This window comes from Stenotrophomonas sp. 22LJNL06-5-1 (assembly GCF_056861455.1).
This window is the reverse complement of record NZ_JBSPUE010000006.1, coordinates 225,729-282,078: the sequence shown is the minus strand read 5'-3', so window position 1 is coordinate 282,078 and position 56,350 is coordinate 225,729. Positions and strand designations below refer to the sequence as shown.

Sequence of the window (56,350 nt, the reverse complement as noted above, 5' to 3'; positions counted from 1 at the left end):
GGGTGGGCTGCGCCCTCGGCATCGCCGGGCAGCATGCGGAACTCCCACTGTGCCTGCAAAGGCGCTGCAGTTGCCGGGAAGACAGAGGCCGCGATCAGCAGCAGGAGCAAACGGACAACGAGGGAAAGACGATGCACGCGAAGCTCCTGTTTTTCCGCCGGGCGTGGCCCGGCGCTACCGATTTCAGATTGCCAGGCATGGCCTGGCACTACTGCATTCGAGCGATCTTCAGCGCACGACGTTCAACACTTCGTAGCACGCACCCATGGTGTGGTAATCCACCTTGCCGGCCGGGCTCTTCTCGTCGCTGTACTTGCGGTTGTCGGCATCGAGGATGCGGAACCAGGCGCCGTACTGATGGTCGACGAAGTGCTCCCACGAGTACGCCCAGATGCGCTCGTACCACTGCCAGTAGCGGTCATCACCGGTGCGCTTGGCCATCAGTGCGGCGGTGGCCAGCGTTTCGGCCTGCACCCAGAAGTACTTGTCGTCGTCGCAGACGAAGCTGTCGCCACCGATCGGCGCGCCATCCATGCCCGGCTGCCGGCGCGATTCCGGTGCGAAGCCGTAGTACAGGCCGCCCCGGGCGTCATCCCAGCTGCGCGCCACGGCCACATCGAACAGGTGCTGCGCGGTCGGCAGCAGCCAGTCGGCCTGCACGTGGCGATCGAGGATCAGCAGCAGCTTGGCCCACTCGGTCTGATGGCCGGGCTGGAAGCCCCACGGGCGGAACAGGTGCTTGGGGTCGTCCAGGTTGTAGTCCCAGTCGATCTCCCAGTCGGAATCGTAATGTTCCCAGACCAGGCCACCGGCCTTGGCGGCCTGGCGACGGGTCATGTTGTCGGCCAGCTGCAGCGCGCGCTCGACATAGCGCTGTTCGCCACTGGCCTCGAACGCTGCCAGCATCGCCTCGCACATGTGCATGTTGGCGTTCTGGCCGCGATAGCCGGTGAAGTTCCACTGGCCATCGGCTTCGTCCTTGTACAGGCCGTGCTGTGGCTCCCAGAAGCGCGCCTCCAGCAGCTGCCAGGTCTCGTCCATCCACGCGCGGGCCTGCTCGACACCGGCCTTCAGCGCGCAGCTGTAGGCCAGCAGCACGAAGGCCACGCCGTAGCAGTGGTTCATGTCGTCCTCGACCTTGCCGTCGCGCAGGGTCCAGGCATAGCCGCCGGTGGCCGGGTTGCGGTGCACCTCGCGCAGGTAGCGCACACCGTGCTCGACCGCCTCGCGGTATTCGGCATTGCCGAACTCGCGGTAGGCCATCGCGTAGTTGAAGACGAAACGGGTGCTGCTCACCAGGTGGCGATGGCTGGCATCGTAGATGCTGCCGTCGTCACGGAAGTAGTGGAAGAAGCCGCCGTTCGGATCGATGCAGCGCGGATGGTAGAACGCCATCGTATCGGCGATGTGCGCGCGCAGGAACGCGGGCGAACGGAAATCGGGCGAGGTGCTCATGCAGTAATGTCCTGTGCCTGCAGCAGCTGCTGCACTTCATCGAGCGAGGGCATCGCGGCAAACGCGCCCTTGCGGGTAACAGCCAGCGCCCCCACGGCGGCGCCGAAGCGCAACGTGGCGGTGATCGCCTCCGGGTCCTGGCAGAACGCGGCGAAACCCGCACCCGCCCCACCCCGCTCCAGCAGGCCGACCAGCACGCCGCCGACGAAGGCATCACCGGCTGCCGTGGTATCGACCGTAGCCACGCGGAAGCTGGTGACCGTGCCGTGGTTGTCACGGGTGTACCAATGCAGTGTGGCCGCACCATCGGTGACGATCACCCAGCGTGCCTGCGCGGCCAGCAGGCGCCGCAGCACCGCCGCCTCGCCATCGGCGCCAAGCGGCGCAGCCAGGTAGTCCAGCTCCTCGCGCGACAGCTTCACCAGGTCGGCGCGCTCCAGCGCCTGCCACAGCTGGGGCGTCGGGTCCTCGTTGGCCGGCCACAGGGCGGGACGCAGATTGAGGTCCAGGCTGACCACCGCACCGGCCGCACGCGCACGATCCATGCCGGCGAAGGTCGCCTCGGCAATGGCCGGCTCGGTCAGGCTGTTGGAGCAGACGTGGAAGCACTGTGCGCTGTCGAAGCACGCGGCCTGAAAATCGCCGTCACGGAACAGCAGGTCGGCCGCCGGCGGGCGGTAGAAACTGAAACTGCGCTCGCCGCTGGCATCCAGCGCGACGAAGGCCAGCGCGGTCTTCGCCGCGTCGGTACGCACGATGTAATCCGTGCCCACGCCGTGCTCGACCAGGCTGTCGGCCAGGAAGTCACCGAACATGTCACGGCCCAGCATGCCGACGAACTGGGTCTTCGCGCCCAGCCGCGCGGCGGCCACCGCGACATTGGCCGGCGCGCCGCCGGCGTATTGCAGGAACGCGCGCGGGGTATCGGCCGAGGCCGGCGGCTGCGCTAGTAGATCGATCAAAATTTCGCCGAAGCAGACAATGGCACCCATTTCCGACTCAGCCTCCGTGCGTGCGGACAGCCGGCGGGCGCGAGCCCACCAGACCGTAGAAGATGATGTAGACGTAGCAGATCACCGGCACCACGAAGCTCAGGTGCAGGCCGATGCGGTCGGCCAGCATGCCCTGCAGCAGCGGGATGATAGCGCCGCCGACGATGGCCATGATCAGCAGGCTGGAGGCCTTGTTGGTCAGCGGGCCCAGGCGTTCGATGGCCAGCGAGAAAATGGTCGGGAACATGATGGAATTGAACAGACCGGTCGCCACGATGCCGTACAGCGCGACCTTGCCGCCCGACGCCAACGTGACGGCCAGCAGCAGCACATTGGCGACCGCGAAACCGGCCAGCAGGCCGCGCGGCGAGTACTTGGCCAGCAGCCACGCGCCCGCGAAGCGACCGACCATGGCGCAGCCCCAGTAGGCCGACACGTAGTGCGTGGCCTGCTGTTCGGTCATGCCGCCGATCTCCGGCAGTGCCAGGTAGTTCACCATCAGGCTGCCGATGGACACTTCGGCGCCGACGTAGAAGAAGATGGCCAGCACGCCGAACAGCACGTGCGGCTGCTTGAGGGCATCCAGCAGCGTGTGGTGGCCCGTGTCGGCCTGCTCGGTCGATTCAGTCAGGCTGGGCAGGCGGAACAGGTAAACGAACACCGCCAACAGCACCAGTGCGATGGCCAGCCCCACGTACGGGCCCTGCACCGACTGCGCCTCGGCAGCACGGTAGGCGATCTGCTCGGCCACCGGCATCGCGCCGATCTCATCGCCGCTCTTCACTGCGGTGCTGAGGATCAGGAAGCCACCAAACAGCGGTGCCAGCGTGGTGCCCAGCGAATTGAGCGCCTGCGCCAGGGTCAGCCGGCTCGATGCGGTCTGTTCCGGGCCCAGCAGCGCGACGTAGGGATTGGCAGCGACCTGCAGCACGGTGATGCCGCTGGCCAGCACGAACAGCGAAGCAAGGAACGCTTCATAGGTACGCAGCGCGGCCGATGGCCAGAAGCCCAGCGCGCCCACGCCTGCGATCAGCAAGCCCGCGATGATGCCCTTCTTGTAGCCCAGACGGGCGACCAGCCGACCGGCCGGCACCGACATCAGGAAGTACGCGCCGAAGAAGGTGAACTGCACCAGCATTGCGCGGGTGTAGTTCAGCTCGAACACTGCCTTCAGATGCGGGATCAGCACGTCGTTGAGGCTGGTCAGAAAGCCCCACATGAAGAAGATGGTGGTGGCGACCGCCAGAGCTGCACGGGCATTCATGACCGGTGCCTGGCTGCTGGAAGAACCCGATGGACGGGGCGTTGCGGAGATCGGCATGCGGTACGCGCCTCGATGCGCGGAAGGTCGTTGTTGCGTGGAAGGGGTGTATGGAAGAAATCAGTTCGGTCGTGCGGCACTGCTTTCGCGGATGCGCAACTGCACCGGCGCGACCGTGCGCCGTGGCGGCGCGTCCGGTTCGTCCAGTCGTTGCAGCAGCAGCGCCGCAGCTTGCCGGCCACGCTCGCGCGGATCGGCGGTGAGCGTGGTCAACGGCGGCACCGCGACCGACGCCTCGGAAATATCATCGAAACCGGTAACGGCAAAGTCGCCGCCCGGGCGGATGCCGCGCGAATTCAAGCCCAGCATCAGGCCGAGCGCGACGGTGTCGTTGTAACAGACCGCCGCACTCGGGCGATGGCCGTCGGCAAACAACTCATCAGTGCGCGCCGCAGCTTCCAGGCGGTTCGGCGCCGACTCGATCATCCAGCCCGGCGGCAGCGACAGGCCCGCTTCGGCCAGCGCCTGCTGGAAACCGGCACGGCGCTGATGGCACGAGCTCGATGCGGCGTGGCCGCCAAAGAAGGCAATCTGGCGATGGCCGCGCTCGATCAGGTGACGCGTGGCCAGATAGGCACCGTGCTGGTTGTCCAGGGTCAGGAAATCCCAGTCGGCCCCGTCCAGTTCGCGGTTGAACAGCAGCACATTCGCATTCGCGCCCAGCGCCTGCCGCAACTGCGCGGTATCGCTGCCCTCGGCCGGCGACAGGATCAGGCCGGCCGGGGTGTGCTCCATCAGCGTGGACAGCACCGCCTGCTGGCGCTCCGGTGATTCACCGGTACTGCCCAGCAGGGTCACATAACCGCGCCCACCCAGCGCCTCGTCCACACCGGAGGCGAATTCGGCGAAGAACGGGTTGGACAGATCGTTGATCACCAGCGCGATGCTTGATGACGTGCGCCGGCGCAGGTTGGCCGCCGCGCGGTTGTAGACATAGCGCTGGCGGCGCAGCTCGGCCTCGACCTTGGCGCGGGTATCGACGTTGACCAGCGGGCTGCCGCGCAGCACCAGCGACACGGTTGCCCGTGACACGCCGATGGCACGTGCGATGTCGGTCACCGTCACCGCCTTGCCGGCGCGCTTGCTGGGACTGCTGCCGTTGTCGTTCATCGTCTTCCCGGACTCCGCTGGATGCTCAAGCCTAATGGATCAGGGCCCTGTCGTGCCGTGCCGTTCGCTGGGTCACCGCGAACGGCACAGTCCGTCTCAGCGCAGCTGGCTGCCCGGTGCCGCGCACCAGGATACCGGCAGGTCCTTCACCGCCGTGCCCCAGCCCTGCTCCGGCGCCTTCGCATCAAGCGCGAACTGCAGGCGCGGGCCCTGCTGCAGCCGGTTCCAGTCCAGCCACACCGGTGCATGCGCCTGGCCATCGACCTGTACGCCCTGCACGTACTGCAGGCGGCGGCCATCGGCGCCCGGCGCATCGATGCGCAGCGTGCGGCCATTGCCCATGTCCACCTCCACCTTGCTGAAGCGCGGGGTGTGCAGCAGGAACTGGCCGCTGCCCGGCACCGCCGGGTACACGCCGATGGCACTGAACAGGTACCAGGCCGACATCGTGCCGAGGTCATCGTTGCCGGTTACGCCGTTGGGCGCATTGGTGAACAGCTGCTGCGCGGCGCGCACCACCGCTGCGGTCTTCCACGGCTGGCCGATCAGCGTGTACAGCCACGGCGAGTGCAGGTCGGGCTCGTTGTTCGGGTTGTAGCGGAACTGGTTGTAGTAGCTGTACGGCCCGACCACCCACTCCTTGCGGGCGGCGTTGAGCGGGTCGGCCTGCAGTGCGTCCATCGCAAAGAACGCGTCGAGTCGGCGACCGGCCTGTTCGCGGCCATCCATCGCTTCGACCAGGCCCGGCACGTCCTGCTGCGCCAGCCACTGGTACTGCCACGCGGTGCCTTCATGGAAACCGTGATGCGAACGCGGGCTGTAGTGGCCATCGGCCGGGGTGTACCACTGACCATCTTCGGTGCGCGGGCGCGGGAAACCGGTGAAGCCGGTCTCGGCGTCGCGCACCTGCGGGTCCCACACCTTGCGCCAGTTGCGGCCGCGCTCACGCAGCGTCGCCGCGTCCTGCGCGTGGCCGAGGCCATCGGCCATCTGCGAAAGCGCACAGTCGGCCAGCGCGTATTCCAAGGTGGCCGAACCGCCATGGTGCGGATCGACGTCCATACCCTTGGACGGGAATGCACGATCGTAGACCACGTAGCCCTTGTCCAGGTACGTCGGGTTGCCGGAACGGCCAGCCATGCGCGAGTTCAGCGGCGGCGTGCCGAAGGCATTGCGGCGCAGCGCGTCCCATGCCTGTGTTTCACGGCCCTTGAGCGCGCCGAAGCGCCACAGGTCGACCATGAACGGCGTGACCGGGTCACCGGTCATGATGTTGGTCTCGAAGTTGGCATAGCCCCAGCGCGGCAGCCAGCCACCCTGCTCGTCGATCGCCAGCAGGGTACGGCCGATGTCGCGCGCCACGTCCGGACGGGTCAGCGCCAACCACTGGTTCTGCGCGCGGTAGGTATCCCACAGCGAGAAATACTCGTAGTAGGTCCAGCCGTCAGCACGGTGGATGCCATCGTCATAGCCACGGTAGCGGCCGTCGGCGTCGTTGCCGGTCATCGGCTGCAGCAGCGCGTGGTAGACGGCGCTGTAGAACACGGCACGGTCGTCGGCGTTGCCGCCCTGCACGCGCACCCGGCCCAGCTGCTCACGCCACGACTGCTGGGACAGCGCACGCATGCGGTCGAAACCGAGCAGCGCGCCGCCCTGCATGCCGTCCGCGCGCAGGTTGATGCGCGCGCCTTCGGCATCCACATGCGAGATCGCGCTGACCGCCGTCACCGACTGGCCCTTGGCCAGGTCGAAGCTGAGCCAGGCACCGTTCGGCTTCTGCTCGCCTTCCATGCTGTGTCGCGCGCCCGGCAGGCCACCGCCCTCGCCCCAGGTGCCATGCGCCTTGAACGGACGGTCGAACTCGATGCGGAACCAGGTGGTGTACTGGTGCCCGCCACAGAAACTCTTGGTGACCAGCTTGCCTTCCACGACACGATCGCCGACCACATCGACCACGCTGCCGATCACCGAGTGGCGTTCATTGGCCTGGCCGACATTGACCAGCACGTGGCCATCGCCCTGGCGCTGGCTGAAGGTGTAGCGCTCTGCTGCGGCGCGCGTACGCGCGGTCGTTTCTGCGTCGATGCCGCCGTAGCTGGTCAGCCGCACCTTGTAATAGCCCGCCTGCCCGATCTCGCCGTCATGGGTGTAGGCCGAGGCATACGCCTTGTGGTCGAACTGCTTGGCGTTGCCGGTATCGAAATCGCCGCCCGGGCCGATCGAACCGGTCACCGGCAGCACCGACACCTGGCCGCCCTGCTCCCAGCAACCCGCACCGGAAATGAAGGAGTGGCCGAAACCGCGGATCTTCTCGTCGTCGTAGCGCCAGCCCGAATAGTGGCTGCCGATCGGGCTGACCTGGATCAGGCCGAACGGCGCCGACGCGCCCGGGAACGTGTTGCCGTCGTCCTTGCTGCCGATGAAGGTGTTGACCTCGCGCTCCAGCGCAGCCGGCGCGGCCTGCAGCAGCACCGGCACTGACGACAGCGCGAGCAGGCAGGCCAGGCGCACCAGCGGGCGCGAGGACAATGGGACGGCGGGAGCGGACGGCACTGGACGCATGTCGGGTTCCTGTAGTCGATGACGCGGAGGCAGACGGCCGGGGCCGTCCGGCACCGTTCCGCTGGGCCCCGCCATGACTGGCAGCAAGCTCCCCCTGGAATGACGCCCGACCCACCAGACCGTGGATTTAGATCGATTCAAGTAGAGCATGCGGCTTCAGCCGAATGCATTCTGCGGCGCAGCATGAGAGGGGTGTTCGGCAGGGCTGCGCCCTGCACCTGCTTCGAGCTGGAGCAACAGCAACAGCAAAAGCCGGCTGTCCGTGGGATGGCGGGTGGGTCCGGTTGCGGGGGACGCCGTAAACCCGTCCTTGGGGGCTTGGCCGCGGCATCCATGCCGCGGACACCCCCGCAACCGGACCCACCCCGCCTTCGACAGATTTCCGCGATCTGTGGATCCACGCCATGCGTGGATCAATCTCTGTCGGATATCGAAATCAATCGGGGGTCAGATCCGTTTCCCAACGGAAAACGGATCTGACCCCACGACCTCATGTCGTTCCAGGATCAATCCAACCGTCACCGGGAAACTGTCAAAGGTGGGGCGGTGTGGGCTGGCAGGACCGTTGGCGCCATGGATGGCGCCATCGAGCCCCCATGGAAGGGTTTACGGCGTGTCCTGCCAGCCCGCACCGCCCCACCAAACCACAGACAACCCAGAGCCGCTTTGCCTTTGGCTTCGGCTTTGGCCGTTGCCCTGGCTTCAAGCAGGTGCAGGGCGCAGCCCTGCCGACCCACCCTCCCCTGCGCACGAAAACGATTTCACTGATTTCAGCAAACCGTCATCCCTTCGCCACGCCAGTACCATATTGCGGAGCAGCATGCGCCCACGGGCGACCCATGCTAAAAAACGCCCGCCCATCGCTTAGATCGATCCAAGACGACGCTGCGATGGCCGGGAGTTGGGGGAGCAGCAACAGGACGTACCAGGCCACGCGCACGGTGCTACTGCCACTGCATGGCAATAGCGACAAAGTCACTTCAAATTAGATCGATTCAAGTTGTCCGTGCCACGTCACCGGATCAATCCAGGAGAGAGGGAGAGATGGGAATGAAGCATTCAACACGTACGCACGGCCAGGACGCATTGTCGCTGGCCATCGCGCTGGCCTTGGTCGCCGCCGTCATTCCGGCAGGCGCCGCCGCGCAGCAGGCCGCTTCCACCGGCTCGCAGGAGGCCACCAATCTGGACAGCGTCCAGGTCACCGGCTACCGCTACGCCATTGAAAAGAGCCTTGAGCAGAAGCGCGACGCCAACGCCGTGGTCGAAGTGATCACCGCCGAAGACGTCGGCAAGTTCCCCGACAAGAACGTGGCCGACGCACTGCAGCGCGTACCCGGCGTGGTCATCACCCGCAGTGGCGGCGAAGGCAAGACCGTCAGCGTGCGCGGCCTGGCACCAGACCTGACCCTGACCCAGTTGAACGGCAACTACGTGGCCACGTCGGAAACCAACGACGAAGCGACCCGTTCGTTCAACTACACCCTGCTGCCGTCGAACATGCTGTCCAGCGCCGAGCTGTTCAAGTCGCCGGAAGCACGCATCGACGAAGGCGGCATCGGCGGCACGGTCATCCTGCACACCCGTCGTCCGCTGGACATGGAATCCAACTCGGGTTTCGTCACGCTCGAGGGCACCTCCTCCGATACCCACCACGATATCGACCCGCAGGCCTCGGCCCTGTATTCGTGGCACAGCAAGGATGAGCGTTTCGGCGTGCTGATCGGGGTGACGCAGCAGAAGCGCACCACCCGTACCATGGAAGCCAGCACCGAGGACTACCAGTGGTACGGCGCCGGCAAGGCGCGCGATGCCTTTGGCAATGTGCAGCAGCAGGATGGCATCCACTACTGGTGGGGCAAGTCCGGTTTCAACAACCAGACCGGCGGCAACTACAGCGACTTCTTCATGCCGACCTCGGTCAACTTCGCGGTGAAGGAAGAAAAGCGCGAGCGCAAGGGCGGCCAGTTGACCTTCCAGTTCAAGCCGGTCGACAACGTCACGATGACCGCCAACTACTTCCGCTTCGAGCTGCAGGGTGACTACACCCAGAACATGCTGAAGATTCCGGAATGGAGCATGGCCCGCTTCAACGGCGATGGAAACTGGGCCGGCGGCCGCCTGCTCAACGGCCTGGACTTCGATCCCAGCGGCAACACCGTTACCGGCGCCCAGTTCGAAAAGCTGGCTGGCAAGACCTATTACTGCAGCGAAGACCAGGCCAAGGCCGCCGGCCTCAAGCCCGGCGGCTGGGGCCCGGACGACTGCACGATTCCGACACCGCAGCTGACCGGTGGCTACAGCAAGGAAAAGGCGCTGTCACAGACCGCCGACCTGACCATCGACTGGGACATCAGCCCGCTGTGGAAGGCCTCGTTCACCGGCGGCCGCACCTGGTCCGAAGGTGGTCCGTCGATGAACTTCCGCATGTCGGCCAAACCACGCCGCAAGGTCGGTAACGACTACCTGTCCGGCAACCAGTACAGCGCCTGGGATCTGACTGGCACGCCCTCGGCCACCTTCTCGCCCGACCTGCAGCAGCAGCTGATGAACGGCATCGCCGAAGTCGACACCGGCTCGACCGATTCGTCGTGGAAGCGCACCGAGGTCAAGCAGAACTACTTCCAGGCTGACGTGACCAAGCTGTTTGAATCGGGCTGGCTGGATTCGATCCAGTTCGGTGCGAAGTACCGCGATGGCAAGGTCCACCGCAACACCGGCAACACCTACTGGGTGTGCCCCGGCCGCGACCCGGCCGACTATGACAACAGTCGCTACCAGAGTGGCTGCGATCCGACTGCCGGCGACGCGCAGCCCGGCTTCTTCCTGTCCAATCCGATCAGCAACATTGCCGGCGGCTTCAATGCCAACGTGTTCCCAGGCATCAACTACCCGGCCTACATCGACTACCTGAACAAGACCTACGGCGGTTCGCACAACCGCACCGAGGAAGACTTCGTCTACAACGTCAACGAGAAGATCTACTCGGGTTACTTCCAGGCCAACTTCCGCACCGAGCGTCTGCGCGGCAACGTCGGCGTGCGCGTGGTGCGCACCAAGCAGTTCGCACAGTCCTCCGACTCGATCGAGAAGTTCAACGACTACTTCCTGGACAACGCGTCCGGCGCGCCGATGGCGTGCACCGATCCGGCCGCTGCGGCCTACCCGGGCTACAGCTGCGAGAGCGGCTTCGTGCGCCTGCCGCACGACCTTGCGCAGAGCAAGACCTACGACCTGATCGGCGTGGATCGCACGTACACCGACGTGCTGCCGAGCTTCAACATCGCCTGGGACATCACCGATACGCTGGTGCTGCGCGGTGCCGCGTCGAAGGTGATCGCCCGTCCCGGCTACACCGACATCGCAGCACCGGGTGCACTGAGCTACTACAGCGACGAGTACGTCAATGATCGCCGTGTTGCCGGCGGCGCCTCGACCGCAGGCTGGCTTGGCCAGGGCAGCAACAAGCAGCTGGAACCGTTCAAGGCCACCCAGTTCGACCTCGGCCTGGAGTGGTACTTCCAGCCGGGCGCGGTCGCCGGCGTCGGCCTGTTCCGCAAGAACGTAGACAACTTCACCCTGCCGGTGGTGCGCGATACGCCGATGGTCATCGGTGGTGAAGCGGTGAACGTGCAGCGCTACCAGACCCAGGCCAATGGCCGCGATGGCGTGTCGCAGGGCGTGGAGCTGTATGGCCAGTACACCTTCGATTTCGGCTTCGGCGTGCAGGCCAACTACACCTACAACGACACCAACCTGGCCTCGATTGTTCTGGACGGCCAGGAAATCGGCTCCTCGCCGCTGGTCGGCAGCGCCAAGAACCAGGCCAACGTGACGGTGTTCTACGAGAACGAGAAGTTCCTTGCTCGCGCCTCGTTCAACCGTCGCGGCCAGGTGGTCGGTGGACTCAACAATGGCATGACGGTCTACACCGAGCCGTATGACCAGCTGGATCTGAACGTGGCCTACAACCTGACCCCGGACTGGACACTGACCGCCTCGGTGATCAATGCCACCAAGTCCGAGCAGCGCGTGCACCTGGGCAATGACACCAAGGCCCGCCTGATCTCCAACACCTATGCAGGCCGCCAGCTGTACTTCGGCGCCACCTGGAAGTTCTAAGGCACCATGGGTTGCCCGGGCCCGCCTGGCGCAACCCACGCCCTGCTCCGGCGGGGACGTTCCTCCACGGCAGCCGCGCTGGTACAGGTGGCTGCCGTTTTTATTGGTCCGTGGTCATTGGTACGTGCTCATTGGTGCGTCGTCGTTCAGTCCAGCGCTTGACCCTGCCATCGTTGGAAGGTGCACACTGACTCCACCCCAAGAGCACCGAAGGAGCTACAGATGGAATTCCATGTCGACGGCATGACCTGCGGTGGTTGCGCGCGCAGCGTGACCCGCGCGATCCAGCAGATCGATCCGAACGCCAGCGTGGTCGCCGATCCGCCGACCGGCCTGGTCAAGGTGCAGACCACCGCGTCGCAGGAACAGGTGTTCGCCGCGGTGAACGATGCCGGTTTCCCGCCGCGCAGCGCCTGATCCCCTGCATTGCATCCACAACGAAGCCCGCCCCGTGCACTGTCACAGGGCGGGCTTTTCAGTGCATGCGATATCGAGTCAATGCTTCTGTGCGCGCCGCCGCACCGCGCCGGTCTTCGCGGTATCGACCGGCACCGGCGTCTCATCGTCCTCGCCCAGCCGCTGCAGGATCGGGCACTCCGGGCGCTCGTCGCCCGCACAGCAGCTGATCAGCGACTTCAGCGTGTCGGCCATCTGCCGCATGTGCTCGATGCGCTGTTCCAGATCGGCGATGTGCTGCTCGGCCAGGTGCTTGACGTCGGCGCTGTGCCGCGAGGTGTCGTTCCAGAGGCCCAGCAGATCGGTGATCTCGGCCACCTGGAAGCCAAGATCGCGCGCGCGGCGGATGAAACGCAGGCGGTGGATGTCCGCCTGCGAATACGCCCGGTAGCCCGACTCGGTTCTGTCCGCGGCAGGAATCAGGCCGATCTGTTCGTAGTAGCGGATCATCTTCGCCGACACGCTGGAGGCCTTGGCGGCTTCACCGATGTTCATGGGCATTCCCTTCAATGAGTGACGGAGGCGGCATCCACCATCGGCGGCTGGAAGCGGCGCAGGCGCAGCGCGTTGCCCAGCACGAACACGCTGGACAGGGCCATCGCACCCGCCGCGAACACCGGTGACAGCAGCACGCCCCAGACCGGGTACAGCACGCCGGCGGCCACCGGAATCAACGCGGTGTTGTAGGCGAAGGCCCAGAACAGGTTCTGCCGGATGTTGCCCAGCGTCGCCTTGGACAGCGCGATGGCATTCGGCACGCCCTGCAGGTTGCCCGACATCAGCACCACATCGGCCGATTCCACTGCGATATCCGTGCCGGTCCCGATGGCCAGGCCGACATCGGCCTCGGCCAGTGCCGGCGCATCGTTGATGCCATCACCGACGAAGGCGACGTGGCCATGCATGGCCTTCAGGCGGCGCACCGCTTCGACCTTGCCTTCAGGCAGCACCTCGGCCACGACTTCATCGATGCCGAGCTGGCGCGCGATCGCCTGCGCGGTCCCGGCGTTGTCACCGGTGATCATCGCCACCTTCAGGCCGAGCTGATGCAGCGCCGCGATCGCCGCAGGCGTGCTCGGCTTGATCGGATCGGACACCGCGATGATCGCGGCCAGGCGACCGTCGATGGCGGCATACAGCGGCGACTTGCCCTGGGTGCCCAGCTCTGCCGCCAGCGTCGCAAACACAGTGATGTCCACGCCCAGATCGCGCATGAAACGATCTGCACCGACTTCCACCCGCGCACCATCGACGCTGGCACGCACGCCCATTCCGGTGACCGATTCGAAATCGACCATCGACGGCGGCGCGATGCCCTGCTCGGTGGCGGCATCGACGATGGCGCGGGCGATCGGATGTTCAGAGCGCGATTCCACTGCGGCAACTGCCGCCAGCACCGTGCTGCGATCGAAACCGTCCGTGATCTCGAAGTCGGTCAGGCGCGGGCGGCCTTCGGTCAGCGTGCCGGTCTTGTCCACCGCCACCACCTGCGCGTCCTTCAGCAGCTGCAGTGCCTCGCCCTTGCGGAACAGCACGCCCATTTCGGCGCCGCGACCGGTGCCAACCATGATCGAGGTCGGCGTCGCCAGGCCCATCGCGCACGGGCAGGCAATGATCAGCACGGCCACCGCATTGACCAGCGCGAAGCTCAGCGCCGGCGATGGGCCGAAGATCAGCCAGACCGCGAAGGTCGCCAGTGCCGCCAGCATCACCGCCGGCACGAACCACAACGTGACCTTGTCGACCACCGCCTGGATCGGCAGCTTAGAGCCCTGCGCCTGTTCGACCATGCGGATGATCTGCGCCAGCATGGTCTGCGCGCCCACCGCCGTGGCACGCACCGTCAGTGCGCCCTTCTGGTTGACCGTGCCACCCACCACGCTGCTGCCCGGCTGCTTCTCGACCGGAATCGGCTCGCCGCTGATCATCGATTCGTCGATGTAGCTGCGGCCTTCAACCACCTCGCCATCGACCGGCACGCGCTCGCCCGGCCGCACTTCCACCACGTCGCCGCTCTGCACTTCATTGACCGGGATGTCGACAGTGCGGCCGCCGCGGATCACATGGGCGACCTTGGCCTGCAGGTTGACCAGACGCTTGATCGCTTCGGAGGTACGGCCCTTGGCGCGGGCCTCGAGGAAGCGGCCGAGCAGGATCAGCGCGACGATGACCGCTGCCGCTTCGTAGTAGACGTTCACCGTGCCCGGCGGCAGCAGCCGCGGTGCAAAGGTCGCTACCACCGAATAGCCGAACGCCGCGGCGGTGCCCACCGCCACCAGTGAGTTCATGTCCGGCGCCAGCCGCAGCAGTGCCGGGAACCCCTTCTGGTAGAAACGGCGGCCGGGAATGGCCAGCACCAGGAGGGTCAATACGAATTGCAGGTACCAGCTGGCCTGCATGCCGATGGTGGCCATCACCCATTCGTGCATGCCGGGAATCAGGTGCGAGCCCATCTCCAGCACGAACACCGGCAGCGCCAGCGCGGTCGCCACGATCAGGTCGCGCTTCAGCTCAGCGCGCTCGGCATCCTTCTTTTCTGCGGCCTCATCATCGGACTGCACGCCGGCCTCGATCAGGTGTGCGGCGTAGCCGATCTTGTCGATGGCCGCCACAAGCGCGTCAACGCCCGCCACGCCGCGCACGGTCGCACGCTCCGTCGCCAGGTTCACGCTGGCCTGGCTCACGCCTGGCACCGCCAGCAGCGCGCGCTCCACGCGACCCACGCAGGAGGCGCAGGTCATGCCTTCCACGGCCAGTTCAACGGTGGCGGCAGGCACGTCGTAGCCCACCCGCTCCACCGCCTGGATCAGCGCCGCGCGATCGACCGGACCGGACGGGCGGATATCCGCGCGCTCGGTGGCCAGATTGACCGAAACACTGCCCACACCTTCGACCTTGGACAGCGCCGCCTCGACCCGGCCGACACAGCTGGCGCAGGTCATGCCCTCGATGGGCAGGCTGATGGTGGCGGGGCTTGCGGGGGCTGCAATGGCGCGGGGCGTGCTCATGATCGGATTCCCGGGGTTCCTTCTGGATGCGGACAGGCTAAACCTTGCCATCGTGGGAAGGTCAAATCCAGCCTGTCCGCATGCCTGAAGGGGGCGCCGCCGCCCCGGTGTTCAGGTTCCGCATCCACGCATGGCGTGGATCTATTGGCGGAGATCGGTCTCCTCAGAAGGTGAACACATACTCCAATGCGAACTCGCGGCCGACCGCGCCCAGCAACCGGGTCGGGGCGAAATCGTAGTCCAGCTTGTACGGGTCCTTGTGGTTCCAGCTGGCCGAATTGAACACGTTGTTGACGTAGACGTTGACCTTGGCGCGTTCAGTCACCTGGTAACCCATGTTGAAGTTCCAGGTGATGAACGGCCCGACACGCCCGTAGTAGCGCGTGGTCTGCTGGCCGGCGTTCGGGTTCGGGTTGGGCGAGCCATCCGGACGTGTTGCCGGTTCCAGGCAGTTCAGCGACGGGCTGTCGCTGGGCACGTAACCATCGGCGAACGGCAGGCAGCCACCGGGGTTGTTCAGGCGATCGGTGCCCCAGTGGTAGCGCACGCCCGGCACCGACCCGATGCGGTCGGCATAGACATTGGCGTTCCAGTTACCGCGCTGCCAGGCCAGGCTCGCGCGCAGCTTGCTGCGCAGGTCGCGATCGCGGCGTTCCGGGTTCGGATCGTTGGCGTAGCGCTGTTCCTTGGTCGAGATCTGGTTGGTGTAGTTCAGGCCCAGCTGGAAGCTGCCCCACTGCGCGGTTTCCAGGCGATAGCGTGCGGTCAGATCGATACCGCGCACTTCCCGGCTGGCCAGGTTGAACGGGCCGCGCTCGATCGAGACCAAGCGACCGTTGCTGTCGCGGTTCACGCGGGCCAGGATGCCGGCGCAATACTCGCCACCGGCCGGATTGGCCCACGGCGTACCGTCCATGTTCTTGCCGGTCAGGCAGCCCGCTTCGCTGGCCAGCACCTCGTCGGCGCCGACGTCGACGATCATGTCTTCCAGCTTGATTGCCCAGTAGTCGGCACTGACCGACAGATTGGGCATCACATCCCAGACGAAACCGACCGTCCACGAATCACCGGTCTCCGAGCGCAGCAGCGGCGTGCCACGCCGGTTCACGTCAAACGTGTACCAGACATCGGTATTGCCCACGCCACAGTTGTTGACCAGGTACGCGCCACTCTGGATGCAGCGCAGGCGGTCATAGGTCTGCACTTCGGAGCTGCTCGGCTGGCCCAGCAGGTAGTGCATGTCCGGCGCATGGAAACTGGTGGCATAGGAGCCTCGCACCAGCAGCGACTCCACCGGGCGCCATTCCAGGCCGACATTCCAGGTGGTTTCCTTCTGGCTGCCAATGTCCAGCGCTTCGCCGCTGTTGTCAGCCTTGTAGCTGCCATAGCGGTCATAGCGCGCGGCCGCAGTAGCGGTCACGCTCTCCAGCAGCGGGATCTTGAACTCCACGCCGGCCGAATAGCGGGTGCGCTCGCCGCCACCGCGATCAACGTTCTGCAGGTCGAAGTCGATGCCAGCGCGCGGGTCGGGGCTGAGGTGATAGCCCTGCTGCGCCACTTCGGCCACCGCCGCGAACGAAACCGGACCCGCCCAGCCCTGGAACAGCTCGCCCGTGATATCCGCCGAAGCCTGATTGACCCATGAGGACGCACGATTCTTCGCCACCGTGCCCATCTGCCAGTACTGGTCCGGCGTCAGCGGGTTCCACCAGCGCGATTCGTTCAGTGCGTGGATCGCCTCGCCGTCGGCGGTCGTGCCCAGCTTCGGGCCGAGGAAGTAGTCGTACGACTTCTGCTTGTCGACCACGTTCTGCCGTTCTTCCACGCGGTAATAGGAACGCCCCACCGTGGCGCTCCAGTCGAAGCGATCGGCGAGGCGGCCACGCAGGCCGGCGCTCCAGTCCCAGGACAGTTCGCGGTTGGTGTTGCGCAGCGTATCCAGGCCACCCACCTCGTTTGGAGTGAACTGGCGCACGCCGAGGATCGGGCGGTTGCGGTTGGCATCCCAGTAGTAGCCGTTGTCATCGTCGATCAGCGACACGCCAGGCGGATTGGTGCCCCAGATCGCTTCAGAGCGGTACACCGCCAGGTTGGTCCAGGCCTGCAGGTCATTGCTGAAATCGAAGGTGGCATACAGGTTGCCGGACACGTTCTCGGCACCGCCGGTGAGCAGCCAGTTGGTGTAGTCGGCGCTCATGCCGCACAGGCGGCCGGTGTTGGTGATGGTGTTGGCGGCGTAGTTGTAGACCAATCGATCGGCGGTGTAGTACTCGCCATCGAACTTCTCGCAGGTGCCGGTGGGCGGTGCCAGACGCTGGCCCGTGGTGGGATCGATCAGCGCCAGGCCGGCGGTGGGACGGAAGCCGACCTTGCGTTGTTCCATGTTCCAGGACGGGTACGGCGCATCATCGGCATCGTCCATCTGCGGGCGATCACGGCCAAACAGCGGGTCGCGCTTGGTGTACTGCAGCGCGTAGGTCACGCTCCAGTTCTCGCCGGTCTTGCCTCCGGCCCAGGACAGATCCCAGGTATCGCGGCCGCCTTCGGTGGAGGTACCGCCGCGCACGCGCACTTCGTCGCCGTCGTAGTTGGTCTTGAGGATGACGTTGACCACGCCGGCGATCGCATCGGAACCATAGATGGCCGAGGCGCCACCGGTCAGCACTTCGATGCGTTCGACTGCGGCAGCGGGAATGTTGCCGTAGTTGGAGAAGTTGGTTTCGCCGCCGTAGGGCAGCGGGTAGTCGGCCACACGGCGGCCGTTGACCAGCAGCAGCGAGCGGTTCGGGCCCATCCCGCGCAGGTTCAGGCCGCTGGCATTGGGCGTATGCGAGCCCCACTGCGAGGCGGCTTCAACAGTGCCGGTCGCTTCGGTGAGGGTCTTCAGCGCGTCGTACACGCTGACGAAGCCTTCCTTCTGGATCTGCGCGGCGGTGATCACGTTGACCGGTGCCGGGCCTTCGACGCTGGCGCGCTTGATGCGCGAGCCGGTGACGGTGACCGCGTCGAGATCCTTGGTGGACGAACTGGCGGCCTCCTGCGCGCTGGCAACCAGGGGCAACAGGGCCAGGACCAGGGCCTGGGACAGCAGGTGACGACGCTTGCGGACGATCTGAGCCATGGGTGGTTGCTCTTCGAAAGTGTGGACGCACGGACGGGTGGTGGCGCGGCACTACGGCTGATCCGGGCTCCTGGATCGGTTCAAGACCGTCCCGGCACCCTCCCCTGTGGATCGATCCAAACTAAAGCACAGCTGAACCACGCCCGGCATGCGGCGGCGCAGCAACACCCTACGCAATGCCGCTATCGGCCGCAGGTATCAAGAACAATCAAAGAGTTGCGAAACATCGCTGAGAGAACTGCGCACGAAGTAGTGACACGATCGCGACAATCGCGCGCGGAACGGTTTTGTCCGCCCTCAGCGATTCCCCTCAGCCGATCGAGTCGGGACGAAGTGGCCATTTCGGAGGGCGTAGCGGCTCGACGCATCGCCTCCGGGTCCGATACCCCACCACTCGATGTTGATCCCGTCGCCCTGCCAGATGACCGAGGAAAAGTCGGATTCACTGTGGGGGCGCCCTGAGTTCTGGCTCGCCAGAGACAGGGTCTCAAGGCAGCTGCTTATCAATACCCTGCCGCGCTCAATGGGCTTCGGCAGGGTCAATTCGTAGACGAACAGATGGATCTCGCGCCCCGCGCCACAGCGCCCCATCGGCTTGGAAGCGCTTGAATCGAACACCTGATAGAGCGCGCGAAAGCGCTTCTCCCCGATCCGATGTACCCGTGTGTCGACGAATACACCTGTAGCAGCGGGTGCCAGCGTCACGCCGCCCAGCAAATCGTCGATGCCGCCGCCCTCGGGTCCGGCCGCCTTCCAGATAAACATCGGGGGCTGTCCCTTCTCTGCAGCTATTGCGGCGGTGGGCAGCAAACAGAGAAGTAGCAGGAGCAATCGAGGCATGCGGAAGGAGGATCATTGCCACGGGGAGTTGGACCCCACTGTCAATAATCCTGGTTTGATCGTCTACCCGGAAACACAGAGGCCCCTGCGTTCCGATGTTTGGCAGACTGACTGGCCATCCGCGCACGTCAGAAACGTCATTTTTCGGCAACGCGTGAGCATCCGGGTGGGGTCAGAGCCCTTCTGCGAAGGGATCCGACCCCGGGCTTGCGATCAGCCGTCCAGCGCCTGCCGTAGTGCGGCCACGGTGGCGGTGGCGGTCTGGCTCCAGTCCGGGTCCAAACCGCGCAGCGCCGGGTTCTGGAACTGCATCGCCGAGCGGCGCAGGCCCTTGGCGGACGCGTGCAATTCGGTGCAGCCGCTCCGCCGCGCAACCACCGCGATGTTGGACGGGCCCAGCCCGGCTCCGGCCATTACCGCAATACGCCCGGCGCCCTGGGTGACCAGTCCCGCCAGCACTTCGGCACCGGCTTCGGCGCTGACCTGACCGCCCGAGGTCAGCACGCGCTGGCAGCCCAGCCCGATCACCTGCTCCAGTGCCGCCGGCAGATCACGGGCGGCGTCGAAGGCGCGGTGGAAGGTCACCTGCAACGGCCCGGCGGCCTGCACCAGTTCGCGGCACAGCGCCACGTCGATGCCGCCCTGCACATCCAGCGCACCGATCACCACGCCATCGCAGCCGAGCGCGCGGCACTGCGCGATGTCACGCAGCATCAGTTCGGTTTCCAGCGCGTCGTAGTGGAAGTCGCCCGGGCGTGGCCGCACCAGCACGAACAGTGGAATTGACAGGCGCTCGCGGGCAATCGCGATGCTGGCGAACGACGGCGTGGTGCCGCCCTCGGCCAGGTTGTCGAACAGCTCGATGCGGTCGGCGCCACCGGCCTGAGCGGCCAGCGCCGAGGCCAGCGAGTTGCTGGCGATTTCCAGAGTGAGCCGCGTGCTCACGTCTGGGTGCTCGTGTAGATCGACGGCGAATCGCGCAGGTCATCCTGGCGCTGCCCATCGCACACGGCGTAGACGAAGCCGCGATGCAGCGCGTATGCGCCCACCTCACCCTGCTTGTTCATGGCCAGGAAGCAGACCTGCAGTGTCTTGCTCGCTTCCGGGCGCTTGCGCACCACGCGGTCGATGGCTTCGCGGCAGGCCTGTGCCGGCGAGCGCCCCTGGCGCATCAGCTCGACCACCAGGAACGAGGCGGCGTTGCGGATCATCTCCTCACCCACGCCCGAGGCGGTGGCCGCCCCCACTTCGTTGTCGACATACAGGCCTGCACCGATGATCGGGCTGTCGCCGACCCGGCCGTGCAGCTTCCAGGCCATGCCGCTGGTGGTGCAGGCACCTGCAAGGTGGCCCTTGGCATCCAGCGCCAGCATGCCGATGGTGTCGTGGTTGTCGCTGTTGCCGGGAATGCCACGGCGCTCGGCATTGATCTGCGGCTGGTACTTCTCGGTCTTCAGCCACTCGCGCCAGGCCGCTTCGGCCTGCGGCGTCAGCAGGTGCTTGCGCTCGAAGCCCTGCTGCACCGCGAACTGCTGCGCGCCCTCGCCCACCAGCAGCACATGCGGGCTGTTCTCCATCACTTTGCGGGCCACCGACACCGGATGCAGGATGTCGACCAGCGCAGCCACCGCACCGCAACGGCCATCGCCATCCATGATGCTCGCGTCCAGGCTCAGCACGCCGTCGCGATCCGGGTTGCCACAATGGCCGACGGTGGGGTTGCACAGCTCGCTCTCGGCCCAGCGTGCGCCTGCTTCCACCGCATCCAGCGCGCTGCCGCCCTGCGCCAGCACCTTCCATGCGGCCTGGTTGGCCGGCACGCCGAAGTCCCAGGTCGAAACCACCTTGGCCCCACCCTGCGTGCGCGCCTGCACGCCCGGCAACGCCGCCATGCCTGCGGCCAGTGCACCGGCCTGCAGGAACTGCCTGCGATCCACCATCTTCCCCTCCCAGTCTGCAATGCACGGCCGGCCCGATGCCGGCCCCGCCGATCAGTCGTGCGTGGGCTGTCGTGCGGCGTGCCAGACCGCTGCACCGAGCACGCCCAGCTGGCCATGCTCCACCCGCCACACCGGCACCTGGCGCAGCACCTCGGTCAGCACGCCCTTGTTGAGGAAGCGCTCACGGAAGCGGCCATCGGCCAGGAAACCCTGCACATGCGCGGAAATACCTCCCGCCAAGTACACCGAGCGCGCACCGACGGCGATCGCTGCGTCGCCGGCCAGGCTGCCCAGCCAGGCACAGAACACCTGCAGCGTTTCCACCGCCAACGCGTCCTCACCGCTGCGGGCGGCACCGATCAGTGCTTCGGTGCTGGTCCACACCGGGGTGGCGCCGCGCAGTTCGCACAGGCACGGATACAGGTTCATCAGGCCGCTGCCGGACAGCACGCGCTCGTTGTCCACGTGCGCCCAGCGCTGCAGCAGCTTGCCCAGCACCTCCAGTTCCAGCGCATTGCCAGCACCGAGTGCGGCATGTCCGATCTCGCTGGCCAGCACCGGGCGCTCGCCATCGGCAAAGCGCAGTGCGGCGCCGAGGCCGGTACCAGCGCCCAGCACCAGCGCCGGGAATGCCTGCGCCGGATCGGCATCGCCGTTCAGCGGCACCAGCGTGTCGGGCTGCAGATAAGGGATGGCCAGCGCCACCGCCTCGAAATCATTGATCAGCTGCAGTTCGCCCAACCCGGACTGCGCGCGGGTGGCCGACAGCGAGACCGTCCATGGCAGGTTGGAATTGATCAGCACATCGCCATCGAGCAGGCCGGCGATGGCTACCACCGCGGTCTGCACCGGCTGGCCAAGGCCTGCGGTGAAATCGGCCAGGATCGCCGCCAGGCTGGAGTGCTCGGCGCAGGCGTAGGTGCGATGGCTGCCCAGCAGCGGCGCCTGGCCGGGTTGGGTTTCAGCCAGCGCGAGGCGGGCAAAGGTGCCGCCGACATCGGCGACCACCAGACGGCGCGGAAGACCGCCGCGGGCGGAGTCGGAGGAAACCGGGGACGCTGCTGCGATGGTCACGCTGGCCTGCTTGGATCGATTGAATCGCCCCGATTCTCAGGCATCGGGGCGGCTTTGCCTAGCACACCGATGGTTCAGGTTGGCCTACATGCCTTCCTGTTCGGCCACCTGCACACCATCCACCAGCACGCGCAGCCGCTGCGGACGGAAACCGGCAAACAGCAGCGGCCGGGTGCGCTCGACCAGCACTTCGTGGCCGGCGATATGGCGCAGCCACGACTGTACCAGCGAGAACGAGAAGTGGGTGCCCGGATGCAGCGGGTGCTGCACCCAGACCTTTTCGGTGGCGCTCTGCAGCAGCATCGCGCCGGTGAACCAATGGCGGCTGAGGGTCACCGGCGTGGTGCCGGCCATGAAGCGGATATCCATGCGGGGTCCTTTCGCTGGAGAGGCCTTGCGGCGTGTCAGGGCTGGGCAGTCTGCAGGCTGTAGCTGGTGCTGGCGGTGAACACCGCTCCGTCGGGCTGGGTGGAGCGAACCTCGACCTTGTGGCTGCCCACGGCCAGATCGGTCGGCAACGCGCCGCGCCACAGGTGCGGCGATGCGGTGGCCTCCGGCGAGCGGTCGTAGCCGCGCAGGTTGTTGGCCAGATCATCGGCCACGTTTTCCACCATCAGGCGCGGATCGGGCTGGCTGACCTGCTTCATCGGCTGCCAGGCGCCGCCATCGACGCGGTACTCGACCACGCTGGCATCCTCACCCATGTAGACGTTGGCATAGATGCCCCACGCCGGGTAGGCCCCCTGGCGCAGCACCTTCGGCGCATGCAGGCCGATCTGCTCGCTGGCCGGTTTGCCGGCCACGCGGTACTGCAGTTTGTAGCTGCCATTGCCAGCCACGTCGAGCAACGCATAGCCCTTCGGGGTGCCATCGCTCATGGTGCTGTCCGGCACGCCAGCGGCGTCCTTCACCCCCGACCAGAACGCACCGCAGTTGGCACCCACGTTGTACTCGTGCAGCGGCTTTTCGCCGTTCCAGCCCTCGGCCTTGCCATGGTAGACATGCTGCTGGGTGTGGCTGTGGCCGCTGAGCACCAGCACGTTGCGGAAGTCCTTCAGCAGGTCGAACAGGCGCTGGCGATCGGCGTGGCGGAAGGTCTCGCGACCCGGCGCCGCGTCGAACAGCGGGATGTGCATGCCCAGCACCAGCAGGCGATCCTTGTGCAGCCCCTTCAGGTAGCTGGCGAGGAAGGCGAACTGGTCTTCGCGCAGGCCGCCGACGTACTTCGGCTTGGCCTTGGGGTCGTACACCACATCGTCGAGGAACACGAAGCTGGCACCGCCCTCTTCCACCGCATAGGTGTCCGGGCCGTAGATGTTGCGCCAGCTGTCCAGCGAATGGTCATCGCTGGCCGCGTCGAAATCGAGGTCATGGTTGCCCGGCACATGGAACCACGGCACGCCAAGTTCGGTGGTGACCTTGTTGATCGCCGGATACAGGGTCAGGTCATCGTTGACGATGTCACCCAGGGTGGTGCCCATGCGCGCCCTGGTCTGACCGACCAGCGGCGCCACGATCGACTGCTGGTAGTAGCCGATGTCCTTCAGGCTGGCGGTCTGCGAATCGGTGAACACCAGCATCTGGAAACCACGGCGGCTGTCATGGCGATCCGACTGCAGGGCGAAATCCCAGTTGCGGGTGACGTCGCTGGTGGCGGCGATGCCGCCGTACTTCAGCGCCGGCGAGCCGTTCGGGCGGTAGTGGCGCCAGAACGAGGGCAGGCCGTCCGCCGCCTTCGGGAACGAATATGCATCGGGCTTGATCACGAACACGGTCTGGCCATCACGCACCGGCAGGCTGTAGCTGCCGTCGGCGGCGGTCTTGACGATGGCCTCGCCGTTGGAGACCTGCACCCCGGCCAGGCCCGGATCGGTCGCGCCGCGCCCCGGCCGGCCGTCACGCTCCAGATAGACCTTGCCGGTGACCACAGTGTCCGCGGCCCAGGCCGGCGAGGTCAGCAACAGGCAGCACAGCCAGGCGGCAGGCAGTTTCATGGGCGGTCCGGGAAAGAAGAAGACCGCCTATTGTAGAGCCGAGCCATGCTCGGCTGCATTGCAAAGGTGGGTGCGGACCGTTGGTCCGCACACCTTCCTCAACGATGGCGCTTTTCCAGCACCGCGCGCGCATCATCCAGCGACAGCCCGCGCGCGCGCAGCAGCACCAGCAGGTGGTACAGCAGGTCCGAGGCCTCGCCCAGCAGCGCCTCGTCATCCTGCGCCACCGCCGCCAGGGCGGTCTCCACGCCCTCCTCGCCCACCTTCTGCGCGATGCGGCGGATGCCGCCATCGAACAGGCTGGTGGTGTAGCTGCCCGGCGGGCGTTGCGCCTCACGCATCGCCACCAGCTGGCCCAGCCCGCCCAGGAAGTCCTTCGGCGCTTGGTCGAAACAGCTCTCGGCTCCGGTATGGCAGGTCGGCCCGGCGGGGCGCGCCATCACCAGCAGCGTATCGGCATCGCAGTCGACGCTGATCGACTGCACCACCAGCACGTTGCCGGACTGCTCGCCCTTGGTCCACAACCGCTGCTTGCTGCGGCTGAAGAAGGTCATGTGACCGATGGCCAGCGTGGCCGCCAGCGATTCCGCGCTGACATAACCGAGCATCAGTACCTGCAGGGTATCGGCATCCTGCACCACCGCCGGCAGCAGGCCGTCGCCCTTGCCCCAGTCCAGCGCCTGCAATGCATCCAATGACGGCCTGATTTCAATAGACATCCCGCACCTCGATCTGCTGTCCGCGCAGGTAGCGCTTCAGTTCAGGAATGGCGATGGCGCCGCTGTGGAACACGCTGGCCGCCAGCGCGCCGTCGACGTCGGCCTGGTCGAAGGCTTCGGCGAAGTGCTCCATCGCACCGGCACCGCCCGAGGCGATCAGCGGCACCTGGCACAGTGCCCGTGCCTGTTGCAGCTGCACGACATCGTAGCCACGGCGTACGCCATCGCTGTCCATGCAGTTCAGCACGATCTCACCAGCGCCCCGTCGTTGCGCCTCGACGATCCAATCCAGGGTGCGCAAAGGCACAGCCTGGGTCTTGTCCGGGTCTCCGCTGAAACGGCGCACCCGCCACTGGCCATCCGCTTCGCGTACCGAGTCGACACCGACCACCACGCATTGCACGCCGAACTCGTCGGCCAGTTCAGTGATCAGTTCGGGACGGCCCAGCGCGGGCGAATTGATCGACACTTTGTCGGCGCCAGCAAACAACACGCGACGCGCGGTTTCCACGCTGTCGATGCCACCGGCCACGCAGAACGGAATGTCGATCAGCCGCGCGATGCGCTCAATCCAGGCAACATCGACCGAACGCGCCTCGGGACTGGCGCCGATGTCATAGAACACCAGTTCGTCCGCCCCCTGGTCGCGATAGCGCTGGGCCAGCTCGGCGATGTCGCCCATGTCGACGTGGTCGCGGAAGCGCACACCCTTGACCACGCGGCCATCGCGCACGTCCAGGCACGGAATGATGCGACGGCTCAACATGCCAGTGCCTCCGCCAGATCCATGCGCTGCTCCAGCAGCGCCTTGCCGAGGATGGCACCGCCGCAGCCGGCAGCACGCGCCTCGGCCACATCGGCCACGTCACGGATGCCACCGGAGGCCTGCACCGCCACGCCCGGCAGCAGCGCCGACAGGTGCTGGTAGAGGCTGATGTTGGGCCCGGCCAGCATGCCGTCGCGGGCGATGTCGGTACACAACAGGTGGCGCATGCCGGCACGCGCATAACGCTGGGCCAGGTCATCCAGGGTCACGCCGGCGTTCTCGGTCCAGCCATGCACCGGCAGCTGCCATTGGCCCTGGGCATCCTGGCGGGCATCCAGCGCGATGGTGATGCGCTCGGCGCCGAACTCTTCCAGCCAGCCGACCACTTCGTCGGGGCGGCGTACTGCCAGCGAACCCACCACCACGCGGCCGGCGCCGGCATCGAGGATGCGCGCCACGTCGTCGCGGCCGCGCACGCCACCACCGGTCTGCACCTGCAGCGGGGTCTGCGCACGAATGGATGCCAACAGCGGCGCCAGCGTGTAGCCGCCGGCGCGCGCAGCGTCCAGATCGACCAGATGCATCCATTGCGCACCCTGCGCGGCGAAGGCCTGCGCGCGCGGCAATGGATCGTCGCCATAGGAGGTTTCCTGCGCGTAGTCGCCCTGGCGCAGCCGCACCACGCGGCCATCACGGATATCCAGCGCGGGGTAGACGATGAAACTCATGCAGCAGTGCCCTCGAGGAAATTGCACAGCATCAGCGAACCGGTTTCGCCGGAACGTTCGGGATGGAACTGCGCACCGTAGTAACGCCCCTGCTCCACCACGGCGGTGAACAGGCCGCCATGGTCACAGGCAGCGACGGTGTGGGCGTTCAGCGGCGCGGCGTAGCTGTGCACGAAGTAGGCGCTGGCGCGCTCCGGCACGCCGCGCAGCAGCAGCGATTCGCGCAGCGGCAGCAGCCGGTTCCAGCCCATGTGCGGCACGCGGATGCCGCAGGCCGGCACCAGCTTGCGCACCACGCCGGGAATCAGGCCCAGTGTCTCCACACCCGCTTCCTCGGAGCGTTCGAACAGCAGCTGCATGCCGAGGCAGATACCCATCAACGGCACTTCCAGTCGTTGCAACGGCTCCACCAGGCCCTGCGCGTGCAGGCGCTGCATGCCAGGACCGGCGGCGCCGACGCCGGGCAGGATCACCCGCTGCGCACCGACCAGACCGTCCGCATCGCGCACCAGCCGCACCGTCGCGCCCAGGCGCTCCAACGCGTAGCGCACCGAGCCCAGGTTGGCACCACCGGCATCGATCAGCGCGACGTCGCTCACAACGCCCCCTTGGTACTCGGCAGTGCCGTGCCCTGGCGGGCCAATGCCGGGCGCAGTGCGCGCGCCAGTGCCTTGAAGCAGGCCTCAACCTTGTGGTGGTCGTTGTCTCCGCGAACCTGCAGGTTGAGGTTCAGGCCGCTGGCATCGCACAGCGAACGGAAGAAGTGCGGCACCAGCTCGGTCGGCATGTCACCCACCCGCTCGCGCTTGAACTCGCCCTCGAACACGAAATAGGGGCGGCCGCTGAAGTCCAGCGCAGCGCTGGCCAGGGTCTCGTCCATCGGCAGGGTGAAGCCGTAGCGGCCAATGCCGCGCTTGTCGCCCAGCGCCTCACGCAGGGCCTGGCCCAGGGCCAGCCCGGTGTCCTCGATGGTGTGGTGCTCGTCGATGTGCAGGTCACCCTCGGCCTGGATGTCCAGCGCGAAGCCGCCGTGCTTGCCGATCTGCTCCAGCATGTGGTCGAAGAACGGCAGGCCGGTGGCGATGCGCGCATCACCGGCACGGTCCAGATCCAGTTCAACGCGGATCTTCGTCTCTTTCGTATTGCGCTGGACCACGGCGGTACGCGGCGCGTCGGCCAGCGCGTGGGCGATGCCCGGCCAGTCCCACTCGCCACCGAACTGTTCGGTGCGCAGCTGGAAGCCACGGATGTTGAGGTTGTCGGCGAACTGCAGGTCGGTGATGCGGTCGCCGACCATGCCCGAGCGCGCCCAGTCGATGCTGCGGTCCTGCAGGTAGGCGGTCATCAGGCCGATGCCCGGCTTGCGGGTCGGCGCGTTGTCCTGCGGCCAGCTGCAGTCGATCAGCACGTCACGGAAGGTGATGCCCTGGCTCTCGAAGATCTGCAGCATCAGGTCGTTGGGGCCATCGAAGCTGGCGCGCGGGTAGCTGTCGCTGCCGAGGCCATCCTGGTTGGTGACGATCACGAACTGGTAGCCGGCATCCCGCAGCTTCAGCAGCGCCGGGATCACCTGCGGCACGAAGCGCAGCTTCTCGTAGGCGTCGATCTGGAAATCGGACGGCTCCTCGATGAGGGTGCCGTCGCGGTCGATGAACAGAATCGGGGTCATGCTGCGGCCCTCCGCGCCGACAGGGCCGCAAGCACGCGGTCATTCTCTTCGGGGCTGCCGATGCTGATGCGCAGCGCATCACCCAGCTGCGGCGCGGCGCGCTGGTCGCGCACCACCACGCCCGCGGCCAGCAGCGTATCGAACGCGGCCTGGGCATCGGTGAAGCGGACCAGCAGGTAGTTGCCGGCCGAGGCATACACCCGGTGCACGCCAGGCACGCTGGCCAGCGCAGCACGCAGGCGCTCGCGCTCGGCGATGACCGTGGCCACGCGCTCGGCGGTGCGTGCCAGCGCGGCCGGCTGCAGGGCCTGCACGGCCAGCTCGGCACACGGAGTCGGCACCGGATACGGCGCCTGGCAACGGCGCAGCACGGCAATCAGTTCCGGGGCGGCGATCAGCGTTCCAATGCGCGCGGCGGCCAGCGCGTGTGCCTTCGACAGCGTGCGCAGCACCGCCAGGTTGGCGTGGGCGGCCAGCAACGTGGTCGCCGAGGCGCGCTGGGCGTACTCCACGTAGGCCTCATCGACCACCACCAGGGCCTGCCTGCGCAGCGCAACTGCAACCCGTTCGACCTCGTCCAGGGCGATATCACTGCCGGCCGGGTTCGACGGTGCGCACAGGAACACCAGTTTGGCATTGCGCGTCTTGGCGGTGTCGATCACCGCATCCAGGTCGGCGCGCAGGCCGTCCTCGCTGTCCACCAGCGGCACTTCAATCAATGCAGCCCCATGCAGGCGTGCGCAGACGGCATACATGCCGAACACCGGCGGCGTGACCAGCACGCCATCGCGGCCCGGCACGCACAGCGCGCGCACCAGCAGATCAATGGCTTCGTCGCTGCCGCGACCGATCAGCAGCTGCGGTGGCGTCACGCCGTACAGCGCCGCCAGTCCCTCGCGCAATGCCAACGGCTGCGGTTCGGGATAGCGCCGGCTGCTGCCTTCGACATCAGCGGGATTGGCCCAGGCCGACTCATTGGCATTCAACCAGACCTCGCCCTGCACCGCCGCGCTGCGCGCCGAACTGTAGCCAGCGAAGGCCTGCAGGTCCGGGCGCACCAGCGCGAGCACCTCATCGATAGCCGCGCTCATGCCGCTGCCTCCATGCGCAGGGCCACTGCACGCTCGTGCGCATCCAGGCCTTCGGCGCTGGCGATGATGCGTGCGCAGCCCCCGATTGCCGCCAATCCTGCAGCGCTGGCGCTCTGCACGCTAATCAGGTTCTGGAAGCTGGCCACGCTCACACCGCTGTAGGCACGCGCGGCACCGGCGGTGGGCAGTACGTGGTTGGTGCCGCTGCAATAGTCGCCCAGTGCCTCGGGGGTGTAATCCCCCAGAAACACCGAGCCGGCCGCCTGCACCTTGTCCAGCCACACGCGCGGATCACGCAGCGCCAGGATCAGGTGCTCGGGCGCGTAGCGGTTGCTGATCGCGAAGCCTTCGTCCAGCGAATCGACCTGGATCAGGCGCGAGGCCGACAGCGCCTGGCGTGCGATCTGCTGGCGCGGCAGCAGGGCCACCTGGCGCTCCACTTCAGCCTCGACCGCCGCCAGCATCGCGGCATCGTCGGTCAGCAGCAGCACCTGAGAATCCGGGCCGTGCTCGGCCTGCGACAGCAGATCGGCGGCCACGAACGCCGGATTGGCGCCGGCATCGGCAATCACCAGCACTTCGGAGGGGCCGGCCGGCATGTCGATGGCGGCCGCGCCATCCTGTGCGACCTGCTGCTTGGCTTCGGTGACAAAACTGTTGCCCGGCCCGAACAGCTTGTCGCAGGCCGGAATGCTGGTCGTGCCGTAGGCCATCGCGGCGATGGCCTGGGCACCGCCCAGCTTGAACACGCGCTGCACGCCAGTCAGGCGCGCGGCGACCAGCACCGCCGGATCGGCACTGCCATCGGCGCGCGGCGGCGTGCACAGCACCGCCTGCGGGCAGCCGGCCAGCTGCGCAGGAACACCCAGCATCAGCGCGGTGGACGGCAGCGGTGCACTGCCCGCCGGCACATACAGGCCCACCCGGCCGATCGGACGCAGCATGCGTTCGCAGACCACGCCCGGGGCGGTTTCCACCGCATACCCCTGGCCCATGCCGGCGGCGTGGAAGCGCGCGATGCGTTCGGCAGCTTCCACCATCGCCTGGCGCAGTTCGGCCGGCACCGCGGCTTCGGCCGCAGCGAACTCGGCTTCGCTCACTTCAAAGGACGACAGCTCGACACCATCGAAGCGTGCGGTGATCGCACGCAGCGCGTCATCGCCCTGCCCGCGCACCTGTGCAATCAGCGTCGCCACCGCGTCACGGGTCTGCTGCGCCACGGTCTGCACGGGGCGGGTCAGTGCCGCACTGCGCGCGGCCTCATCAAGTCGGGACCAGATCAGACGGTTCATGCCAGTGACCGCTCCACACTCAGTACCATCAGGCCCTGCGCGCCGGCGCGCTCGAGTTCTTCCATGCGCTGCCAGCTCAGTGGGCCCGGACACATGGTCTGCAGGCGCAGCGCGCCGCCATCGGCCGGCAGCCGCACCAGCGGCTCGGCGTCGGCCAGCAGCTGCGCCAGCGCGTCGAGGCGATCCTCGCTGGCACGGAACATCAGCAGCTTGCGGTCCTGGCGCTGCACCACGCCGTCCAGGCGGCGCAGCAGCATCGCGCGCAGCGATGCACGCGCATCATCCGGCACGCGCACCGCACCGGCGAGTACCGCCTCGCTGTCGAGCAGGTTGTACACCGGGGTCAACTGGTTGGCGCGCAAGGTGGCGCCGCTGGAGACCAGATCACAGATCAGGTCGGCGGTACCCAGTCGCGGGGCGATTTCCACCGAACCGGACAGCTCGACCACCTGTGCGTCCACGCCCTGCTCGGCCAGCCACTGCTTGAGGATGGCCGGGTAGCTGGTGGCGATGCGGGTGCCGGCCAGCTGGGCCGGTCCCTGCCACTGCCACTCCTCGGGCACCGCCAGCATCAGCCGGCACTGGCCGAAGCCCAGCCCACGCAATGCCTGGTAGGCATCCGGCAGGCCGATCTGGCGGCGCGCCGCAGCCTGCTCGTCCAGCTCATTGCGGCCGACGATGCCGAGGTCGCAGACGCCGTCGGCGATCAGGCCGGGGATGTCGTCGTCGCGCACCAGCAACAGGTCTACCGGCAGCGACTCGCCGTAGCAGAACAGTTTGTCGCGGCTTTCGCGCCAGCTCAGGCCACAGGCGCTGAGCAGGTTGCGGGCGGGCTCGGCCAGCCGGCCACTCTTCTGAATGGCGATACGCAGCCGGTCTCGTGCCGGCGCTGCCTGGGTTGCACTCATGGGGGAGGTCTCGAAGTTCGGAACGGGGCGCGGATCAGCGCGAAGCAAGGCGGTCGATGGCGGCGGCATAGCCTCGATGGCCATGCTCGAGCGTGCGTGCCACCCGCCCGGTGGTGGTCACGCTGACCCCGGTGCGCTCGTGGATCTCGCGGTACGGCACGCCCTGCTGCAGCAGCGGCACCACCTTCCAGCGGTCGGCCATGGCTTCCAGTTCGGCGGGGGTGCACAGGTCGCGAAGGAAGGCCTCCACCTGCTCCGGCTCGCGCAGGGCGGCAAAGGCCTGGGCCAGGGCTTCCAGGTCGGCCTTCGGGTCTTTGGCGGCAATCTCGGGGCGGGCTTTCACGGGGTCGTTTCCATGCATCAATGTAATAGCGCGTTAGTACATTAGCGCATTCTTGCGCAGTGCGTCAAATCGAGGATTGAGGGGGCGGCAGGGCTGCTGCCCTGCACCCGCAGAGGCAACAGCCAGAGCAACAGCAGAAGCTGGTTTTCTGCAGGTTGGCGGGATGGATCCGGTTGAGGGGGGCGCTGCAAGTACGTCCATGTAAGCTCGGTCGCCGCATCCATGCGGCTCACGCCCCCTCAACCGGACCCACCCCGCCTTCGACAGTTGGCCGCGAGCTGTCAGAACAGCATGGATCGGATCGGAACCGGCTTTTGTAGAGTCGAGCCATGCTCGATTGCGCTTCGTCCGGAAACGAAAAACGCCCACCGAAAGGTGGGCGTTTTTCTTTCAAATCAACAGCCTGACCCGGCTCAGGGCATACAGCGCACCTCGGCCTGCAGCGCCCCGCGCCGCAGGCATTCGCCGAACGGGCTGCCCTGCCGGCTCGGCAGGGACTGGATGTTCTGCAACGCCCCTGCGCCCGCCGGGCACTTCCGCGCCGCCAGGGCTCGCAGGTCACCCTCAAGCTGCGCGCGGTCGATCACATGGCAACGATCGACCTGCAACCTGTACTGCGCCTTCCCGATCCGGGCGCTGTGCAGCGCCGGGTCACTCTGGCAGCCCGCCAGCAGGAGCACGCTCAGCGCCCCTGCGGCGGCCCGCATTACGCCATCGCCTTGGACTGCTCCAGCTCCACCTGCAGAGTGCTGGCCAGCTCGTCACGGGAGACTTCGAACTGCTGCTCGCGCAGCAGGTCCTTCACCGCCACCACGCCGCGTGCCAGTTCGTCCTCACCGGCCAGTACCACGAAGCGGATGCCCGCCTTGGCCGCGTACTGGAACTGCTTGCCGATCTTCTTCGGCTCCATCTGCACTTCGGTGTTGATGCCACCGGCGCGCAGGCGGCGCGCGATGTCCAGCGACTGCGGCATGCCCTGCTCGTCCATCAGGGCCACCAGCGCCTGCACGCTGCTGCCTTCGATGCCATCGATCAGGCCGGCTTCGCGCAGCTGCCAGAACAGGCGCGACAGGCCGATGGAGATGCCCACGCCCGGCAGCTTCGACTTGCTGTAGTGGCTGGCCAGGTCTTCGTAGCGGCCGCCCGAGCAGATCGAGCCGATCTGCGGGTGGTCGGTCAGCGTGGTCTCGTAGACGGTGCCGGTGTAGTAGTCCAGGCCGCGCGCAATGGAGAAGTTCAGGCAGTACGCGGTTTCCGGCACGCCCAGTGCCTGCACCAGCTGCAGCACTTCGCGCAGTTCGGCCACGCCGGTACGCAGGATCTCCGAAGAACCGGCGTCGGCTTCAAGCGCGGCCAGCTGGGCCAGCGCATCGGCATGGCCCTGCGAACGCACGGCCACGAATGCCAGGATCTTCTCGACCTGCTCGGCCGGAATCTCGAAGCCCTCGCCCACCAGCGTCTCGCGCACGTAATCCGCGCCGCGCTTGTCCAGCTTGTCCACTTCGCGCAGAACGGCCAGCTGGCGCTCGCCCTCGGCCACACCCAGGCTTTCGAAGAAGCCGCGCATCAGCTTGCGGTTGTTCAGCTGGATGCTGAAGTCACCGATGCGCAGTTCCGAGAACACGGCGTGGATGACTGCCAGCACTTCGGCGTCGTATCGCACGCTCAGGCTGTCCTTGCCGATCACGTCGATGTCGCACTGGTAGAACTCGCGGAAGCGGCCGCGCTGGGCGCGCTCGCCGCGGTACACGCGCTGCATCTGGTAACGGCGGAACGGGAAGGTCAGTTCGTGTTCGTGCTCGGCCACGTAGCGCGCAAGCGGCACGGTCAGGTCGAAGCGCAGCGCCATTTCCGGCAGCGAACGGTCACCCGATTCGGCGGCGTTGGCCAGCGCACCGGTGGACTGCACGAAATACACCTGGCGCTCGGTCTCACCGCCGGACTTGGTCAACAGCACGTCGGACAGCTCAAACACCGGCGTCTCCACCGGCAGGAACCCGAAGCGCTCGTAGTTGCGGCGGATGACGTCCAGCATGCGCTGGAACGCAATCTGCTCGCGCGGCAGCAGTTCAAGGGTGCCGGGCGGGGTACGGGGCTTGATCACGGGCGGAACTCCTGCTGGAACGGGACGTGGGAGGGGGCGACATTCTAGCGCCCCCGCCTCGGGCAGGGTCGAACGGCCGCTTGAAGTATCATAAGGCCCTCCCCGACCGCGATACGCCCCCCGCAACATGTCACGGCCTTCCGGCGCTCCGCCCACCACCAATGACTCCGCCTCGCCGTCCTGCGTCACGCAGGACTGCCTGCACTGCTCGGTTCGCCACCTGGCGGTGTGCTCGGCGCTGTCGCCCGATGAAGTACAGGCGCTGGAACAGGTCACCGTTTCGCAGCAGGTGACCATGGGCAGCACCCTGGCCCGCACCGGCGAGGAACGCCAGCATGTCTATACATTGACCGGCGGCGCGCTGCGCCTGGTGCGCACCCTGGCCGATGGGCGCCGCCAGATCAACGGCTTCGTGCTGCCTGGCGACTACCTGGGCCTGAGCGGCAGCGACAACCATCGCTACGACATCGAGGCCATCGCCGACAGCCGCGTCTGCCGCGTCGCATTGCCGCAGATGAAGGCACTGCGCAGCCGCTTCCCGCACCTGGAGCGCAAGCTGCTGCAGCGCGCCTGCCAGGAGCTCGATGCCGCACAGGACGCCGCGCTGGCCCTGGCTCGCCTGCAGCCGGCGGAGAAGCTGGCAGATTTCCTGCTGCGCCTGGCCGCACGCGAGGCCAAGCTGGGCGGTGACGGCCTGCGCGTGTCGCTGCCGATGGGTCGTGGCGACATCGCCGACCATCTGGGCCTGACCATGGAAACGGTCAGCCGTACCTTCACCAAACTGCGCCAGCAGGGGCTGATCGCCCTGCCCCACCTGAACGTGGTGGAGATCCTCGACGAGGACGGGCTGCGCATGCTGGCCGGCGAAGGGTTGATCTGACCGCATCGCGGTTCATGGGGTTGCCGGCCAGCGGCCGGCACTACCCGTGTTGCATCCTCCCGGTAGTGCCGGCCGCTGGCCGGCAACCGCATCCATCTCCGATCAACGCAACAACACCTCACGCAACGCCGCGTAATCGGCCGCCAATGGTTCGGCGTGCGCCGGTCGCTGCAGCAGCGCGTCCAACGCCGGCGGCACCGCCACCGGACCACCGATCAACGGCTCGACCACCGCCTCGAACTTGGCCGGATGCGCCGTAGCCACCACCGCCCAGTCGCCCTTGGCTCCGCGCGCACGCAGGTCCTGCAACACCTTCACTGCTGTCGCCGTATGCGGGCAGAACAGCTCACCATTGCTGGCATGTGCCGCCGCAATCGTCGCGCGGATGGTCACGTCATCCACCGCGAACGCGCGGAACGCAGCGCGCAGCTCGGCGTCATCTCCCTGGTAAAGCCAGCGCAGGCGCTCAAAGTTGCTTGGCGCCCCTACGTCCATTGCATTGGCCACGGTGGCCACGCTGGCCTGCGGCTGGTAGTCGCCACCATTGAAGTACGCCGGCAGTACCGCATTGGCATTGGTGGCCAGCACGATCTGCCCGATCGGCACGCCCAGCGCGCGCGCAAGCACGCCCGCCATCGCATTGCCGAGGTTGCCAGTCGGCACCACCAGGTTGAGTCGGCGACGATGCGTCGCGTAATGGGTCAACGCCGCATGCGCGTAATAACTCATCTGCGGCAGCAGGCGGCCGAGGCTGATGCTGTTGGCCGAACTCAACGGCACCTGCGCCTGCAGTGCTCGGTCGGCCAGCGCCTGCTTCACCATCGCCTGGCAGTCGTCGAAGGCACCGGCCACGCGCAGCGCCTGGATGTTGTCGCCGAAGCAGCCGAGCTGATGCGCCTGGCGCGGTGACACGCGGCCATCCGGATACAGCACCACCACGCGCACGCCGGGCTGGCGATGGAACGCCGCAGCAACGGCGGCGCCGGTATCGCCAGACGTGGCGACAACAATCGTCAGATCACGGTCCTTGCCGGCCTGCAGCCGCGACAGTGTTCCGGCCAGGAAGCGCGCACCGATATCCTTGAACGCCGCCGTCGGCCCATGGAACAGCTCCAGCACATGGTCACCGCCGCCCAGTGGACGCAGCGGCACCGGAAAGTCGAACGCCTCGCGGCAGATCGATGGCAGCCCTGCCTCCAGAGCGTCGCCTGCGAAGAACGGTGCCAGCAGATCGGCGGCGGTATCGGCCAGCGTTGCGCCGGCCTGCAGCTCAGGTGGCGCCGGCAGGACCTGCGGAACATACAGCCCACCATCGGGCGCCAATCCTGCAGCGATCGCCGCACTGAGGCCAACAGCCGGGGACCGGCCACGGGTCGAAACAAATTGCATGAGTCGGGTATCCAGTAAAGTGGAAGGATTCAGCACAAGCGGGCTCCCGGTGCATCCAGTGGCGACACCCAGGCATCGCTGTCGAAACCGGCGGCGGCGAATGCCGCCTGCACCGGTGCGGCAGCAGCGCGGGCCTGGTCGGCATCCTCGAACCAGGCGAACACGCTGGGACCGGCACCGGAGATGCCTGCCCCCAACGCCCGTGCCGACAGCGCCGCATCACGGGCTGCCTCGAAACCCGCGATCAGGCCGGCCCGGCGCGGCTCCACCAGCACGTCGCGCAGTCCCGCCCGCACCAGTGCGGCGTCGCTGCGATGGCAGCCACTGAGTACCAGCGCGAGATTCGCACTCTGCGCCACGAATTCACCCAGCGCATAGCTGCCCTGCAGCGCCTGGCGTGCGCGGCGTGTTTCCAGCACCGCATGCGGATGCACCAGCAGGCTGTGCCAGGTCGCCGGCACCGGAATCGGCAGCAACCGATCGGACGTGCACAGTGCAAGCCCTCCCAGCAACAGCGGCCCCACGTTGTCGCCGTGGCGGCCACCGCTGGCCACCGCCTCGCCATCGAGCGCAAACGGATACAGCGCCTCGCGCGACAGCGGCGCATCCAGCAGCGCATTGGCGGCAACCAGCGCAGCGACGCACGACGCTGCCGAACCGCCCATGCCGGAACCGAACGGAATGCCCTTGTCGATCTCCACCGCGAATCCGAAGTCCAGGCCCAGCCCTGCGCGCAGCGACATCAACGCAGCACCCGCGGTGTTTCCAGCCGCATCCAGTGGCAGCTCGACCGCGCTGCCGCGGATCGCCTCGATGCGCACCAGCGGCTCGTCGATGCGGCGCACGCTCACGGTATCGCCAACACCGGCAATGGCGTGACCAAGAATGTCGAAGCCCACCGCTACGTTGGCCACCGAGGCGGGCGCGAACGCACGTGCAATCACAGGCGCGCTCCTTCGCCGGCGGCCACCCGCAGCAGGTCGGCGAACACGCCGGCCGCCGTGACTTCCGGTCCAGCACCCGGCCCCTGCACCACCAGCGGGTTGTCGCAGTAACGGCGGGTGCGGAACTGAACCACGTTGTCGGTCAGCCGCAGGTTGGCAAAGGCGTGGTCGGCGGGCAGTTCCTGCAGGCCCACCGAGGCGCCGTCGGCACCCAGCTTTGCCACGTAGCGCAGCACCGCGCCACGCGCCCGCGCGTCCTGCAGGCGCTGCAGCAGGCTGGCATCGGACTCGCCCAGCCGCGCCATGAAGTCATCCACGCTGCCGTCGCGCAGCAGCGCCGGCACCAGGCTTTCCACCTCTACCTGTTCCAGGCTGAGCGCATGGCCCGCTTCGCGGGCAAGGATCACCAGCTTGCGCGCCACGTCCACGCCGGACAGGTCATCGCGCGGGTCCGGCTCGGTGTAGCCCATCGACCGCGCCTGCGCGACCAGCTGCGAGAACGGCTGGCTGCCATCGAAGCGGTTGAACAGCCAGGCCAGCGTGCCGGAGAAGATACCTTCGATGGCCAGTACCTCGTCACCGGTATCGACCAGATCACGCAGCGTGGTGATCACGGGCAAGCCTGCGCCCACCGTGGCCTCGTAGCGGAAACGCGCACCACTGGCCACCGCCGCGGCGCGGATGCGCTGGTAGCGCGGCAGCGGACCGGCGCCGGCCTGTTTGTTGGGCGTGACCACGTGGATGCCGGCCGCCAGCCAGCCCTCGTAGCGCTCGGCCACCTCGGCACTGCCGCTGCAGTCAATCACCACCGCATGCGGCAGGTGCGCGGCCAGCAGGTGTTCGGTGAAGCGATCCAGATCGCTGGACTCGCCCGCGCCCTGCAATGCCTCCCGCCAGTCGGCGCGCAGGCCATCCACTTCCAGGCGCATGCGCGAACGCGAGGCCAGCGCACGCAGGCGCAGATCCACATTGGCCTTGGCCAGCAGCTGCGGGCGGGCCGCCAACAGCTGATCCAGCAGTGCCGCACCCACGTTGCCCGGCCCGATCACACCGACCGCAAACGTCTGCGGCGACAGCCAGAAGCCGGCATGTGCAGCGCGCAGCGCACGGGTGGCATCGGCACTGTCCACCGCGACCGAGATGTTGCGCTCGGACGAGCCCTGCGCAATCGCCAGGATGTTCACCTGCGCACGCCCCAGTGCCTCGAACAGGCGTGCGGCCACACCCGGCTGGCCAGCCATGCCGTCACCCACTGCCGCCAGCACGCTGACGCCCTCACTGACCTGCACGCGCTGCACCTGGCCCACCGACAATTCGTGCGCGAACGCGTGCAGCAGTGCCTCACGGCCACGCGCTGCTTCGGCGGTGCGCACCACGCAGCAGATCGAATGTTCCGACGAGCCCTGCGAGATCATCACCACCGACACCTGCGCCTGGCGCAGGGCGGCAAACACACGCTCGGCGGTACCGGGCACACCGATCAGACCGGTGCCTTCCAGGTTCAGCAGGGCCAGCCCGGGGCTCAGGGTCAGGCCCTTCACCGGCCCGCGCGGCGAGCGCTCGGCGGAGATGCGCGTACCCGGATGCGCGGGCTGGAAGGTATTGCGGATGAAGATCGGCAGGCCGAGGCGGATTGCCGGCGACATCGTCTGCGGGTGCACCACCTTGGCGCCGAAGTAAGCCAGTTCGCAGGCCTCGTCGTAGCTCAGCGACTCCAGCTGCACCGCCTCGGGCACCAGCCTCGGGTCGGCCGACAGCACGCCGTCGACGTCGGTCCAGATGTGCAGTTCATCGGCATTGAACAGCGCGGCGAAGATCGCGCCGGAGTAGTCGCTGCCGTTGCGGCCGAGCGTGGTGATGCGGTCATCGCGATCACGCGCGACGAATCCGGTGGCAACCAGGCGCGATTGCGGGTGCTGCAGGCGCCACTTGGCCAGGCGGTCTGCACTGGCTTCCCAGTCGACATCCACGCCCAGTTCGCCATGCCCGACCACCAGCACATCACGCGCGTCGAGCACCGCGCAGTCTTCGCCCAATGCACGCAGGTGGGTGCCAAGCAGCTGCGCGGAGAACACTTCGCCCAGCCCCTGCACGCGGTCCAGGACTTCGCGCGGCAGCTCACCGATCACCGCCAGCGCCGCCAGCACTTCGGCCAGCTGCTCGAAACGGGCATCGATCCACTCCACGGTCTCGCCCACCTGCTCGCCCAGCAGGGCCACGGCAGCACCACGATGGCGCGCGCGCAGCGCATGCCAGGCCTCGCGCCAACGCTCGTCGCCGCTGGCCGCCAGCTGCGCCAGTTCAATCAAGGCGTCGGTGACGCCCTTCATCGCCGAGACGACAGTGACCTGCAGCGATTCGGGACGGGCCAGCAGCAGGCCGGCAACATGGCGATAGCGTTCGGCATCGGCCACCGAGGTGCCGCCGAACTTGTGCACGACAGTGGACGGCGCAGCCAGGTCGGCCGGGGCAACGGGATGAGCGGGGGCGTGGGAAGACATGCAGACCTCGGTAGGAGGCCCCGTCGCATGCAGGTGTCGAGTTTCCCCGCCACCTGTATGGTGCGGGGCCGTGGTTTTCGGGAGTTACACGAAGACGACGGGCCGCACCAGGGCAGTGGTGACGGTGGTGGTGGTAATGGTGGTGGTGGCGACCGGCGCAGTCGAACGGCCCGCGGTGGCGGGGGCGATCAGGCTGGCGTGGGCGGCATCAAGAACCATGACGCACAGAAAACACTGTGCGCCGGCCCGCTGTCAAGTGCTGCGACGCAAAAAACCTTTGCCGCGATCATCGGTCAACGTGCCGGCATTTGGTTGCATCTGTGACCAAACCGGCATCAGCACGCTTGACGCGCGCATTCAGCCGGCATGTTCGGCGATCGCCCGCGGCGTGCGGTGGGCATGCGCGCACAGCATCACGCCGGCCACCAGGAACACGATCGCCAGTGCTTCCAGCAGCGAGGGCCAGCGCTGCTGCCAGGCGAAGGCATACGCCAGCGCGAACAGCGTCTCGAACACGATCATCTGGCCGGTCAGGGTCAGCGGCAGCAGGCGGCTGGCGCGGTTCCAGAATGCGTTGCCGAGGATCGAGGCCACCACCGCCACACCGGCGCTGATCGCCCAGAAACCACTCCACTGCGCCGCAGTGTGGCCGCCGGTGTGGCCGATGAAGGCCATCGGCACCAGCAGCAGGGCCAGGCCGCCGGTCGTAACGCCGGTCAGCAGCGACCAGTCGTGGCTGGACAGATCCGGTCGGCGTGCCAGCCAGCGGCTGTTGCCGATCGAGTACAACGCCCACGAGAACAGCGCGCCGAACGCGCACAGCAGGCCGATCAGGCGCTGCCGCCACGGGGTTGCCAGATGCTCGGACATCAGTGCTTCCCAGCCAACCAGTGCTACGCCCAGCACGCACAGGCCGAGTGCCGGCAGCAGCTGCTTCAGTGGTACAGCGCCCTGCTCGCGCACGCCAACCAGGGTTACCACCACCGGAATCAGGCCGACAATCAAGGACGCCGCCGCGCCACCGGCCCACTGCACCGCCGTCGCCAGCATCAGGAAATACACCAGGTTCCCGGCCAGGCTCAGCCACAACAGGCCGATCCATTCGGCGCGGCCCAGCCGCGGCGCCAGCCGCTTCCAGCGCGGCAGCAGCAGGGCCACGGCGATCAGGCCGTAGACCAGATAGCGGCCGGCCGACAGTTGCAGGGCGTTGAACGACTGCAGCACGGCGGGCGCGAGGAAAACCACGCCCCACAGCGCGCCAGCGGCCACGCCATTGGCGATGCCCAGGGCCATCGGGTTGTTGCGCATTCGGGATCTTCGGGGGGAGAAGAGGCCGCGCAGTGTACGCGGTGACCGGTAGGTCGTTCTTGACCGAGGCTACTGCCTTGTCATCTCTGTTCTGTAGAGCCGAGCCAATGCTCGGCTGCGATTGGCCGCTGTGCAGATAAGGGCAGCCGAGCGTGGGCTCGGCTCTACAAGTCAGCCGGTGCCCCTGCGCCACGCTGCGGGGGTCTGGCCACACTCACGACGCAGCGCGCGGGTCAATGCGCTCTGCTCGGAGTAGCCTGCACACAGTGCGATTTCGCTGATCGGCGCGGTGCTGGCACGCAGCTGATGCTTGGCCCAGCGCAGGCGGCACGCACTGAGCCAGGCCTGCGGGCTGAGCCCGAACTCCTGCTGGAACAGGGCGTGCAACCGGCTCTCGCTGACCCCGACGAACGCAGCCATGCGCGCCACCGGCCACGCCTGCCCGGGGTCGGCCTGGACCGCCGCACACAGGCCCTGCATGCGCGCGCCACTGCCAGCAGGTGCAAATACCTGCAGCAACTGCGGCAACAGTGCCGGCATCGGTTGCCCTGCCTGCACACTGGCAAGACGCTGGCGCAGCGCCAATGGCAGGTATAGCCAGCGTTGGCGGCACAGATGCTCCTGCGTGCCGTCATCAAGCACGCCCGGAGGACAGTCAACGATCACGAAACCATTGGGACCATCAGCCATCTGGTCATGCGCTTCGCCAGCGGCAACGAAAGCCCCCTGCAGCAGGTCCAGCCGACCGCCCCGCCCTTCCATCTCGAACTGCAGCTCACCCTGCAGCGGCAGCACCCACTGCGCGTAGTCATGGCGGTCCAGGCCCGTGGCCTGTCCGTAGTGCCGCAGATGGAAGATCGCGCCCATCCGGGCAGTGTGCGCGTGTAACAACGGCCGTGCAAACCGTTGCTATAGTCGATCCGTCATCCAACGCAGGGAGTGCAGGACATGACCCATCAGCAGGCGCCCCTGATGCTCGCCACCAGCCTCGGCCTGGTGCTCGCAGCTTCGGCCTCCGCACAGGAGCGTACGCCACCGGCTCCGCACTGCATGGACGCTGTCGGCGTACAGGAAGTGGAGCAGGCATCACCGCGCTCGATCGCACTGCGCGCCGCCTCCGGCCAGGCCTATCGGATCGACTTCAACGAAGATTGTCCCGGCGTCCGCGGTGCCACTTCGCTGAAACTGGAAGCCCCCGCCGGCTGGGCCTGCGGCCGCCCCAGCGAACGTGTCGTGGTCGACGGCCGCCGATGCACCATCAGCGCGGTCACCCCGCTGCAGGATCGCGACTATGCCAGCGTCGCCCGCGACAGCGACCGCCTGCGCACGGCCACCCTGCCTGCCGTGACCATCCGCGAACGCAAGGAGGTGCGTCGCAGCTTCGGCGGCTCACCGTCCTACTGCTTTGCCACGCGCAACGTGCGTGCCTGGTCATCCGACCCGCAGGGCATGCTGGTGGAGACCAATCCGCACCGCAATGGCGGCCATCGCTACTACCGGGTCGAACTTGGCAGCCACTGCCGGCAGCTCGACCGCGCGCCGCAGCTGAGCTTCCACTCGGGCCTGCAGAATGGCCTGATCTGCGGCAATCCTGGCGATCGGATCATGACCATCGAGTTCGAGACAGACGATCTGCGCGGTGAAAGCATCGCCCCGCTGCCGCAGTACACCCGCGGCAGCTGCGCGATCCAGGCGGTCTACCCGGCCTCCAGCCAGGCGTCGAACTAACCGTCGACGCCGAGGAAGGTGAACGGCGCGCTGGGCACGAACTGGCCCAGTGCATCGCCGGCAAACGTATTGCGCTGGTCCTTGCCAAGGTCGAGCTTGAGCACCTTCCCGCCGAAATCGACCTTGTTCAGATCGACCCAGAAGGTGTTCGGGGTCAATGCCGATTCGAAGAAATACAGCCGCCGCTTGTGGTCGGCCACGGTGCGCCAGCGCGTGGATGAGATGTTCGGCTCACCCGGCGTGGTGATGCCATACGGCACCGACGCGTTGCGGATCACGCTGAACACACTGGCCAAGGCCTCTACCGGATCCTCGGCCTTGGGAATGGCGTTGATGTAGAACGAGGCGCGCGCGAATCGGTCGGCGGAGCGGTTGGTGCCCGGCAGCATCACCGTGCCGCCGATCTGCTGCCAGTAGCTGTTGAGGGCCAGCTGCTGCTCGAAGACCGGTGAGTTGGTCATCACCTGATAGCGCCGGTCATGGTGGATCACCTGGCGACCGCCGATGTACTCGACGATGGCACTGTCGCCGCTGGCATCGGACAGCGACAGGTGCAGCGTCGCCTGCCGATCTTCACCGGGCACCTTGTCGGTGACGATCGAGTACGGCTCGCGCTTCAACGCGGTGACCGCCTCTTCCACGGTAGCGAAGTTGTCCAGCACATACTGCGCCCACAGCGAAATGGCCAGGCCCGGCTTGTTGCCACGCTGCTGCGGATACTCCGATTCGACCAGCCACAGCAGGTTGGCGACCAGGCCCTTTTCGTTCATGCCATCGGTGGTCGATACGTCATAGCCGGTGGCCACCACCGAACCGTAGCGCGCGGTCCACGCCAGCGACTTCGGGCCGGCCTGGCCGCTGCGTGCGATACCGCGCGGCAGCACGTAGAGATTGGTCGCTACATCGACCTTCCAGTCCATCGAGCGCGCGGTGATCACATCGCCGTTGTCGCCCAGGTACACCGCACGCGTGCAGGCCAGCGCCGGTGTTGCTGCTGCGGCCAGTGCGACCGCAAGCAGTGCCGTTTCCTTCCACTTCATCCGTGCCATGTCGTTACGCTCCTTTCCCCGTGATCCATGGATATGACCCCATGCAGGGTGACACAGCGGTGAAGCCTCAGCGAACCACACGATCATGCAGCCAGAAACCTGCAAGCATCGCCGGCACGAACCACAGCGCCTCGCGCGATCCCACCGCCAGCCCGGCGATGGCAGGGCCCGGGCAATAACCTGCCCAGCCCCAGCCGATGCCGAACAACGCCGCGCCCAGCACCAGGCGCAGATCGACACCGCGCGCAGCGGGCAATTGGAAGTGCGTTGCGCAGGAAGGACGCGCGCGCCGCAGCACCCAGCGCTGGCCAACCGCGCTGACCAGCAGTGCAGAGGCCAGCACCCAGGCCAAGGTGGGATCGAAATCGCCGGCGATATCGAGGAAACCGAGGATGCGGCGCGGATCGGTCATGCCGGCCAACGCCAGGCCTGCGCCGAAAAGCGCGCCTGCCGCACCGGCGGCAGCCATCGTGCGGCTCATGCGACGCCTCCGCCGTGACGGATCAGGAATGTGGTCAGCATGGCGCAGGCCATGAACACCAGCACCGCCAGCAGCGACCGCTTTGAGCCGCGGGCCAGGCCGCAGACTCCGTGGCCGCTGGTGCAGCCGTTGCCCAACCGCGTACCGAAGCCGACCAGCAGGCCGGCACCGATCAGCTGCCACGCCGGCAAGGCGTCACGCAGCAGCGTACGCGGGGCTTGTCCTGGCGCGGCCTGCCACCACAGCACCAGCCCTGCCGCGGCAAGCAGGCCGAGCAGGAATGCCCAGCGCCAACCTCGCTCACCTGGCACTGCACGCATACTGCCAGCGGCGATGCCACTGACGCCGGCCACCCGGCCCGTTGTGGCCAGCAACAGCACCGCTGCCGCACCGATCAATGCGCCCCCCGCCACTGCGGCCCACGGCAGGGTCATGACCTGCCTCCGCTCATTCCATTCATTCGCTTGCCTTTTTATTTAGCATTTTCTAAATTAGCTTCTTCTAAATCAAAAGGTCAACCATGGCCCGCACCCCGCTCGACAGCGCCGCCATGGCCGAGCACGCTGCCCAGGCTGCGACGCTGCTCAAAAGCCTGGCCCATCCTGCGCGGCTGCGCGTGCTGTGCCGTCTGGTCGAAGGTGAAGCGCCGGTGCCGGAACTGCAGGCACTGACCGGACTCAGCGCATCCGCGCTGTCACAGCATCTGGCGGTGCTGCGCGAACTGGACATCGTCGCGACGCGGCGCGAAGCGCAGGCCATCCACTACCGCGTGATTGAAGGGCCCGCACTGGGCGTGCTGCAGGCGCTGCATGCCGCCTACTGCGGCGGCACCGCGCGTTGACGCTCAGCCGGCGTGCAGGGCTGGCTGCACGACGTTGTCGAGCAGATCCACCGGCGTCGGCGCGGAGCGATCGCCCTGGAGGGCACGGGTAAAACCCGACCAGTCGCTGGATGACAGCTGGCGCAACAGCGCCTCTTCCACCGGCAACGCGCGCATCGACCAGTATGGAAACTGGCGCTGGCCCAGGCGGCCGCGCGCCAGTTCGATGATGTCGACATGGCTGCCGGCCTGCAGGATGCGCTCGTACACCGAATCGATACCATCCGGCGGACCCTCGATGTACTGCAGGAACCGCCCGCCGTCATGCAGCAGCACACCGGTCACGCCCGCCACCTTGTTGAAGCGGGCTGCATCGTCGACCAGCGTCTGCAACCGTTCAGCGGAAAGATCCGGCAGCGCCTGGCTGACGTAGGCGATGGCACGCAGTGGCATGGTGCTTCCTTGACAAGATGTACACCCACGGTAGCAGTTGCGGACGAGTCCGTCTCAGCACCCGTGGGCGTTTCCTGAAGAATTCAGGTTGCCGCTGCCGGCAGACCCTCTACGCGTCGCGGCAACAGGGCTTCGAACACCACCTGTCCGGCCTCATTGCGCGCTGCGATGCGCCCCCCGTGCGCACGCACGAACTGATCGACGATGTACAGGCCCAGCCCCAGGCCCTTGCTGTGGTGGAAGCTGGCCTTGAACGGTTCGAACAACCGCGGCAGCAGCGCGTCGTCGATCCGGCCGGCGTTGCTGACCCGCAACAGCACGCTGCGCGGATCGCGCCCATCCACCTCCACCCTCGCCTCGCTGCCGTGGGTCAACGCATTGCCGACCAGGTTGGCGGCGACCTGGCCGAGACGGTCCAGATCGCCCTGCAGCCGCGTATCACCGTGCATGTCCAGATGGATCCGCTCCGCCCCATGCGCGCTGCCCGCCTCGGCCACCACCACACGGGTCACATCGGCCAGGTCGCAGGCACTGGCCTGCAGGCGCAGGCCGCCGCTGCGGATCCGCGAGAAGTCCAGCAGCTGTTCGACCATGCGTGCCATGCGCAGGGTGCTGGCCTCCAGGTATTGCAGGGTCTGCTGTGCACCCGCATTGTCCTGCGGGATCTCCAGCGCCAGCTTGTCACTGCAGAGCAGGATCGCCGACAGCGGCGTGCGCAGGTCGTGGGTCAGCACCGCGGCCATTGTTTCGTTGAGCTTGAGCGCGCGTTCCAGCGCCTCGTTGCGCGCCTTCAGCAGCTGCCGCTGCTGGTACAGCTCGATGAAGACATTGACCTTGCTCAGGATCACCTGCGGCGCCACCGGCTTGTGCAGGAAATCGACCGCACCGCTCTCGTAGCCCTTGAACACGCGCAGGGGATCATCCGGGGAGGCGGTCAGGAAGATGATCGGCACGTCACGGCTGCGATGCGAACCGCGCATCAGTTCGGCCAGGGTGAAGCCATCGATCTCCGGCATGTGCACGTCGAGCAGGGCCAATGCCACCTCGTGCTCGAGCAGCAGCTCCAGCGCCTGCGCGCCCGAGCCGGCCAGCAGCAGGTTGACCCCTTCGCGCTGCAGCAGGGCCTGCATGGCTACCAGGTTCTGCGGCACGTCATCGACGATCAGCAGGTTGACCGGGGTCTGCGACTGCGCAGGGTCCGGTGGCAGCAGGTTCATGCAAACAACTCCTTCAGGCGGCGACACATCAGTTCAAGGGGCAGCACGGCATCGGCGCCGGCGTGCTGCAGGGCGGAAGCCGGCATCATCGACGCCTCGGCTTCCTCGGGACATTGCAGCCAGGCATGGCCACCGGCACGGCGCACGGCGGCAACGCCCTCACTGCCATCACTGCTGGCACCGGTCAGCAGCAGGGCCAATACCTGCCCGCCGAACACCGCAGCAGCGGAGTCGAACAGTGGATCGATGGCCGGACGGGAAAACAGCACCGGCGCATCCACCGACAACGCCACCGACCCCTCATCCTCCACCAGCAGGTGGTAATCCGGCGGCGCGAACGTCACCGTGCCCGGCTGCAACGGCTGCTTGTCTTCGGCTTCGCGCACCGGCAAAGCGCAGTACGGCGCCAGCACCCCGGCGATGCGGCTGGTGCGGTCACGCGGCAGGTGCAGCACGGCCAGTACCGGGACCGGCAGCTTCGCCGGCAGTGCACCGAGCACCGCCTGCAGGGCCGCCACGCCACCGGCGGACGCGCCGATCACCAGCACGGCAGGACGCGCCGGCAGCGCCATCAGGCCACCTTCCGGTACAGGCGGTGCTCGCGCGAACAGACCTCGAAGGCGTCATGGTGGCACCCGAACTGCAGCGACTCCTTGCTGCCGAGGCCGAGAAAGCCACGGTGCACCAGCGCTTCGCGGAACAGGCCGACGGCGCGGTCCTGCAGGTCGCGGTTGAAATAGATCAGCACGTTGCGGCACGACACCAGGTGCACTTCGGAGAACACGGTATCGGTGGCCAGGCTGTGGTCGGCGAACACCACGTTGCGGCGCAGCTGGCGGTCGAGCACCGCACCATCGTAGGCGGTGGCGTAATAGTCGGACAGCGACGCAGTGCCACCGGCGGCCAGGTAGTTGCGGCTGAACTGGGCCATCCGGTCGATGCCATAGGCGCCCGCCTCGGCGGTGGCCAGCGCGGCCGGATTGATGTCGGTGGCATAGACGATGCTGCGATCAAGCAGGCCTTCTTCATGCAGCAGGATCGCCAGCGACCACACTTCCTCACCGGTGCTGCAACCGGCCACCCACAACTTCACCGAGGGGTAGGTGCGCAGCACCGGCACCACCTGCTCGCGCAGCTCACGGAAGTACGCCGGGTCACGGAACATCTCCGAGACCTGCACGGTGAAGAACTGCATGGCCTGGGCGAACAGTTCCGGCTCATGCAACAGCCGGTACTGCAGGTCGACCAGCCGTTCGCACTCATAGCGCTGCATCGCCTGGCGCATGCGCCGGCGCAGCGACGACACCGCATAGCTGCGGAAATCGTAGTGGTAGCGCTGGTAAAGCGCCTCAAGAAGGACCTTCAGTTCCAGGTCGAACAGCGCCTGTTCGTTCATTGCCGCGAGCACCAGACCCGGCACAGCGAGACCAGCTTGTCGACGTCGATGGGCTTGGCGATGTAGTCGTTGGCACCGGCCTGCAGGCACCGCTCACGGTCATCGGGCATGGCCTTGGCGGTCAGCGCGATGATCGGCAGGTCCTGCAGGTGGCGCTGCGCGCGGATCTCGCGCATTGCGGCCAGGCCATCCTTCTCCGGCATCATGATGTCCATCAGCACCAGGTCGACTTCGCGCTCTGCCAGGCGATCCACCGCTTCCTGGCCGTTGCGCGCGATCTCCAGCGTCACGCCCAGCGGCTCGAGCACGCTGGACAGCGCGAAGATGTTGCGCACATCGTCCTCGGCCAGCAGCACGGTGCGTCCATCGAGCACGGTGTCGCGGCGGCGCGCCTCGCGCAGCAGGCGCTGCTGGTCGGTCGGCAGGCTGGCCTCGACGCTGTGCAGGAACAGGGTCACTTCATCCAGCAGGCGTTCGGGCGAACGCGCGCCCTTGATGATGATGCTCTTCGAATAGCGGCGCAGGCGCTGCTCTTCCTCGCGGCCGAGCGCACGCCCGGTATAGACGATCACCGGCGGAAAGCCGACATCATCGTTGCCGGCCATGTGCTCGAGCAGGTCGTAGCCGCTGCCGTCGGGCAGCGACAGGTCCATCACCATGCAGTCGAAGGTGACCGTGCTGAGCTGCTCCAGCGCTCCGGCCAGGGTCCCCACCGCGACGATCTGCAGCTGATCACGGCCCAGCAGCAGTTCCAGGTTGTGGCGCAGCTCGCTGTCGTCCTCGACGATCAGCAGGCGCCGCACGTCGCGCTGGCTGGTCTGTTCCAGCTGTTCAATGGCCGTCACCAGCCGTTCGCGCGTGGTCGGCTTGATCGCGAAACCAATCGCGCCCAGCTCGCGCGCCACCTGGCTGCGGTCCATCGCCGAGACCACGTGCACCGGGATATGCCGGGTATCGGGGTTGCGCTTCAGCCGCTCCAGCACGCTCAGGCCGGACACGTCCGGCAGGCCGATATCAAGCAGGATGCCGTTCGGGCGCAGTTCGCTGGCCAGGGTCAGCGCCTCTTCGGCGGTCCCGGCCACCACGCAGTCGAAGTCCAGTTCATGGGCCAGGGTCACCAGCGCTTCGGCAAAGGTGGCGTCGTCCTCGACGGCCAGGATCAAGCGGCCAGCGCGTTGGCGACGACCGCGGTCATCGGCCACGCTGGGCACCGCCGTGGTCTGCGCCACCGCAGCCGTTGCAGGCGCCGGCATCGTCGGTACAGCGGCCGCGACCGGCGACGCCACCGGCGCCGCGGAGATGTCAGCGGCATTCGACGCAGGCGCGCCCTGCAACGGCAGTTCCAGGATGAAGCAGCTGCCACGACCCGGTTCACTGTCGACCTGGATGCTGCCGCCCATGCGCTCAGCCAGATCGCGCGAGATCGACAGCCCCAGTCCGGTGCCACCGTAGCGGCGGCGGGTGCTGCCATCGGCTTGGCGGAATGCCTCGAAAATGACCTGCAGCTGCTCGCGGGCAATGCCGATACCGCTGTCGCAGACCTCGAACCGGATGCGCCCCTGGCCACCCGCACGCACGTGCAGGCTGACCTTTCCATGCTCGGTGAACTTCACCGCATTGGCCAGCAGGTTCTTCAGGATCTGCTGCAGCCGCTGGCTGTCCACCACCAGCTGGCTGGGGGCAAGCGCATCGGCCTCGATCTGCAGGGCCAGGCCCTTCTGCCGCGCCATCGGCTCGAAGGTCTCGCGCAGGCGCTGCAGCACGCTGTCCGTCACCACCACTTCATCGGCCAGCTCGACGTGGCCGGCCTCGATGCGCGACAGGTCCAGGATGTCATTGATCAGCGCCAGCAGATCGTTGTTGGACGACAGGATCGCGCGCGCATACTTCACCTGTTCTTCGGTGAGCGTGCCGTCCTTGTTGTCGGCCAGCAGCTTGGCCAGGATCAGCGAGCTGTTCAGCGGCGTGCGCAGTTCATGCGACATGTTGGCCAAGAACTCGGACTTGTAGCGCGAGGTGGCGGCCAGTTCGTTGCTGTTGCGCACCAGCTGGCTCTGCGCGACCAGCAGCGCCTGCTTCTGCGCCTCCAGCTCGTGGGTGCGCTCTTCCAGCTGGACGTTGCTCTGTTCCAGCTCGGCCTGCTGTTCTTCCAGATGGCTCTGCGACTGCAGCAGGCTGCGGCTCTGCTCTTCCAGTTCCTCATTGGCCACGCGCAGCTCTTCCTGCTGGGCCTGCAGCTCCTCTCCCTGGCGCTGGGATTCCTCCAGCAGTACCACCAACTGTGCGCGTAGCAGCGATGCGCGCAGCGCCATGCCGATGGTCTCTGCGCAGCGTTCCAGCAGCTCACGATCCAGCTCGCGCTGCCCGCCCACCCGCGCACGGCCCAGTTCAATCACACCGACCACCGCACCATCGCTGCTGATCGGCGCAAGGATGCGTTCGCGCACCGGCAGCCGGCCCAGGCTGGTCTGCAGTTCGAGCATGACGGCGTCATCGCCGTGCAGATGGCGCACGCGCTCATCTCGGGCCACCTGCCCGGCCAGCCCTTCCTGCAACGCCAGCGACGCAGGCATGCCGGACGGCAATGCCAGGCCGCCGGTCAGCTGCAGTCGCCCACCTTCCATGCGGTAGATGGCACCGACCTCGGCCTCCAGTTGTGCGCCCAGGCTCGTCGCGGCCGCCTCGGCGATCTGCTCCGGACCCAGGTCACCGCGCAGGCTCATCGCCACCGCGTTCTCGGCCTCCTGCAGCCACAGCGCCCGCATCGCTTCGCGCCGCGCCTGGATGGCGCGGGAGACGATCAGCGCGATCATCAGGAACGCACACCCGCCAATGCTGCGGTTGACGAACGAGAACGCCGAGTTGGAGCTGGCCGGGGCGACGTTGTAGCCAATGATCAACAGGACACAGGCGACGCCGGCCACGATGAACGGTGCGCGCGCACTGCGCTGGAACAGCGTGACGCCAACAGCGAGGAAGTACGCCAGCCAAACGGCATAGCCCAGCGGAACCACCAGTTCCAACGCGATGGTCGCTGCCAGCAGTACGGCAGAGGTCATCCAGATCCAGCGGTCACGCGTAGTCGCACCAGGACGCATGCAGGTCGGTTCCAGAAGACAGGGGGTGGGTGATGGTACTCCGTGTCGTATTCAGCCGCACAGGACCATTGGCACGTGCCACGCCTGCACGCACCCTTCACACTGCACTGCCTAGCTTCACGTCCCTCCCAGGGGTAATGCTCATTTCCACGTGGACGCAGCTGCTTCTACGACGTCCGTGCTGACGGACCCTTCCCGCCAACTGCGACTGCTGATCGACAGCGTGCGCGACCATGCGCTGTACCTGCTTGATCCTGATGGCATCGTCTGCAGCTGGAACCCGGGCGCGGAGCGCATCAAGGGCTATTCAGCCGATGAAGTGGTCGGCACGCACTTTGGCCGTTTCTATCTGGCTGCCGATCGCGAAGCCGGGGAACCGCAGCGCCTGCTCCGCCTCGCAGCGCAGCAGGGCCACTTTGCCAGTGAAGGCTGGCGGGTGCGCCGTGATGGCTCCTCTTTCCGTGCCAGCGTAGTCATCGAGCCGGTCGTCGAAGCGGGCGAGCTGCTCGGCTTCGTCAAGATCACCCGCGACATCACCGAGCAGTGGCAGGCACAGCGACTGCTGCGTGATGCCCAGCGTGCACTGCGCAATACCCAACAGTTCGAGACCGTCGGCCGTCTCAGCCGCGGGCTGTCGCACGAGTTCAACAACCTGCTGACCACCATCGGCAACGCGCTGGACCTGCTGTCCCTGCGCGTGAACGGTGACGATGCGCGCGCCGCCGAACTGCTGGATGCGGCGCAGACCGCGACCGATCGTGGTGCGCTGCTGACCCGCCAGCTGCTGGCCTTCAGCACCGGCCAGACCCTGATCCGCGAACCACTGGATATCAATGCGCTGATACGGCAGTGGCTGCCGGACCTGCAACGCGCGTGCCCGCCCACGGTGGTGCTGGATGCCCAGCTGACACCCGGCCTGCCTGCGGTCAACACCGATGCGCTGCAGCTGCAGACGGCGCTCGCCAATCTGGTCGCCAACGCCGCGGATGCTACCCTTGAAGGCGGCCGCATCCTGATCGGCACTGCGCTGGAGCATCGCCTCGACCCGGATGCAGACTCCACGCTGCAACGTGGCTATGTCACCCTCAGCGTCTGCGATGAGGGTCACGGGATGGCGGCCGACATCGCCGAACGGGCGACCGAGCCGTTCTTCACCACCAAGGACATCGGCAAAGGCAGCGGCCTGGGCCTGAGCCAGGTGTTCGGATTCACTACCCAGAGCGGCGGCTTCGTCGACGTGTCCACCACGCCCGGTGTCGGCACCACGGTCAGCCTGCTGCTCCCCGCAATGGAGGACCCTGCCGATGACCGATGACCCGATCCGCGTATTGATGGTGGAAGACCAGACCGATCTGCGTGAGATGATCGGCCTGGCCCTGCGCGACCTCGGCATCGACGTGGCCACGACCGCCGATGCGCACGAGGCCGCCGCCCTGCTGAAGGGCGAAGCGCGATTCGACGTGGTGTTCAGTGACGTCAGCATGCCCAACGGCATGTCCGGCATCGAGCTGAGCGAGCATGTGGCGCGCGAACAGCCGCAGGCGCGGATGATCCTGTCGTCCGGTTATGCGCGCTCGCAGCTGCCGCCCCTGCCGGAACAGGTGGAGTTCCTGCCCAAGCCCTATCGGCTGCGCCAGCTGGTGCAGTTGTTGAAGCAGGCGTAGGCCACGGCACCCTGGCAAGAAGGCCTTGTGGTCAACCCTTCATCGCCCCCCGCTGGAACGACGCCAGCAACGTAGAGGCTGCCGCTGCCGGCGCCAGCCGACCGCGCGCCAGTGACCAGGTGATGCCGTAGAAGCAGGTCCAGTAGAAGTCCGCGAGCCACACTGCGGTGAAACCGACGTTGAACTCTCCGGCCGCCTGACCACGCAGGAAAAAGGCCTCGAAGCGCTCGCCGATCGGCGCCCAGCGCTCCGGCAGCAGATGCAGGTCGCCCTGGCGCTGCTGCTCTTCCATCATCCGCGCGAACAGCAGCGTTACCAGTTCCCAGTCCGCCAGCAGCGTGGCTGTGACCTGCTCCAGCACGTGGCGTGCATCACCGCCCTCATCGAACCAGACCGCCGCCGCTTCCAGACGCTCGAAGCCTGCGGCGAACAGTGCTTCGTCTATCCCTTCACGTGTCGGTGCAAACCGATACAGCGTGGCCCGGCTGATGCCTGCACCCTGCGCCAGTTCACTGAGCGTGCAGCGCGGATGGCTGACCAGGGTGGCTGCCAAGGCGTGGTGCAGGTCGCGGCGGGTGCGTGCTGCGGCAGGTCGCATGCAAAGCGCTGAGGTGTGGGTTCGCCCTCACGCTAGCATGAATCATCAATTAATAAACTGAATCAAAGATGATTCATTAGAATCACCGATGCGCTAAAACGGGTGTGCGTCCGGTGCACCCGGGTCGGTGCACGGCAGGGAACGCGTCACAGGCATCGAAGGAGACAACGCCATGCTGCATCCACTACGCGATATCGCTGTGCTGTTCGACGCCAGCGACACCGGCGACCGCGTTCTCAACATCGCCGCCCATCTGGCGCAGGCACAACAGGCCCATCTGGTCGCGGTCTCCACCGCCCAGCATCTCACCGACATCGCCAACGGCTTCGCGCGCGGCGCCGGCATCGCCGCCGCGCTCGACCATGAGGCGCGCGCGGATGCCGCCTGCACCGCGCAGCTGATGCAGAACCTGCGTGCCGTGTCCGAGCCGCTGCAGATCAGCACTGAACTGCGCATCGTCTCGGACTATCTGGGCGGCGCCGACCTGGCCCTGCAGTCGCTGTACTGCGACCTGATCATTGCCGGCTATCCGCGCACGCCGGGCGCCCCCACCGGCTGGCACCCGCTGGGAACGCTGCGCCAGACCGGAGTCCCGATGCTGCTGGTGCCACCGCATTGGCAAGGCGACCAGGTCGGGCATCGCATCGTGGTGGCCTGGAATGCCAGCAAGCAGGCACGTCGTGCGGTGGCCGATGCGTTGCCGATGCTCGCACGTGCAAAAGCGGTGCACCTGCTGATGGTCGACACGCCCAAGGCCGAGGCCGCACCGGGCGCCGAGATGGCCCAGCACCTGGCGCGGCACGGCGTCGAAGTAGAGATCCAGGCGATCAGTTCAAGCCAGGGCGGTGTTGCCGCAACCATCCGCCAGCACGTGCTCGATGCCGACGCCGACCTGCTGGTGCTGGGCCCCTACAGCCGCAGCCGGGTGGTTGAGCGCGTGCTCGGCGGGGTCACCGAGGATCTGCTTGCCGAAGTACCGGCGCCCTTGTTCGTGTCGCACTAGTAGCACCCTGCCCCGCCCGGCGGTAGCCGGTCAGCGATTGCCCGGTGTGCCGCCGGAAATAGCGGCACAGGTAGGACGCATCCTCGAAACACAGCCGCTCTGCGATGCGTCCGATCGGCAATTCGCTGTAGGTGAGCAGCGCCTTGATCTCCAGCACGACCTGGCGATCGATCAACGCCTTGGGCGTTTCGTCGAAGCACTCGCGGGTCAGCTGCGAAAGATAGAACGGGGTGATGCACAGCGCGTCGGCATAGGACTGCACGTCGCGCTGGCGCGTGCTGCGCTCACCGACCAGTTCCCAGAAGTTCCAGGCCAGGCGCTCGCGCCGGCTGACCTGCGCCACGGCCACGCTGCGCGCCGGCAGCAGCGTTGCGAACTTCAGGAAGAACGTCTGCAGCAGGTTACGCAGCATCACGTGCCGATAGCGACCGCCATTGTGCTGCGCATCCATCAACTGCTGCAGCCAGCCCTGCAGAAGCGGCACTTCCAGCGGCGACGGCACGCAGTGGGGCTGATCGTGCAGGAACTTGAACAGTGCATTGGGCAGCACATAGGCCACCTCCGATGCCAGTGCCTTGGGCATCAGGCAGACCACCGCCAGGAAGCCGCGTGAGCGCTGCCGCAGCAGCGCCAGCGTGTCCTCTGCCAGCACCAGCACATCATGACGCTGCAGCGCTACCTCGCGGAAGTTCAGTGCAAAGCGCGCGCGCCCCGATACGCATACCAGCACCGCCAGATAGGCGTGGCCGAACGACAACGGGAGGCCCTGACCTTCGGCCAGCGTACTGACCTCCAGGCGCATGGATTCGTCCTGGTCCAGAAGCTGGGGTACGCGGTCCATGGGCCGATCCGGCTGTATTCCGGGCCCCAGCATACCCGGGCCCGGCGATGAGTTGTGAAAAGTACCGAAACCATCAAGGTCCCGCTCTGGGCCGGCCGCGCCTGGCGACCTAGCCTGTGCACTCTCCTTTTCCCCTTGGAATCGACATGCAGCTGCACACCGAACGCTTGATCCTTCGCCCCTGGCGAGACACCGACGCCGCCGATCTGTACGAGTACGCCCGCGACCCGCGGGTGGGGCCGATCGCCGGTTGGCCGGTGCACACCAGCGTCGAGGAAAGTACCGAAATCATCCGCACCGTTTTCAACCAGGCCGAGGTCTACGCACTGCAGAGCCGCGAGGATGGCCGCGCCATCGGCTGTGTCGGCATCCTGATCGGCGCTGACAGCAACTTCGAGATCAGCGACCGCGAGGGCGAGATCGCCTACTGGATCGGCGTACCGTACTGGGGCCGCGGGCTGGTCCCCGAAGCGGTACGCGAAGTGATGCGGCATGCGTTCATGCAGCTGGAGCTGGAAGCGCTGTGGTGCGGCTATTTCGCTGACAACCTGCAATCACTCACCGCACAGAGCAAATGCGGTTTCCAGCATCACCATACCGAAGTGAACAAGTTCAACAGCTTCCTCGGCGACTACCGCACCGAGCACATCAGCCGCATCACCCGCGAGCAATGGTTTGCCCTGCAGGCCGCCACACCGGCTCGAGCAGGATTCAGCCCGACGTGCGCTGCATGAACAGAAGTTCTGGCGTCGAGGACGCTTCGACCTGCTGGAAACCGAGATCGCGATACAGGGCCACGGCGGCCGTGTTGTCACGATAGACGCGCAGGGTGAGCCACTGGATACCGTCTTCGCGCAGCGCCTGTGCACTCAAGGACTGCATGAGCAGCCGGCCAAGGCCGCGCCCGCGTGCCAGCGGGGAAACAATGATGCGCCCCAGGTGCGCGGTGCCGGCGCCGGTCATCCAGTACTGGCCGAATCCCAGGCACTGGCCCTGCTCGTCCAGCAGCACCCAACCCGGGCGCAACGCGAGCTCAAGCGCCTGCGCGAACCGCTCCGGCGGTAGTGGAAACGGCACACCCGGGCCCGCCCAGCGCTGGGTGGCTTCGGCGGATTCGGGCCAGCTGGCGACGGCGGCGTAGTTCGAAAGCTGGACGGGGCGAAGGTTGGGTTCCATGACATTCATGGTGCGCCATTTGCACCGGATAGACACGCCGCATGGCGGCACTTGAGTTTTGTCATAGGACAATAAACAATTCCACGCGTCCGGCCATGCTCGCCCAGCCCGACCGCCCTTTCTGTCGACCCTATCGGTACATTCCATGTTCAAAGGCCTCAGCGCGTTTCCGCTCACACCCCTCACCGA

The 56,350-nt window shown here is 66.9% G+C and carries 53 protein-coding genes (2 of these 53 only partly in view); 11 read left to right on the top strand and 42 right to left on the bottom strand.

Annotated features, from left to right (window positions below):
* From AC13GF_RS14835 to AC13GF_RS14810, 6 genes are all read right to left on the bottom strand, one after another.
* On the bottom strand, nt 1-137 hold the 5' portion of the coding sequence (locus AC13GF_RS14835; RefSeq protein WP_483005116.1) for a beta-mannosidase. It extends 2,482 nt beyond the left edge of the window; only the first 137 of its 2,619 coding nucleotides appear in the window; the start codon lies at nt 135-137; its stop codon lies beyond the left edge, outside the window.
* Nucleotides 138-228: 91 nt separating this feature from the next.
* Nucleotides 229-1,455, bottom strand: a complete 1,227-nt coding sequence (locus tag AC13GF_RS14830; RefSeq protein ID WP_483005115.1) for an AGE family epimerase/isomerase — start codon at nt 1,453-1,455, stop codon at nt 229-231.
* Nucleotides 1,452-2,447 (bottom strand): carbohydrate kinase family protein, encoded by a 996-nt coding sequence (locus AC13GF_RS14825; protein WP_483005114.1) that lies wholly within the window; start codon nt 2,445-2,447, stop codon nt 1,452-1,454. The genes AC13GF_RS14830 and AC13GF_RS14825 overlap by 4 nt, the downstream gene beginning before the upstream one ends.
* Nucleotides 2,448-2,454: 7 nt before the next feature.
* Entirely contained in the window at nt 2,455-3,711 is a 1,257-nt protein-coding gene (gene fucP, locus AC13GF_RS14820; protein WP_483005113.1) for an L-fucose:H+ symporter permease, read from the bottom strand.
* 117 nt (nt 3,712-3,828) lie between these two features.
* Nucleotides 3,829-4,878 (bottom strand): LacI family DNA-binding transcriptional regulator, encoded by a 1,050-nt coding sequence (locus AC13GF_RS14815; RefSeq protein ID WP_010482566.1) that lies wholly within the window; start codon nt 4,876-4,878, stop codon nt 3,829-3,831.
* A gap of 96 nt (nt 4,879-4,974) precedes the next feature.
* The gene (locus AC13GF_RS14810) at nt 4,975-7,440 is read right to left on the bottom strand and encodes a GH92 family glycosyl hydrolase (RefSeq protein WP_483005112.1); all 2,466 of its coding nucleotides are present in this window, start codon (nt 7,438-7,440) and stop codon (nt 4,975-4,977) included.
* Nucleotides 7,441-8,484: 1,044 nt separating this feature from the next.
* On the opposite strand from AC13GF_RS14810, the gene AC13GF_RS14805 reads away from it, so the two are divergent.
* Both AC13GF_RS14805 and AC13GF_RS14800 read left to right on the top strand, forming a co-directional pair.
* Entirely contained in the window at nt 8,485-11,562 is a 3,078-nt protein-coding gene (locus AC13GF_RS14805) for a TonB-dependent receptor (RefSeq protein WP_483005111.1), read from the top strand.
* A 222-nt stretch (nt 11,563-11,784) separates the two neighbouring features.
* Nucleotides 11,785-11,979 carry a heavy-metal-associated domain-containing protein gene (locus AC13GF_RS14800; protein WP_049444910.1) on the top strand — a complete coding sequence of 65 codons (195 nt, stop codon included), beginning with the start codon at nt 11,785-11,787 and terminating at the stop codon, nt 11,977-11,979.
* Nucleotides 11,980-12,057: 78 nt separating this feature from the next.
* Here AC13GF_RS14800 and cueR read toward each other — a convergent pair whose 3' ends face one another.
* From cueR to hisS, 20 genes are all read right to left on the bottom strand, one after another.
* A complete protein-coding gene (cueR, locus tag AC13GF_RS14795; RefSeq protein ID WP_010482574.1) occupies nt 12,058-12,513 on the bottom strand; it encodes a Cu(I)-responsive transcriptional regulator in 456 nt (151 codons plus the stop codon).
* Nucleotides 12,514-12,524: 11 nt separating this feature from the next.
* The gene (locus AC13GF_RS14790; RefSeq protein ID WP_483005110.1) at nt 12,525-15,026 is read right to left on the bottom strand and encodes a heavy metal translocating P-type ATPase; all 2,502 of its coding nucleotides are present in this window, start codon (nt 15,024-15,026) and stop codon (nt 12,525-12,527) included.
* Nucleotides 15,027-15,189: 163 nt separating this feature from the next.
* Complete coding sequence (locus AC13GF_RS14785; RefSeq protein ID WP_483005109.1) at nt 15,190-18,147, bottom strand: TonB-dependent receptor plug domain-containing protein; 2,958 nt, start codon at nt 18,145-18,147, stop codon at nt 15,190-15,192.
* A gap of 297 nt (nt 18,148-18,444) precedes the next feature.
* Nucleotides 18,445-18,912 (bottom strand): hypothetical protein, encoded by a 468-nt coding sequence (locus tag AC13GF_RS14780; protein ID WP_483005108.1) that lies wholly within the window; start codon nt 18,910-18,912, stop codon nt 18,445-18,447.
* Nucleotides 18,913-19,200: 288 nt separating this feature from the next.
* Nucleotides 19,201-19,932, bottom strand: a complete 732-nt coding sequence (locus tag AC13GF_RS14775; protein ID WP_483005107.1) for a copper homeostasis protein CutC — start codon at nt 19,930-19,932, stop codon at nt 19,201-19,203.
* A complete protein-coding gene (locus tag AC13GF_RS14770; protein WP_478451487.1) occupies nt 19,929-20,927 on the bottom strand; it encodes a glycosylasparaginase in 999 nt (332 codons plus the stop codon). The genes AC13GF_RS14775 and AC13GF_RS14770 overlap by 4 nt, the downstream gene beginning before the upstream one ends.
* 51 nt (nt 20,928-20,978) lie before the next feature.
* Entirely contained in the window at nt 20,979-22,001 is a 1,023-nt protein-coding gene (locus AC13GF_RS14765; RefSeq protein WP_483005106.1) for a glucokinase, read from the bottom strand.
* Nucleotides 22,002-22,085: 84 nt separating this feature from the next.
* On the bottom strand, nt 22,086-22,370 hold the full coding sequence (locus tag AC13GF_RS14760; protein WP_005409434.1) for a hypothetical protein: 285 nt from the start codon (nt 22,368-22,370) through the stop codon (nt 22,086-22,088).
* A 35-nt stretch (nt 22,371-22,405) separates the two neighbouring features.
* On the bottom strand, nt 22,406-23,995 hold the full coding sequence (locus tag AC13GF_RS14755) for a calcineurin-like phosphoesterase C-terminal domain-containing protein (protein ID WP_483005105.1): 1,590 nt from the start codon (nt 23,993-23,995) through the stop codon (nt 22,406-22,408).
* A gap of 98 nt (nt 23,996-24,093) precedes the next feature.
* A complete protein-coding gene (gene hisIE, locus AC13GF_RS14750; protein WP_483005104.1) occupies nt 24,094-24,714 on the bottom strand; it encodes a bifunctional phosphoribosyl-AMP cyclohydrolase/phosphoribosyl-ATP diphosphatase HisIE in 621 nt (206 codons plus the stop codon).
* Nucleotides 24,704-25,480, bottom strand: a complete 777-nt coding sequence (hisF, locus tag AC13GF_RS14745) for an imidazole glycerol phosphate synthase subunit HisF (protein WP_005409431.1) — start codon at nt 25,478-25,480, stop codon at nt 24,704-24,706. Before hisF ends, hisIE begins: the two co-directional genes overlap by 11 nt.
* Nucleotides 25,474-26,208: a 1-(5-phosphoribosyl)-5-[(5-phosphoribosylamino)methylideneamino]imidazole-4-carboxamide isomerase gene (gene hisA, locus AC13GF_RS14740; protein ID WP_110712131.1), complete on the bottom strand. Its 735-nt coding sequence runs from the start codon at nt 26,206-26,208 to the stop codon at nt 25,474-25,476. The genes hisF and hisA overlap by 7 nt, the downstream gene beginning before the upstream one ends.
* Nucleotides 26,205-26,807: an imidazole glycerol phosphate synthase subunit HisH gene (hisH, locus tag AC13GF_RS14735; RefSeq protein ID WP_483005103.1), complete on the bottom strand. Its 603-nt coding sequence runs from the start codon at nt 26,805-26,807 to the stop codon at nt 26,205-26,207. Before hisH ends, hisA begins: the two co-directional genes overlap by 4 nt.
* Complete coding sequence (gene hisB, locus AC13GF_RS14730; protein WP_014037008.1) at nt 26,804-27,877, bottom strand: bifunctional histidinol-phosphatase/imidazoleglycerol-phosphate dehydratase HisB; 1,074 nt, start codon at nt 27,875-27,877, stop codon at nt 26,804-26,806. The genes hisH and hisB overlap by 4 nt, the downstream gene beginning before the upstream one ends.
* Entirely contained in the window at nt 27,874-28,968 is a 1,095-nt protein-coding gene (hisC, locus tag AC13GF_RS14725) for a histidinol-phosphate transaminase (protein ID WP_483005102.1), read from the bottom strand. The genes hisB and hisC overlap by 4 nt, the downstream gene beginning before the upstream one ends.
* The gene (hisD, locus tag AC13GF_RS14720; RefSeq protein WP_483005101.1) at nt 28,965-30,260 is read right to left on the bottom strand and encodes a histidinol dehydrogenase; all 1,296 of its coding nucleotides are present in this window, start codon (nt 30,258-30,260) and stop codon (nt 28,965-28,967) included. The genes hisC and hisD overlap by 4 nt, the downstream gene beginning before the upstream one ends.
* Nucleotides 30,257-31,168 (bottom strand): ATP phosphoribosyltransferase, encoded by a 912-nt coding sequence (gene hisG, locus AC13GF_RS14715; RefSeq protein ID WP_483005100.1) that lies wholly within the window; start codon nt 31,166-31,168, stop codon nt 30,257-30,259. The genes hisD and hisG overlap by 4 nt, the downstream gene beginning before the upstream one ends.
* Nucleotides 31,169-31,202: 34 nt before the next feature.
* A complete protein-coding gene (locus AC13GF_RS14710) occupies nt 31,203-31,511 on the bottom strand; it encodes a YerC/YecD family TrpR-related protein (protein WP_088025802.1) in 309 nt (102 codons plus the stop codon).
* A gap of 413 nt (nt 31,512-31,924) precedes the next feature.
* A complete protein-coding gene (locus tag AC13GF_RS14705; RefSeq protein WP_483005099.1) occupies nt 31,925-32,218 on the bottom strand; it encodes a hypothetical protein in 294 nt (97 codons plus the stop codon).
* The gene (gene hisS, locus AC13GF_RS14700; RefSeq protein ID WP_483005098.1) at nt 32,218-33,615 is read right to left on the bottom strand and encodes a histidine--tRNA ligase; all 1,398 of its coding nucleotides are present in this window, start codon (nt 33,613-33,615) and stop codon (nt 32,218-32,220) included. Before hisS ends, AC13GF_RS14705 begins: the two co-directional genes overlap by 1 nt.
* Before the next feature lie 127 nt (nt 33,616-33,742).
* Here hisS and AC13GF_RS14695 point away from each other — a divergent pair, with 127 nt between their 5' ends.
* On the top strand, nt 33,743-34,495 hold the full coding sequence (locus tag AC13GF_RS14695) for a Crp/Fnr family transcriptional regulator (protein ID WP_126928089.1): 753 nt from the start codon (nt 33,743-33,745) through the stop codon (nt 34,493-34,495).
* Nucleotides 34,496-34,597: 102 nt separating this feature from the next.
* Here AC13GF_RS14695 and thrC read toward each other — a convergent pair whose 3' ends face one another.
* Genes thrC through thrA form a run of 3 tightly spaced genes read right to left on the bottom strand, consistent with a single transcriptional unit; the run spans nt 34,598 to nt 39,329 of the window.
* Nucleotides 34,598-35,884: a threonine synthase gene (thrC, locus tag AC13GF_RS14690; protein ID WP_483005097.1), complete on the bottom strand. Its 1,287-nt coding sequence runs from the start codon at nt 35,882-35,884 to the stop codon at nt 34,598-34,600.
* A gap of 29 nt (nt 35,885-35,913) precedes the next feature.
* Nucleotides 35,914-36,828: a homoserine kinase gene (locus AC13GF_RS14685; RefSeq protein WP_483005096.1), complete on the bottom strand. Its 915-nt coding sequence runs from the start codon at nt 36,826-36,828 to the stop codon at nt 35,914-35,916.
* A complete protein-coding gene (gene thrA / locus AC13GF_RS14680) occupies nt 36,825-39,329 on the bottom strand; it encodes a bifunctional aspartate kinase/homoserine dehydrogenase I (RefSeq protein WP_483005095.1) in 2,505 nt (834 codons plus the stop codon). The genes AC13GF_RS14685 and thrA overlap by 4 nt, the downstream gene beginning before the upstream one ends.
* Before the next feature lie 27 nt (nt 39,330-39,356).
* Between thrA and AC13GF_RS14675 the strand changes: the two genes are divergently transcribed.
* On the top strand, nt 39,357-39,653 hold the full coding sequence (locus AC13GF_RS14675; RefSeq protein WP_483005094.1) for a hypothetical protein: 297 nt from the start codon (nt 39,357-39,359) through the stop codon (nt 39,651-39,653).
* Between the two features lie 33 nt (nt 39,654-39,686).
* On the opposite strand, the gene AC13GF_RS14670 is transcribed toward AC13GF_RS14675, so the two are convergent.
* Entirely contained in the window at nt 39,687-40,637 is a 951-nt protein-coding gene (locus AC13GF_RS14670) for a DMT family transporter (protein ID WP_483005093.1), read from the bottom strand.
* Between the two features lie 171 nt (nt 40,638-40,808).
* Nucleotides 40,809-41,504 (bottom strand): helix-turn-helix domain-containing protein, encoded by a 696-nt coding sequence (locus tag AC13GF_RS14665; RefSeq protein ID WP_483005092.1) that lies wholly within the window; start codon nt 41,502-41,504, stop codon nt 40,809-40,811.
* 81 nt (nt 41,505-41,585) lie between these two features.
* Between AC13GF_RS14665 and AC13GF_RS14660 the strand changes: the two genes are divergently transcribed.
* Nucleotides 41,586-42,365, top strand: a complete 780-nt coding sequence (locus AC13GF_RS14660; protein WP_483005091.1) for a DUF6491 family protein — start codon at nt 41,586-41,588, stop codon at nt 42,363-42,365.
* Here the strand turns inward: AC13GF_RS14660 and AC13GF_RS14655 are convergent.
* The 3 genes from AC13GF_RS14655 to AC13GF_RS14645 form a co-directional block, all read right to left on the bottom strand.
* Entirely contained in the window at nt 42,362-43,414 is a 1,053-nt protein-coding gene (locus AC13GF_RS14655) for a linear amide C-N hydrolase (RefSeq protein WP_483005090.1), read from the bottom strand. The genes AC13GF_RS14660 and AC13GF_RS14655 overlap by 4 nt on opposite strands.
* 67 nt (nt 43,415-43,481) lie before the next feature.
* A complete protein-coding gene (locus AC13GF_RS14650; RefSeq protein WP_126928060.1) occupies nt 43,482-43,895 on the bottom strand; it encodes a DUF6691 family protein in 414 nt (137 codons plus the stop codon).
* Nucleotides 43,892-44,329, bottom strand: a complete 438-nt coding sequence (locus AC13GF_RS14645; RefSeq protein ID WP_483005089.1) for a YeeE/YedE family protein — start codon at nt 44,327-44,329, stop codon at nt 43,892-43,894. Before AC13GF_RS14645 ends, AC13GF_RS14650 begins: the two co-directional genes overlap by 4 nt.
* Nucleotides 44,330-44,415: 86 nt before the next feature.
* Here AC13GF_RS14645 and AC13GF_RS14640 point away from each other — a divergent pair, with 86 nt between their 5' ends.
* On the top strand, nt 44,416-44,736 hold the full coding sequence (locus AC13GF_RS14640; protein WP_126928058.1) for an ArsR/SmtB family transcription factor: 321 nt from the start codon (nt 44,416-44,418) through the stop codon (nt 44,734-44,736).
* 3 nt (nt 44,737-44,739) lie between these two features.
* Here AC13GF_RS14640 and AC13GF_RS14635 read toward each other — a convergent pair whose 3' ends face one another.
* The 5 genes from AC13GF_RS14635 to AC13GF_RS14615 form a co-directional block, all read right to left on the bottom strand.
* On the bottom strand, nt 44,740-45,168 hold the full coding sequence (locus tag AC13GF_RS14635; RefSeq protein WP_126928057.1) for a BLUF domain-containing protein: 429 nt from the start codon (nt 45,166-45,168) through the stop codon (nt 44,740-44,742).
* A gap of 83 nt (nt 45,169-45,251) precedes the next feature.
* Complete coding sequence (locus AC13GF_RS14630; protein WP_483005088.1) at nt 45,252-46,385, bottom strand: hybrid sensor histidine kinase/response regulator; 1,134 nt, start codon at nt 46,383-46,385, stop codon at nt 45,252-45,254.
* Nucleotides 46,382-46,957, bottom strand: a complete 576-nt coding sequence (locus AC13GF_RS14625) for a chemotaxis protein CheB (RefSeq protein ID WP_483005087.1) — start codon at nt 46,955-46,957, stop codon at nt 46,382-46,384. The genes AC13GF_RS14630 and AC13GF_RS14625 overlap by 4 nt, the downstream gene beginning before the upstream one ends.
* The gene (locus tag AC13GF_RS14620; RefSeq protein ID WP_483005086.1) at nt 46,957-47,781 is read right to left on the bottom strand and encodes a CheR family methyltransferase; all 825 of its coding nucleotides are present in this window, start codon (nt 47,779-47,781) and stop codon (nt 46,957-46,959) included. The genes AC13GF_RS14625 and AC13GF_RS14620 overlap by 1 nt, the downstream gene beginning before the upstream one ends.
* Nucleotides 47,778-50,879: a response regulator gene (locus AC13GF_RS14615; protein WP_483005085.1), complete on the bottom strand. Its 3,102-nt coding sequence runs from the start codon at nt 50,877-50,879 to the stop codon at nt 47,778-47,780. Before AC13GF_RS14615 ends, AC13GF_RS14620 begins: the two co-directional genes overlap by 4 nt.
* A 151-nt stretch (nt 50,880-51,030) precedes the next feature.
* Between AC13GF_RS14615 and AC13GF_RS14610 the strand changes: the two genes are divergently transcribed.
* Both AC13GF_RS14610 and AC13GF_RS14605 read left to right on the top strand, forming a co-directional pair.
* Entirely contained in the window at nt 51,031-52,194 is a 1,164-nt protein-coding gene (locus AC13GF_RS14610; RefSeq protein WP_483005084.1) for a two-component system sensor histidine kinase NtrB, read from the top strand.
* Nucleotides 52,184-52,543 (top strand): response regulator, encoded by a 360-nt coding sequence (locus AC13GF_RS14605; protein ID WP_010482617.1) that lies wholly within the window; start codon nt 52,184-52,186, stop codon nt 52,541-52,543. Before AC13GF_RS14610 ends, AC13GF_RS14605 begins: the two co-directional genes overlap by 11 nt.
* A 31-nt stretch (nt 52,544-52,574) precedes the next feature.
* Here the strand turns inward: AC13GF_RS14605 and AC13GF_RS14600 are convergent, their stop codons facing one another.
* On the bottom strand, nt 52,575-53,141 hold the full coding sequence (locus AC13GF_RS14600; protein WP_483005083.1) for a TetR/AcrR family transcriptional regulator: 567 nt from the start codon (nt 53,139-53,141) through the stop codon (nt 52,575-52,577).
* Nucleotides 53,142-53,313: 172 nt separating this feature from the next.
* On the opposite strand from AC13GF_RS14600, the gene AC13GF_RS14595 reads away from it, so the two are divergent.
* Nucleotides 53,314-54,144, top strand: a complete 831-nt coding sequence (locus AC13GF_RS14595; RefSeq protein ID WP_483005082.1) for a universal stress protein — start codon at nt 53,314-53,316, stop codon at nt 54,142-54,144.
* Here AC13GF_RS14595 and AC13GF_RS14590 read toward each other — a convergent pair.
* Nucleotides 54,092-54,985: an AraC family transcriptional regulator gene (locus AC13GF_RS14590; protein WP_483005081.1), complete on the bottom strand. Its 894-nt coding sequence runs from the start codon at nt 54,983-54,985 to the stop codon at nt 54,092-54,094. The genes AC13GF_RS14595 and AC13GF_RS14590 overlap by 53 nt on opposite strands.
* Before the next feature lie 146 nt (nt 54,986-55,131).
* Between AC13GF_RS14590 and AC13GF_RS14585 the strand changes: the two genes are divergently transcribed.
* On the top strand, nt 55,132-55,719 hold the full coding sequence (locus AC13GF_RS14585) for a GNAT family N-acetyltransferase (RefSeq protein ID WP_483005080.1): 588 nt from the start codon (nt 55,132-55,134) through the stop codon (nt 55,717-55,719).
* Here AC13GF_RS14585 and AC13GF_RS14580 read toward each other — a convergent pair.
* Nucleotides 55,697-56,161 (bottom strand): GNAT family N-acetyltransferase, encoded by a 465-nt coding sequence (locus AC13GF_RS14580; protein WP_483005149.1) that lies wholly within the window; start codon nt 56,159-56,161, stop codon nt 55,697-55,699. The two genes, AC13GF_RS14585 and AC13GF_RS14580, sit on opposite strands and share 23 nt — an antisense overlap.
* Before the next feature lie 145 nt (nt 56,162-56,306).
* Here AC13GF_RS14580 and AC13GF_RS14575 point away from each other — a divergent pair, with 145 nt between their 5' ends.
* Nucleotides 56,307-56,350 carry the 5' portion of a dihydrodipicolinate synthase family protein gene (locus AC13GF_RS14575; protein ID WP_483005079.1) on the top strand. It continues 847 nt past the right edge of the window, so 44 of the gene's 891 nt are visible here — the first part of the coding sequence; the start codon lies at nt 56,307-56,309; the stop codon falls past the right edge of the window.

Excerpts from the sequence above, each read along its gene's own strand:
- AC13GF_RS14815 (WP_010482566.1), bottom strand. The coding sequence starts at position 4,878 with ATGAACGACAACGGCAGCAGTCCCAGCAAGCGCGCCGGCAAGGCGGTG.
- AC13GF_RS14665 (WP_483005092.1), bottom strand. The coding sequence starts at position 41,504 with ATGGGCGCGATCTTCCATCTGCGGCACTACGGACAGGCCACGGGCCTG.
- AC13GF_RS14810 (WP_483005112.1), bottom strand. The coding sequence starts at position 7,440 with ATGCGTCCAGTGCCGTCCGCTCCCGCCGTCCCATTGTCCTCGCGCCCG.
- AC13GF_RS14590 (WP_483005081.1), bottom strand. The coding sequence starts at position 54,985 with ATGGACCGCGTACCCCAGCTTCTGGACCAGGACGAATCCATGCGCCTG.
- AC13GF_RS14580 (WP_483005149.1), bottom strand. The coding sequence starts at position 56,161 with ATGGAACCCAACCTTCGCCCCGTCCAGCTTTCGAACTACGCCGCCGTC.
- thrA (WP_483005095.1), bottom strand. The coding sequence starts at position 39,329 with ATGTCTTCCCACGCCCCCGCTCATCCCGTTGCCCCGGCCGACCTGGCT.
- AC13GF_RS14805 (WP_483005111.1), top strand. The coding sequence starts at position 8,485 with ATGGGAATGAAGCATTCAACACGTACGCACGGCCAGGACGCATTGTCG.
- AC13GF_RS14825 (WP_483005114.1), bottom strand. The coding sequence starts at position 2,447 with ATGGGTGCCATTGTCTGCTTCGGCGAAATTTTGATCGATCTACTAGCG.
- AC13GF_RS14695 (WP_126928089.1), top strand. The coding sequence starts at position 33,743 with ATGTCACGGCCTTCCGGCGCTCCGCCCACCACCAATGACTCCGCCTCG.
- AC13GF_RS14670 (WP_483005093.1), bottom strand. The coding sequence starts at position 40,637 with ATGCGCAACAACCCGATGGCCCTGGGCATCGCCAATGGCGTGGCCGCT.
- AC13GF_RS14620 (WP_483005086.1), bottom strand. The coding sequence starts at position 47,781 with ATGAACGAACAGGCGCTGTTCGACCTGGAACTGAAGGTCCTTCTTGAG.
- hisG (WP_483005100.1), bottom strand. The coding sequence starts at position 31,168 with ATGAGTGCAACCCAGGCAGCGCCGGCACGAGACCGGCTGCGTATCGCC.
- AC13GF_RS14800 (WP_049444910.1), top strand. The coding sequence starts at position 11,785 with ATGGAATTCCATGTCGACGGCATGACCTGCGGTGGTTGCGCGCGCAGC.
- fucP (WP_483005113.1), bottom strand. The coding sequence starts at position 3,711 with ATGAATGCCCGTGCAGCTCTGGCGGTCGCCACCACCATCTTCTTCATG.
- AC13GF_RS14605 (WP_010482617.1), top strand. The coding sequence starts at position 52,184 with ATGACCGATGACCCGATCCGCGTATTGATGGTGGAAGACCAGACCGAT.
- hisIE (WP_483005104.1), bottom strand. The coding sequence starts at position 24,714 with ATGTCTATTGAAATCAGGCCGTCATTGGATGCATTGCAGGCGCTGGAC.
- AC13GF_RS14705 (WP_483005099.1), bottom strand. The coding sequence starts at position 32,218 with ATGCGGGCCGCCGCAGGGGCGCTGAGCGTGCTCCTGCTGGCGGGCTGC.
- AC13GF_RS14645 (WP_483005089.1), bottom strand. The coding sequence starts at position 44,329 with ATGACCCTGCCGTGGGCCGCAGTGGCGGGGGGCGCATTGATCGGTGCG.
- hisF (WP_005409431.1), bottom strand. The coding sequence starts at position 25,480 with ATGTTGAGCCGTCGCATCATTCCGTGCCTGGACGTGCGCGATGGCCGC.
- AC13GF_RS14630 (WP_483005088.1), bottom strand. The coding sequence starts at position 46,385 with ATGAACCTGCTGCCACCGGACCCTGCGCAGTCGCAGACCCCGGTCAAC.
- AC13GF_RS14650 (WP_126928060.1), bottom strand. The coding sequence starts at position 43,895 with ATGAGCCGCACGATGGCTGCCGCCGGTGCGGCAGGCGCGCTTTTCGGC.
- cueR (WP_010482574.1), bottom strand. The coding sequence starts at position 12,513 with ATGAACATCGGTGAAGCCGCCAAGGCCTCCAGCGTGTCGGCGAAGATG.
- AC13GF_RS14600 (WP_483005083.1), bottom strand. The coding sequence starts at position 53,141 with ATGCGACCTGCCGCAGCACGCACCCGCCGCGACCTGCACCACGCCTTG.
- AC13GF_RS14760 (WP_005409434.1), bottom strand. The coding sequence starts at position 22,370 with ATGGATATCCGCTTCATGGCCGGCACCACGCCGGTGACCCTCAGCCGC.
- AC13GF_RS14655 (WP_483005090.1), bottom strand. The coding sequence starts at position 43,414 with ATGGCACGGATGAAGTGGAAGGAAACGGCACTGCTTGCGGTCGCACTG.
- AC13GF_RS14635 (WP_126928057.1), bottom strand. The coding sequence starts at position 45,168 with ATGCCACTGCGTGCCATCGCCTACGTCAGCCAGGCGCTGCCGGATCTT.
- AC13GF_RS14640 (WP_126928058.1), top strand. The coding sequence starts at position 44,416 with ATGGCCCGCACCCCGCTCGACAGCGCCGCCATGGCCGAGCACGCTGCC.
- AC13GF_RS14675 (WP_483005094.1), top strand. The coding sequence starts at position 39,357 with ATGCAGGTGTCGAGTTTCCCCGCCACCTGTATGGTGCGGGGCCGTGGT.
- AC13GF_RS14755 (WP_483005105.1), bottom strand. The coding sequence starts at position 23,995 with ATGAAACTGCCTGCCGCCTGGCTGTGCTGCCTGTTGCTGACCTCGCCG.
- thrC (WP_483005097.1), bottom strand. The coding sequence starts at position 35,884 with ATGCAATTTGTTTCGACCCGTGGCCGGTCCCCGGCTGTTGGCCTCAGT.
- AC13GF_RS14790 (WP_483005110.1), bottom strand. The coding sequence starts at position 15,026 with ATGAGCACGCCCCGCGCCATTGCAGCCCCCGCAAGCCCCGCCACCATC.
- hisC (WP_483005102.1), bottom strand. The coding sequence starts at position 28,968 with ATGAGCGCGGCTATCGATGAGGTGCTCGCGCTGGTGCGCCCGGACCTG.
- hisA (WP_110712131.1), bottom strand. The coding sequence starts at position 26,208 with ATGAGTTTCATCGTCTACCCCGCGCTGGATATCCGTGATGGCCGCGTG.
- AC13GF_RS14785 (WP_483005109.1), bottom strand. The coding sequence starts at position 18,147 with ATGGCTCAGATCGTCCGCAAGCGTCGTCACCTGCTGTCCCAGGCCCTG.
- AC13GF_RS14595 (WP_483005082.1), top strand. The coding sequence starts at position 53,314 with ATGCTGCATCCACTACGCGATATCGCTGTGCTGTTCGACGCCAGCGAC.
- AC13GF_RS14830 (WP_483005115.1), bottom strand. The coding sequence starts at position 1,455 with ATGAGCACCTCGCCCGATTTCCGTTCGCCCGCGTTCCTGCGCGCGCAC.
- hisB (WP_014037008.1), bottom strand. The coding sequence starts at position 27,877 with ATGACCCCGATTCTGTTCATCGACCGCGACGGCACCCTCATCGAGGAG.
- AC13GF_RS14770 (WP_478451487.1), bottom strand. The coding sequence starts at position 20,927 with ATGGTGGATCGCAGGCAGTTCCTGCAGGCCGGTGCACTGGCCGCAGGC.
- AC13GF_RS14780 (WP_483005108.1), bottom strand. The coding sequence starts at position 18,912 with ATGTTTATCTGGAAGGCGGCCGGACCCGAGGGCGGCGGCATCGACGAT.
- hisD (WP_483005101.1), bottom strand. The coding sequence starts at position 30,260 with ATGAACCGTCTGATCTGGTCCCGACTTGATGAGGCCGCGCGCAGTGCG.
- AC13GF_RS14615 (WP_483005085.1), bottom strand. The coding sequence starts at position 50,879 with ATGCGTCCTGGTGCGACTACGCGTGACCGCTGGATCTGGATGACCTCT.
- AC13GF_RS14585 (WP_483005080.1), top strand. The coding sequence starts at position 55,132 with ATGCAGCTGCACACCGAACGCTTGATCCTTCGCCCCTGGCGAGACACC.
- AC13GF_RS14625 (WP_483005087.1), bottom strand. The coding sequence starts at position 46,957 with ATGGCGCTGCCGGCGCGTCCTGCCGTGCTGGTGATCGGCGCGTCCGCC.
- AC13GF_RS14660 (WP_483005091.1), top strand. The coding sequence starts at position 41,586 with ATGACCCATCAGCAGGCGCCCCTGATGCTCGCCACCAGCCTCGGCCTG.